Raw genomic sequence first — 41,519 nt, 5'->3', positions numbered from 1 at the left:
CCCCCCCCCCCCCCCCCCCCCCCCCCCCCCCCCCCCCCCCCCCCCCCCCCCCCCCCCCCCCCCCCCCCCCCCCCCCCCCCCCCCCCCCCCAAATAGGTATACACTTTAGCGCACAACAAATGTGTTGCTAAATGTAAATTTAATCCGGATCTATTTTTAATGTATGCGCACATTAAATCGATTTTTTAGGTGTTTTCTCGTTGATTTAAATAATTGTTCAATTACATTAGACATTTTCTGTGCTCGGCAAAACAAATAAATTTGTTCTGCTCTTGCTTAACGAAAATGTGGATTTATAATTGACATTTCTTACCCCATTCAACGCTGTAAAGATAGTAAAAAAATATTATGTACAAATTATTAATGTTAATTTTAAGGCTGTAATTTATTGATTTCTTTTTCAATGGGTAGGAGTGGTGTTAAATATTGTGTTCCCGGACTTTGGGATGTGGATATTTGATCAGGTAAAGTCTTGCTTCGTTGCCCAGGTTGAAAAGCAGATCGATAATACTCAAATTGGGAGTAAATCCCTGTCTTTGGGCAAAAACCTGGTGATATTGAGGCCTTTCAGAAGAGGAGCCCTTTTTGGGATCTATGGTTTCGCGCAGATCCAACATATCTGGAGGAGGTTCTTTCACATATTCCAAAGTGTAGCTATACGGTGTTTCAATGCCGATGAAACCACCGATAAGCCGGCGTAATTCTTCGTTGAAATCGTGCAGGAACCGGAATTTATTCTCATAGAAAGGCCTGAAATCCTCTTCGAAATATTGAAAAAAAGGGGTGGAGTTGTATGCCGAAACAATGGCGTTCCAATGCAGATGCCGCCACTGGCCGTGTTCAGCGATACGTATATCCTTCATCCGGTTTTTTCCCTTTTCAAGCTTCTCCACCGGTATACTCAGGGAGAGGGGGCCGTTTGCCCCGCCAATGATGCAACGGTTGCGATACGACTGCTTCCGGTAGTTGTCCTGAATCTCAATAATCACATTTTCGGCATGAAAAAGTGCCGCGTAATACTCCACCGGCGCCAGGTAAAAAGATGACAGGAGTACTTTCATGCCGGTACCTTGGCACTGCGGAACAACCTTTTCCATCTTATCTTACCGCTGAACCAGTTGTTGTCTTTTTCCAGTGACAGCCAGATAAGGATGGGTTGACCTACGATATGGTCTTCAGGCACGAATCCCCATACGCGGGAATCGGCGGAGTTATGGCGGTTGTCTCCCATCATAAAATAATAATCGAACTTGAAAGTATAGGAGTCGACGGCCTGCCCGTTGATATATACTTTGCCGTCGCGATAGGCAAAGTCGTTCCCCTCATAATTCTTGATGCACCGCTCGTATGCGGCTACCTTGAAATCAGTGTCGGTATCGAAATGGATGGTCGCACCTTTCTTGGGAATCCACAACGGGCCGAAAGTGTCACGGGTCCATCCTGTCTCATAGTTGAGTGGATAATAGTAAGCCTGTCCCGGTCGTTCCTTCTCTTTGATTATATCCCAAACAAAAGGTTTGGATTTCAACTGCTCTATCATCGCGGAGGTGAGAGGAATGCTGGAATAGACTCTTCCGTTATTGCCATTGCGCGGATGCAGGCCAAATAGAGATAGACGAAGACTATCGACCCCGGCGAGGTCTTCCGACCGGGGACCCATCTGTCCATAGTTGTTCAGTCCGAGGTAATCTGCTTGGTTAATGCCTAAATCCTTGAACAGGTCGGCCGCAATGATGGTCCCGTCAGTATGTATCATATAATTGTGTTGGGCCAGGCGAGGGTTAGGCGAAAGAATACCGTCGATGAAAACAGAATCGTTTTTCATCTCGATGGTTTCCCCGGGAAGTCCTATACACCGTTTTACGTAGTTTTCGCGCCGGTCGACCGGTCGATAGACAATCTCCCCGTAAGTACGCTTGTCCGACCGTATGCCGGCACTACCGTTGGGATTGTATCTGGAAAGGAGGTAAAAATCGGTAGCCTGTTGATGAAGGGCGACAGTATCGCCGGTAGGGAAGTTAAATACTACGATATCGTTCCTTTTCACTTCACCGAACCCTTTTAAACGCCTGTATTTCCACTGCGGTTTCTCGATATATGATTTTCCGCCGACTACCGGCATGGTGTGCTGGGCCAGTGGGAACGACAATGGTGTGATCGGGGCGCGGGGACCATAGCTCAGTTTGCTCACGGCCAGAAAATCACCTACCAGCAATGATTTCTCAAGTGATGAGGTGGGTATCTGGTAATTCTGAAAGAAGAAGGTATTGATGAAATAGACGGCTATCAACGCAAACACAATGGCATCCACCCATTCCATGGTTTTTCTGAAGGTGCTGTTCTTTGACTTTTTCCAGAAAGACCATGGAACGAATTTAGTGACATAAATATCAAAGAAGAGCAGGATAAAAAGCAATATCCATAGGGAACCGGCCCACACAGAGAAGAGTATTGTGGCCACTAGCCATACGGCAAACCACACCCATTGCCGGCGTGAGGCGTTTGAAAGTCTCGCGCCCAAACTGGAATGAGACGTTACGGCATTTTTAGTCTGTTGATTTTGAGATGGTTTGTTGCTCATTTTGTTTTTTTAATTACTTTCGAATACATTCCCGCTTGGTTACGACTGATGTTTCAACGGGTGAAATCCAACAGGTCTTCCATTGTAAGGAACCCTTTCTTCCCTTTGGTGAATTCCGCTGAGAGTACGGCACCGAGAGCGAACCCTTTCCGGTTTTTCGCATCGTGTGTGATACGGAGGGAGTCGGCATCCGATTCATAAATCACGGAGTGGATGCCGGGCACTTCTCCTTCCCTAAAAGCATCGACACGGAGTGTGTCTTCATCGGTGGCATCGTTGCCCAAAGCCCATCGCTCTTTTCTGTCGATATGCGCGAGGATACCTTCCGCCAAGGTTATAGCTGTGCCGCTTGGCGCGTCCAGCTTATGGATATGGTGAGTTTCCTCCATACGTACCTCATAGTCGGGGTAGTTGTTCATCAGTGCCGCCAGATAATTGTTCAACGCGAAGAAGATATTGACTCCCAAGCTGAAGTTAGAGGCATAGAAAAATGTTTTTCCGTTTTTCTCACAGGCCTCCTTGATTTCATCCAGGTGGGCAAGCCATCCGGTTGTTCCCGATACCACCGGCACCCCGGCGGTAAATGCCCGTCTATAGTTTTGTAAGGCGCTTTCGGGAGAAGTGAATTCAATCGCTACATCAGCACTTTTGAATTCGGGAGAACCGAACTTTTCCTCCTGGTTGATGTCAATAATGCAAACTATCTCGTGACCTCTTTCACGGGCGATTTTTTCAATCTCATGCCCCATCTTTCCGTAACCGATAAGCGCTATCTTCATTTTGTCCTTTTATTATGATAGGCAAAAATACAAAATTAATGGATATATCTTGTTGTCGGTGATGATAGATTAATCTTTTTTGCGAGTTGCCTCATAGCCAAACGGTCGATTTTACCGTTCCCTGTTTGAGGAATGACCTCGGTAATATGGATAAGTATGGGTTGCTGATGACGGGGAAGGAGCCGTCTGATGGTTTTTTCCACGTAAACCGGATCATCCGATTGTTCCATCACGAGAATGATCGCTTCGCCTAATTTGGGGTGGGGGATGGAACCAATCGCAAAATTCCCGGTGATATGAGGTTGTAAAACCTGTTCAACCGCCTCTATCTGTATTTTGATACCTCCGGAATTGATCACGTTATCGATCCTTCCCACAATGCGAAAACTGCTATCCGGGCGAAGTTCGGCAATGTCATTGGTGATGAATGGTTCATTTGTCACCCAAGGAGCATCCACTACTAATCGGTTGTCTTCGGATAATGCCAGCCCGACCGTTGGAAGAGGAGTATAATAGCTGGTGGCTTGGGCTCCGCTGATCCTGCGCAGGGCGATATGTGAAAGGGTTTCGGTCATGCCGTAGGTAGAGTAGATCGCGTTGGGAAACATTTTCAGTTCTCGTTCGAGAATTCTATCTATTGCCCCTCCACCAATGATCAGACGTTTGATCCGGGATAAACGTCGCTTCTCTTCTTCGGTTTGAAGGGAGTTGAACACCTGCAGCGGTACCATGGCCGCAAAATCAAACGGAATGTCTGTACGGGCAAGAGGATGCCCGCCAGGCTCTACCGGATAGATATCCAACCCGGCATATAAGGCGCGGACAACCATCATCTTGCCTGCGATATAATCCAACGGCAGGCAGAGCAATGTCTTGTCCTGTTGTTTCAGAGTGAAGAAATCGCATGTGTTCTTCGCGCTTTGCAACATCTGTGCTTTACGCACAATAATTTCCTTTGGTATTCCGGTAGACCCTGAAGTGTGCAGACGGAGTGTGGGGCAATCGGAGAACCACTCTCTCAGGAACAGGTATAACTGGTGATGGAAAGAGGATAGGCCTGCAAAATCACTTTCCCGGTCTCCCGTGAAGTCGGCCGGGGTGTATAGGATGCCTTCTATGATTATGTGGGACATTTTTTTGGAATTTAGAATTTAGAACTTAGAACTTAGAACTTAGAACTTGGAACTTGGAACTTGGAACTTAGAACTGAGAATTTAGAACTTGGAACTTGGAACTTAGAACTTTTAGAATTCATTGGTGATGAGTAATTCCCCAAATCCCTCACTCTCCCCGGTCGCCTTCCCGAACCATAACTGATCTTGCCTGATCTCCAAAGGTATTGGGATATTATTGATATAGAGGGTTCCGGTACCCAATCCCTGTGGTAACGGGTTATTGAATGTGGCACACCATTGAGCAATACTGTTGAGCCCTATATTCGATTCCAACGCCGAGGTGATCCACCATCCGATATTCATTTCTCCGGCTATTCCGATCCACTCGGCACATCCGGCGATCCCCCCGTGTAAAGAGGGTTTTAATATGATATACTGGGGATGGATGGTTTCCAGCAATTTTCTTTTTTGATCCGGATCGTTGACCCCGATCAACTCTTCATCGAGCGCGATGGGTAGGGGAGTGGAGGCGCATAACCGTGCCATTTTCCGCCATTGTCCCGCCGGAATAGGCTGTTCGATGGAATGGATATCGAGTTCGGCTAATTGATGGAGCTTGTCCAATACCCTGTTATATTCAAAATTTCCGTTGGCATCCACGCGCAAAGTCGTTTCCTTTGAGGGGTGATGACTTCGAATGAAACGCAACAGATCGAGCTCCCGCTCGAAACCGATCGCCCCGATTTTGAGTTTGATGCAACGGAACCCTCTTGACAATAACGATTCTATCTGTGCCTTCATGGAGGCCTGATCTGCCATCCAGACAAGCCCGTTGATGGTGATACCCTCTTCTCCGCGGCTGAACGGTGCATCCCATAACTGCCATGCGCGTTGTTGATAGTGCCGCATAGCCGTCTCCAACCCGAAAAGAATGGATGGGTAACCACGCAATAATTCCGTGTCGACCTGCTGTTTTTCTTCCGTTATTTTACAGAGAGCGGTCAGCGTCTCCTCGTAATGCGGAGTGTAATCACAACTGAGGTCGTGGAGCGGCGCACATTCACCTATCCCGAAATGAGATTTGTCCTCTTCGTCCTGAAAAACGACATACCATACCTTGTGTTCGGTGTAAACACCTCTCGATGTGCCTGCCGGTCGTTTGAACAGGAGGTTGTACGGTATGATCTTTATCCTGAACATCATTGCACCTTGGAACAGCTTCTTAAAAGATCATGGGTCTTGGTTCTTATTCAGGGCAATTTGGGGAATTGTTTGAAGTTTGGTTGCCGTTTTTCCAGGAACGCCTGTTTTCCTTCCTGAGCCTCGTCGGTCAGGTAGTAGAGCATGGTGGCGTCTCCGGCCAACTCCTGTATGCCCGCCTGCCCGTCGAGTTCAGCATTCAGCCCTGCTTTGATCATGCGCAGCGCTAACGGGCTATGCCGCATCATCGTTTCCGCCCATTCCACCACTTCGTTTTCCAATTGGGCGAACGGCACGACTTTGTTCACCAACCCCATTTCGAGCGCTTCCTGCGCGTTGTACTGGCGGCAAAGAAACCATATCTCTCGGGCTTTCTTTTGTCCCACGACGCGGGCGAGGTAAGAGGATCCGAAGCCGGCATCAAAACTTCCCACACGTGGGCCAGTTTGCCCGAAGATGGCATTCTCCGATGCAATGGACAGATCGCAAACTACATGGAGCACATGTCCTCCGCCGATGGCGTAACCGTTGACCATCGCGATCACCGGTTTGGGGAGTGACCGGATCTGCTTTTGCACATCCAGCACGCTTAGACGTGGTATGCCATCCTTGTCGATATATCCTCCTTTTCCCTTTACATTCTGGTCGCCTCCCGAACAAAAGGCTTTGTCACCTGCCCCGGTGATTACCACCACGCTGATATCCGATTCTTCACGGCAGATGCGCAGGGCATCGCTCATTTCACCCGTGGTGGTGGGTGTGAAAGCATTGCGGTAGCGCGGACGGTTGATGGTGATCCGCGCGATCCCGTTATAAAAATCGAAAAGAATATCTTCGTATTCCTTGATGGTTGTCCATTCTCTCTTTGTCATAGTTCCATTAAAATTAGTCGTCTTGTCGCTTTAGTATACACTGCCCGGGTTTCACTTCCGGTCATCTAACTTAAAACGCCTTTTTTGGTGATGATAATATGATCGTATTTGTTCTGCATTCTTTTCCATGGAAGTAAACACTTCCAAGAGAACCGGTTTTTCGCCGTCAGGATCTGTAAAGCGTGGCAATTGCTGTTCCAATTCCCCGGCGTTGCGGGCGGAAAGGTAGAGAAATCCCTGTTGCTCCGCCCAAGCCTTTGCTTGGGTTGTATGGGCGGCAGCAATATACTCTTGCAATACTTCCGACCGGTCCAGCCCCGGAAGCATGCCGAATATCTCCCCTCCGCCGTTATTATTCAGCAGGATGCGTAAATTGCGGGTGCTGTAATTATTCCAAAGTCCGTTCATATCGTAGAAGAAACTTAAGTCGCCAATCAGCAGAAAAGTGAGTTCACCCCACGACGAAGCATATCCGACCGCTGTGGAGAGTGAGCCTTCTATCCCGTTGGTCCCCCGGTTACAAAACACTCTTACCGACGAGGGGATATCGAATAACTGTGCCAGACGCACACTATTGCTGTTTCCCAACTGCAACGAAGAGTTTTCCGGCAACGCGTGCATCAATGCGCCGGCCGCGTAAAGATCGGAGAAGGCCGCGTCCGGTTCCGATACGGATGCGCAGGCTCTTTCCCAAAGGTTCCGGAATCCTCTTGCCTCTCTGGAATTTTTTATTTTCCCAAAATCTTTTGTCTCATCCAACTCACTTGCCCTGCTAAATCCTTTTTCCTCCGGACAGGGCGGCCTCCCTGTCAGATAGAGCAGAAATGTCTCATTATCGCTCCTTACAATATCAGTAACCCGCTGAAATGTATCTGTCACCTCGCCCGAGGGGGAAATATGCCAATGTTCGCGGATACGGGCTGAGCGGATGAACTGTTTCAGCCGCTTGGAAACGATATGTCCACCTAATGTGATGACCAGATCAGGTGTTAACGCTTCCAATTCGTTTTCCGACGCCGCGTAAAGTACCGTGTCAAAAACTAGAGTCTCTTTTATCGGGATATTGGATAACTGCTCCGCCAGCACTACCACGTCCCATTCGTTGCGGAGTTTTTCCAATATTTCGGTTAAACTGTTGCCAGGCTGCAATTGTCCGACAATGACCATCCGTTTGGAATAACTGGCGAATCGCTCTTTATATCTACCTTCCTTATGGATCATGTATCCGGGTGCAGATTGCCGGATCACACGGGCAAGAGGGAGGGTTGGGGTGTTGAAGCCAAACAGAGGTTCACCTAAAGGGATATTTATATGTGAGGGGCCTTTTACCCCGTTGTCCAGGCTGAGTATGGCCTCGTTGATCAACCGGTTGCAATACCATTCTTCCTCCTCATCTGCTATTTGGGGGAGTTGAACCGAGCGGCGGGTGAGATCCCTGAACATGCCGCTCTGCGGGATGGTTTGCCCGTCCATCTGCCCGATCCACGCGGCAGGACGGTCGGCGGTGACCACTAACAGGGGTAATTGCTGATAAAAGGCTTCCGCCACAGCCGGGCCGAGGTTCAGTGTTGCCGTTCCCGATGTGCAACAGACGGCTGCCGGTTTCCCGATAGCCTGTATGATGCCCAAGGCGAAAAAACCGGCGCTCCTTTCGTCCACAACACTGTAACAGGTGAAATCACTGTCTGTCGCAAAAGAATGGGTGAGCGGTGAATTCCGTGAACCGGGCGACAACACGATATGGGTGATATCATGCGCTTTGAGCAGCGCTACCAATTGTAAAACATTTCTTTTTTCGGAATACATGCCTTTATTGAAGTATATTCAACATCACCTCCAACTTGTGTTCGGTTTCTTCCCACTCGTCATCCAAAGATGAAGATACCAGTAAACCACTGCCGGCAAACAAAGTAAGCGAATTTTCCTCAATATGCATGCATCGGAGGTTTACATATATGTCGGTTTCTGCTTCCGTGTCGAGCATGCCGAGGAATCCGGAATAATAAAGGCGGTCTTGCTCTTCGTTATGCTGAATAAACCGGTAGGCTTCATCTTTGGGAAGTCCCGATACTGCCGGCGTGGGGTGGAGCGCTTTTAGTAATGTGCCAAGCTTCGGTGTTTCCGGCAAGTTGAAACTGAGGTCTGTCCGCAGATGTGCCAGCTTTCCGGCTTTTATTGTGTAAGGCCCGTTTATTTCCGGTGTGATATGAAAGGAGGAAAGTTGTTTTAGGAGATACGACGTGACCAGATGCTGTTCCCTTAGATTCTTGTCATCCCACGTCACAGTGCCCGAATTGGGATAGCGGGTTCCGGCAAGGGCGACGGTATGCCATTCATCTCTTGCCCCTCTCAGCAGTATCTCGGGTGTGCTTCCCAGCCATGTGCCGCTTTGAGGTGTGTGGAAAAGGTAGACATACGAATGGGGATATTTCTCCGCGGCATTGAAAAAAGAACGTCCCGCGGAAAATGTGTCTTTTCTGTCGATGATCTTGCTTCTCGACAGTACCAGTTTTTTCAATTCCCCGTTTGCCAATGGTTTGTGGAACCGGTCGAAGAGGTGGGCGTAGTCAACTTTATTCTTGCTTATATGCTTTTGGGGATATGCTTTTTCCTGCCCATCTTTGCGCATGGAGATGTTTACTTCCGGAAAAGTGGTGCGATCCGGCCGTAGCACTATCAGGGGAGATGTGGCGTTTGTCCGGAAAGGAGCGATCACAAATCCCTGTTGCCCGTTCAGTTCCTCGATATCCCTGAGGATAGAGGGGGTGCCCGACGTTTGCATCACAAACCGGGGCGCTGTTTCGTGCGGCAGCCTGAAAATCGCGAAACAGGCGTCCTGTTCGATCAGCACATCCAAAATAGGGTAACTAGGTTGTGGTGCTGTCATCTCTTTTTTAATACACTGTTGACCACCCTGATGGAAGAGATTAGTTTGTTGGTCGAAGTAAAAACATCTACATTCCACACATGAGAAGAGCGTCCTTTGTGGATAATTGTCCCCACAGCCCGCACCGTGTCGCCTTCGTGGGCCGAAGATATGTGGTTACCGCTAACCTGCATCCCGGCAATGATCTCATCCGGTTCGCAAATTAGCATCGATCCCATTCCGGCCACTGTTTCGGCCAGCGCTAATGTGGCGCCGCCATGCAGTACTCCAAAGGGTTGCCGGGTACGTTCGTCCACGGGCATTACCGCCTCAATCCGGCCTGACGAAGCATAGGTATATTGAATGCCCAGATTACCCATCAGAGTGTTACGGTTGCCAGCATTCAACTTGTCCGGCGAAATATCTGCAGGACGGACTGCGGCAATGATGAATTTCTGGACCGCAATAGCGACTCCGTCATTATCATTACTTTCGGTGATATAATCGGCACATGCCTTGATGGAGTCCTGCGCGTTTCCCATGGCAATACCTAAGCCGGCGAGTTGGAGCATCGAGAAATCCCTCCGTCCATCACCGATTGCCATCACCTCCTCCGTACCGATTCCCAGCTTTTCAATCAAGACACCCAACGTGTTTCCCTTATCGACAAACTCCGGCACCACTTCAAGGAAGAACGACTCCGACCGGTATACGTCCAGTACGCCAGCCAAACGTTTCCTCCACTGATCTTTCAAAGCGACCAGCGCCGTCTCGTTATCGCTGACCAGGACACACTTACAGGGAGAGAAGTCCACAGCTGCGGAAAGGTTCTCTACCGCCACAATTTCCATGCCGTTAAGGGCGGCTTCATCCCGGATATGTTTGTTTTCCGGATGTGTGGTGATAAGTTGATTACTGTGATAAGTGAAGATGCCGAAGCCGTTCTTCAGTGCTTTCCTTTCCAAATAGGGAAACATCACCGGGTCTATCCTCTTTTCGAATAGCACCTTGTCGTTGGCATCAATAATCTGCGCGCCATTGTATGGAAGGATATAACCACCCCATTTCTTCATTTCCAGTTTTTCAACCAGAGGGCGGAGTCCATACGGTGATCGGCCCGAAGCCAATACAATGCGTATGCCCGCGTGCTGTATCTTCAACAGCGTAGTCAGTGTCTGTGCGGATAATTCTTTTTTGCTGTTCACCAATGTGCCGTCCACATCGAGAACCAATAGTTTATATTTCATGATTGTTTTCCATTTAAAATCCAAATAAAATTGGACAATTCATTTTAATTAACCGGTGTTTCCGTGCATCAATCAAAACATCCATCAGAGCCATCCCTCTTGCCGATACCACTCGATGGTTTTCTCAACCCCCTCTTTCAGTCTGTATACCGGCTGAAAACCGATATCTTCTTTCAATGGAGCAATCTCGCAAGCCCAGTTGCGTTGTTTCATAATCCTATACTTATCGCTGTTAAAGGTAGTGGCTTTACCGAAAATAGCGGCGGTTTTTTCACTTATAAAGGCTGCGGGCTTTACCAGAAAGAGCGGGACTTTTAACCTCAATACATTCTTCTTATGCAATACATTCCGTACAATGGCGTTGAATTCACTGTCAGTATAGATGTCCCCGTCGGAGACGAGATACTCTTTTCTTCGAATCCCTTTTTCAATCAGGGAGAAAATTATATTTACCAGATCTTCGATATAGATAAACGAGAGGAGTTGTTTTTTATAACCTGCTCCCACGTCTAATCCACTTTTTACCGCTCTCATCAGGATAAGATAATCCCTGTCGCGGGGGCCGTAAACACCGGTAGGGCGGAGAATCAGGTAAGGAAATCCGTCGATACTCTTCAGCCAGTTTTCAGCTTTCAGTTTGCTCCTCCCGTAAGCTGTATTGGGGGTGGGAGTCTTATCGGCGCACATGGGAGTATACCCCACTTCATCCCCGGGACCCATGGCTCCGAGGGAGCTCATAAATACAAAAGAATCGGGAACATTGTCCGTCTCTATCAGCGCTTCTACCAAATTTTGGGTGTATTCCCAATTTACTTTATCGAAATCCGATTTGCGGCGTGCCTTTGTCAGTCCCGCGATATGTATGATATCAACGAAACGCCCATACTCATTTGTGAAATTGCGGAGTTGTGCTTTCAACTTCGTTTTATCGCCATAGTGCAGGTCGATAAAACGAATACGTTCGTCCCGCAGGTACTGCCGGCTGCTGCTTGCCCGTATTCCTGCCCAGGTTTCATATCCCAGTTCCAGCGCCTTGTCCACAACGCTGCTTCCTATAAATCCGCTGGCACCGGTGATGAGGATCTTTTTCTCGTTCATACTTTTCTCTTTCGGTTCACAAAAATAATGATAACTTTAGGATAGCCGCCATAAGATTTATTAAAAAACAACTTACCTGAAAATATGCCTGATGCCAAAAATAACGGAACGGCGTAAGGCGAAGGCGAATTGGAGTTACCTTGAAAAAGTTATCACCTATTTCTTTTCCAACAAACTTTTCAGCAAAGCAATTTCCTCATCTTTTTCTTTGAGGCGGATTTCGTATTGCTCGATCAGTTTTTCATGGAAAAACACGTTAATACAGCCATTATTTCCGCCTCTGTTTTCGTGATTGTAAAGGGTGTATTGTTCATCGGAGAGAAGATTGTGCAAAGGGATGTGGAAATATTCGGCAAACCGTTTCAGTATTTCAATGTCAGGCTTTGTCAACCCCAATTCGTAATTTGAAATGGAAGACTGGGAAATATTAAGGTCGCAAGCAAGTTCTTCTTGCGTTAATCCCTTTTGCTTTCTTAAATTTAATAGTCTTTCGGCTATTGACATAATGAAATAATTTTCAAGAAACAACAAAAAATCTATTTATAAAGGGTTTAACTCCTTTGCCAAATATTTGGTAAAAATACTAATTTTTTGGTAGGTTATATAAAAACAACTGATAATCTTACATCGTCAAAGGATTTTCACAAAAAAATGTTTTTTTGTGGATTTTTTTGCCAAAATAAAATTCATCCCTAACATTAAGGAATTTTTAAGTTATGAAAAAGTTGAATTTTGAGCAGATGGAAAATCTTCAAGGAGGGAAAATCAGGTGGTTTTCTTGCGGTTATTGTCTTGCTTCCGCTGTTGCTCTTGGAACAGGGGTGCTGGCAATAGCGGGTGCTTTAGAGTTGTATGCTTGTGTCGATTGTGCGGTAAGTGCTATGGATAGATAAACGGATATGAGAATAATTTATAGACCACCGAAGCTTACTACAAAAAAACTGTTGTTATTCAGCATTGGTTGTATAATTGTCATAGTTTTTTGTGTGTTAAAAAGCAAAAATGTATTTTGATAGATTTATCAAAATATAAATATTATCTTTTCAGCATTGTTGAATAGGTGTGTTTGCCGTTTGTGTGCGCACAATAACTAATGGAAACATTTCGACAAAGGAATTCATTGCTTAACTGAATGCTGACATAGTTTATAATAATTGTGTCAGCAATTTTTATAAAATAAACTATGAATAGACTACTTTCACTCACCATAGAAAGCGGCGAAATTTTATTTAACAGCAAACCGTTATCGGAATATCCTATTCCGCTTTGGCGTAGATATATAGGCGTAGTGAGCCAACAGACAAAGATTTTCAGCGGGACAATCGGCGAAAATATTTGTTTCGGCTCTTTCCATGAAGAGCGGATATCAGTTATGGATTTTTGGAACAGTATCAATACCTTATTTTAGTATTTTAACTAAATGAATTCGCGAACAGTATCCACTACTGGTGCACATTAGTATCTAAGTTCCATAAATATTTTATTACTTTGTATTTAACTAAAACGCGTTTGAATTGTTTAAGTAAAAACCGAAGTAATAAATTATGAGTAAAAAAACAACATCTATACCTTCCGTTATTAAACCCAAAAAAAAGGAGTTGATCCCCTTAGTGACCCATTTTCTCTCCCAGAATAATGATAAGCAGTTCAACTATAAACAAATAGCTGCCGGACTGGATATTCGCGGAGAAGAGGGGCGACGTGTGCTGATCAGTGTGCTCGACAAGCTCCGCGATGAAGATGTGCTTTTAGAGACATCCCGCGGCAGATACCGTATCAACAACCGGGGATTGATATTGGAAGGACGTTTTGAAAGGCGGAGCAACGGTAAGAATTTCTTTGTGCCGGACGATGACGGAAATATTATTTATATACCCGAACGCAACAGCAAGCACGCGATGAATGGCGACAGGGTTCGCGTGCAACTGTTGGCCAAGCGGAAACGCGCGGATACGGAAGGAACAGTCGTAGAGATACTGGAACGTGCCCAGAGCCGTTTTGTGGGAATACTGGAAGTGCAGAAGCACTTCGCTTTTTTAGTGATGGATAGTAAGTTCCTGTCGAACGATATTTTTATCCCAAAAGAGGATCTTAACGGTGCCATGAATGGCGACAAAGTGCTGGTGGAAATCACCCAATGGCCTGCAAAAGCCAATAACCCGGTGGGAAAAGTGATCGATGTCCTGGGCAAGCCGGGACATAACGATACCGAGATGCATGCCATTCTTGCACAGTATGACCTGCCCTACAGCTATCCTGAGAAGGTCGGGAAATTTGCTGATCTGATCCCCGAGGAGATAGACGGAGCAGAGATTGCCAGACGGGAAGACTTTCGGGATGTATTCACCATCACGATCGACCCGAAAGATGCCAAAGATTTCGATGATGCCCTTTCCCTTCGCAAAGTCTCGTCCAACCAGTGGGAGGTGGGAGTGCATATTGCCGATGTGACCCATTATGTGAAACCGGGTGACCTCATCGACCGCGAGGCGGAAAACCGGGCGACCTCCGTTTATCTTGTCGACAGGACGATTCCCATGCTGCCGGAGCGGTTGAGCAACGGAATATGTTCATTACGTCCTCATGAAGAAAAATTGTGCTTTTCGGTTATCTTCATCCTGAACGATAAGGCGGAGATAAAAAAATCACGGATCGTACGGACTGTCATCAAGTCGGACAGCCGGCTTACCTATGAAGACGCGCAGGCGGTGATCGAAACCGGAAAGGGTGACTTCTCGGCAGAGATACTCCAATTGCATCATCTTGCCAGGCAGTTACGTGAGAGGCGGTTTGCCAATGGTGCCATCAATTTTGAGCGATATGAGGTGAAGTTTAATCTCGATGAGAAAGGAAAACCGTTGGGAGTATATTTCAAGGAGTCGAAGGAAGCCAATCATCTCATTGAGGAGTTTATGTTGCTGGCCAACAAAAACGTGGCCGAGTTTATCGGCACGGCACCCAAAGGGAAGAGACCCAAAACATTTGTCTATCGCGTACACGATGTGCCTGATCCGGAAAAACTGGAGACATTCAATACATTTATCCTGCGCTTTGGTCATAAGATAAAACCCGACGGCTCGAAAGTGGAGGTGGCGAAAAGTATCAACTCCCTGTTGGATAAGGTACAGGGCCGCCCGGAGGAGAACCTGATCGAGACCATCGCGATCCGGACTATGTCCAAGGCAATCTATTCCACCAAGAATGTGGGACATTACGGTCTGGCGTTCGATTATTACACCCATTTTACTTCCCCTATCCGGAGATATCCCGATATGCTGGTGCACCGTCTGCTGGAACATTATCTGGGGGGAGGACAAAGTGTGGATCAGGGGCCGCTGGAAGAAGAATGCAAGCACTGCTCACAGATGGAGCAGGTGGCAGCCAACGCCGAGCGGGATTCCATCAAATACAAGCAGGTGGAATTCATGGCCGATAAGATCGGTAAAGTGTACGATGGCGTAGTCTCCGGTGTGACAGAATGGGGGATTTATGTGGAGATCAATGAGAATAAGTGTGAGGGCATGATCCCTATCCGCGAGTTGGATGATGATTTCTACGAGCTGGATGAAAAGAATTTCCGGTTAGTGGGCCGGCGTACCGGACGAGAGTATCGTCTCGGACAGCCAGTTTCCATTCAGGTGGCAAGAGCCAATCTCGACAGGAAACAACTCGATTTTACGCTCGCTTGAGTTCTTTCCTTTCATGACATTTTCCGAAGAGATCAAACAATATGCATTGTCGCTGGGCTTCGATGCCTGTGGTATCTGCCGCGCTACCCATAGCGGGGAGGAGGAGCGGTATATGCGGTGGCTGGCTGAGAACGGCAATGCGGGAATGGAGTACATGGCCCGCAACATCGACAAAAGGCTTGATCCCGGATTGTTGGTGGACGGTGCCAAATCCATTATTTCGGTAGCATTGAACTATTATCCGCGCGAGAAACTGCCCGAAGAGGTGCCGCAGTTTGCCTATTACGCTTATGGCAAGGACTATCATGATGTGGTGCGGGGGAAATTGAGCCGTTTGTTTGAATTTGTAAAATCCCGGTATCCGGAGGCCTCAGGGCGCTATTTCTCTGATTCGGCTCCGGTGCTGGAACGTTTTTGGGCGGCACGGGCAGGATTGGGTTTCATTGGAAAAAACACATTGCTGATCATTCCCCGCAAAGGGTCCTATTTTTTCCTGGGTGAACTCATCGTGGATATAGAGCTGGATTATGATTCTCCTGTCTCACAAAATTGCGGGAAGTGCCGCCGTTGCCTGGATGCCTGCCCTACCGGCGCCATAGAGAGGCCCCATTATCTCAACGCGAATAAGTGCATCTCCTATCAAACCATTGAGAATAAGGGAGAGATATCTTCCGCCATCGCTCCTTTTTTGAGCAATAATGTGTACGGTTGTGATATTTGCCAGAAAGTGTGTCCCTGGAACCGCTACTCCAGCCCACATGGTACCCCCGAATTTATGCCGTTGGATGAATTTTTATCGCTCGACCTGAAAAAACTGATCGGGATGGATGAGGAGGATTATCGGCGGATATTTCGTAAATCAGCCGTGAAAAGGGCCAAATTCTCCGGATTGAAGCGGAATGTGGCGGCAATTTCCAAAACTCCCGATAAATAGTTATTTTTGCAGTGACAATGATGGAAGAGAATTTCGATATACATGGTAACCGCAATTTCAGGGAGACCGAGCGTGAATTTGAGAATAGTTTGCGTCCATTGACCTTTGGCGATTTCAAGGGACAGGGAAAGATCGTGGAGAACCTGAAAATATTTGTCAGCGCGGCCCGTTTGCGTGGCGAGTCACTTGATCATGTGTTGTTGCACGGCCCCCCCGGCTTAGGCAAGACCACCCTTTCGAATATCATCGCCAATGAACTGGGTGTGGGATTCAGGGTGACATCGGGGCCGGTGCTCGACAAGCCGGGTGACCTGGCCGGGGTGCTCACCTCGCTGGAACAGAATGATGTGCTTTTTATAGATGAAATTCATCGGCTGTCCCCCGTAGTGGAGGAGTATCTTTACAGTGCCATGGAGGATTACCGGATCGATATCCTGATTGATAAAGGCCCCAGCGCGCGTTCTATCCAAATTGACCTGAATCCTTTCACACTGGTGGGAGCTACTACCCGCAGCGGCTTATTGACCAGCCCGTTAAGAGCCCGTTTCGGTATCAATATGCACCTTGAGTATTACGATCTGGAAACCCTCACCGGGATCGTCCTGCGGTCGGCTGACCTGTTGCAGGTTAGCTGTGATAGCCGGGCTGCATTGGAGATTGCTTCCCGGAGCAGGGGGACACCCCGCGTGGCTAACGCGCTATTACGGCGGGTACGCGATTTTGCCCAGATAAAAGGGAATGGGAAAATAGACAGGCAGATATCGTCTTACGCGCTGGAAGCGCTTAATATCGATAGATACGGACTGGATGAGGTCGACAATAAAATTTTACTGACCATCATTGATAAGTTCAAAGGGGGGCCGGTAGGTATCACCACGATTGCTACCGCTGTGGGAGATGACGCCGGCACCATCGAAGAGGTATATGAGCCGTTCCTTATCAAGGAAGGATTTATTAAACGTACCCCACGAGGCAGGGAAGCAACCGATCTGGCATACCGACATCTGGGACGAAAAAAAGGAGAGGAACAGGGACTTTTATTTTAATGTCCCAATCGCAACGAAGTGCATACCTTGTAAGAACGGATCAGACAAACAATATTCAACGGGGTGAAGCGTACTAAATAGGCAACATTCAACGGGGTGAAACGTAGCTAAATAGGACAATCTGCCGATAAAAGAAAACGGCTCGTTTTAGAAGTTACTGAAAATCATATCCAGCTTCAGACTCCCTTTGCGTTTATCCAATCTGGCTGCTGCCGGCCACATGCGGTGGTTAATTGAGATTGGAGTTGTTGTCGCGTATCCGTAGCTATCGGTCGCGAAAGTGACATCCACAGGAATCAGGTAATAAACCAGATCAAAAGGTTCCCCCTTGTGCTTCTCGTTATAGTGGTTTACCATCGTGGAGATATTGCCGAAGCTGTAGGAGTAGGTGGAAGAGTTAAAGCCACTCAACGTCAGGAAACTGGTTACATTGTCGATGAGCTTTCTGTTTTCGAAAAATCCCGCCAACGAATCTTTATTTATCAGTAGCAGGTAGTCCGGAGGACTCAATTTCACCATGGTGTCCTCATTGGGCTCAGGCATGGCGTATACAGTGAAATTTGCCAGATTCAGGGCTTGTGATTGCAACTTCTCATCCATTTCCGAGAAGGGAAAAGTAATCTGCGTCATTAGCCCGGCGGGACTTTTGACATACGCATAGTCAGGGTTCTCCTCCAATAACTGTTCGTTTTTGTTTTGGATATGGTTGATCTGGGTGACTTCCGGTGTGATATGCAGGCGCATGGCGTTTGTACGGACAGTATCCTGATTCGTCGAGGAGCCGCCTTTGTCCAGATACTGATAATGTACCAGAAGAGAGGTAAGGCTCACATTGATGATGGTGCTTTTTCCAAAAGTGGTGGTGAAATACAATCCCGGGAAGAATTTCCTGAATTCATCCGCATTCACCAGTTGGCCATGCCCATCCTTCTTATATTCGGCAAGAAATTTTTCACCGAGAGCGTTGGGAAGCATCACATTGATTTCATACACCCTGACGGAGGTTCCCGAACTGGTGGTTTCTGTCCTGTAGGTCGAATTCTTCCCGGTAAATGTCTGTGTGCCCAGAGGTGCCGACATATCGGCATACTCTGTGGGATCGGCATGAGAATAATTATTTATTCCTTTCAGCGATTTTGTCACCTCGTATATAGACAACCCCATCGGCGACAATGAATCTCCCATCATCGTGGTGTAAGCCAGCTGCACTCTCACCGAGTCAATGGTGGCGCCGTCATGGAATTGTGCCCCTTCGGGAAAATAGAACTCTCCGATATATTCGGACTTGATAGTGCCGAAAACAGGATCGGTATATTCGCCCAATACAGGATATTGTATCTTGGAAAAAATGGAATCTATCTGAACGGTGCGTGCCTGTAACTCCAGTGTATCCGTGCCTATCGTAAGACGATCTTGGCCGGGTTGTATGGTAAATCCTATCGGATCAAGATTGTCGTTACATGAAACGGCGGACAGGACGATAACGGCAATAACAAGTACTTGGCACAGGAATTTGAATTTCATTCGTTCAATCAAGTTTGTTTTCAATGACGCAAATATCTGAAAAAAATGTGGCAAATAAAAACCGTCGAAACGCTTTCTTTTTATTTTTAAAGATATTTGTATATAGAGGGGGTGAAAAAATAAATTCATCAGGGATTTTAACCGGATCAGCTGTCAATTTCCTCATAGAACGCGTCGATCTCTTCCACTCTTTTGTCGAAATCAGCATGGTAAGGCAGAAACTTCACTCCTTTCTCCTGAATGTATTGGATGATTTCGGGATTTACCTTTTCACTGCCTTGAACAACACCATCAGAGAAGTCAATAGCCAGTTTCATCAGATTCGTATAATCGATCACGCCCCGTTCTTTTACTTTCTCGATCTCCGGATCCCCGATTCCGTCAAAACGGAGTTTTTCCGCGAATCCATGCTGGAAAGCTTTGTCGAAAGACTCGTCATACAGGGAGTAAATCACTTTTGCACCTTTGAAGCAAGGGTCGTCGGCATATCCTTTCTTGATATAAAGAGGAGCCAATGCGCTGAACCATCCGTGACAGTGGATAATATCGGGAACCCAACGCAATTTCTTGATGGTTTCCATTACCCCGCGGATAAAAAAAATGCTCCGTTCGTCGTTGTCGTCATATTCCAGTCCTTTCGCGTCGACGAGAGTTTCGCGGTTCTGGAAATAATCATCGTTATCAATGAAATAGACCTGCATCCGGGCCGACTGGATGGAGGCCACCTTTATAATGAGGGAATGGTCGGTGTCATCAATGATGAGATTCATTCCCGAGAGGCGGATCACCTCATGAAGTTGGTTGCGGCGTTCGTTGATGTTCCCGTACTTGGGCATAAAAGCCCGTATCTCTTTACCCTTCTCCTGTATGGCTTGGGGCAGATAACGTGAAGTATTTGAAATATTAGTCTCTTCGAGATAAGGATAAATTTCCTGTGAAACGTACAAAACTTTTTTCTGGGACATGTAGCTAATTATCTAAATTTGAGCACAAAGATAATAAAAAAAATCCACATAAATACAAAATGAAAATGCGTCTATTTTGTAATCGGCTCATATAGAATCGTGTAACATCTTTTGGCTTTCTGTTATATGGAGAATTGGCGCGGTTTTTTTCTGTATGTGGCAAATATTTTGTTGCTTTGCACTGTAAAATCAGATCAATGAGAGTTATTCATACTATAGCAGAGTTGAAGGAGCTGCTTCAACAGCACCGGCAGGAGGGAAAAACCATTGGCTTTGTGCCTACTATGGGTGCGCTTCACAAGGGGCATATCACCTTGGTGGAACGTTGTGTGGCCGAAAATGATATCTGCGTGGTGAGTATCTTTGTCAATCCCACGCAATTCAATAACCAGGAGGACCTGAGGCTTTATCCCCGTACCCCCGAAGAAGATTATGGGCTGCTGACAAGTACCGGAGCTGATGTTGTGTTTGCCCCCTCGGTGGAAGAGATGTATCCCGGGCCGGATACCCGGATCTTTGATTTTGGCCTGCTCGACAAAGTGATGGAGGGTGCCTTCCGCCCCGGTCACTTCAATGGTGTGGCCCAGGTAGTAAGTAAACTTTTTGCTTTTGTGGAGCCTCATAAAGCCTATTTCGGTGAAAAGGACTTCCAGCAATTAGCTATTGTCAGGGAGATGGTCAGGCAGCAGGAACTACCCGTGGAGATCGTGGGAGTCCCTACTGTCAGGGAGGAGAACGGTTTGGCCATGAGTAGCCGTAATCGGCGGCTGTCGGTAGAACAGAGGGAACATGCTTCGGAAATACACCGTATCATGCGGGAGAGCACCTTGTTAACCGAAGAACAATCGCCGGATCAGATCATTCACTCCGTGACCAGATCAATAAACAATGTGTCTGACTTACGTGTTGAATATTTCTGGATTGTGGATGGGGATTCATTGCAACCGGTCTCCACCTGGCGGGATTCCGGAAATATTGTGGGAGCAATTGCCGTCTATTGCGGTGATGTGCGCCTGATTGATAATATAAGATACAGATAAGCATCTATGTGGTTAGAAATATTGAAATCCAAAATACATAGGGCGACGGTAACCGATGCCAATTTGAATTATGAGGGAAGCATCACGATCGATGAAGATCTGATTGATGCGGCCAACCTGATCGTGCATGAAAAAGTGGCGGTGGTGAATAATAATAACGGCGAGCGTTTTGAGACCTATGTGATCCGTGGTGAGCGCGGATCGGGAATTATTTGCCTGAACGGAGCTGCTGCCCGTAAAGTGCAGAAAGGCGATGTGATCATCATCATGAGCTACGCGTTGCTCTCGCCCGAAGAGGCAAAAACGTTCCAGCCTGTTGTCATCCATCTTGACGGTAACAACCGGATAAAAAAATAATCCCGTCGACACTCATACAGGTCCGCCGGTTGCCAGGGTAATCGGCGGCTTTTTAGTTTAAAACAGGTGTATTCCAATAAGCACATCATCAAAATCAGTACGCCCATCCTGTTGAGTTTGCTTGCGCAAAACATCATTCAGGTGATCGACACCGCTTTTCTCGGTCGTGTGGGAGAAGTGGAACTGGGCGCGTCAGCTCTGGCCGGCATCATTTATATCGCTTTATATACACTGGGTTTCGGATTCAGTATGGGGAGCCAAATCCTTATCGGGCGGAGAAATGGTGAGAAGAATTACGACAAGATAGGAGATATTGTCATTCAGGGAGCTATTTTCCTGCTTATCCCGGCTATATTGCTGATACCTCTGCTGCGCTACGGGGCTGTTCACTGGATACCGGCAATGTTTGAGTCGGCCCATGTTGCCGGGGCCGTAACCGAGTATCTTGAATGGCGTGTTTTCGGTATTATTTTCGCCTTTGTCAATCTTATGTTCCGGGCGTTCTATATCGGCACCGCGCGTACCAAAGTGCTTACCGCCAATGCAGTGGTGATGGCCGGGACGAATGTGGTATTTGACTATGGTCTGATTTTCGGTAATCTGGGAATGCCCGAACAGGGAATTGCCGGGGCAGCTATCGCGTCGGTGATTGCAGAATTTGCTTCTACCGTTTTTCTGCTCGTTTACACACGCAAAACGGTTGACCCCGATAAATACGGTTTCAGGAAAATCCGGTTTCAATGGTCTGTAATTAAAAAAGTACTGGATATCTCTGTCTTCATGATGGTGCAATATCTTTTTTCCATTGTCACCTGGATGCTTTTCTTTGTGTTTATTGAGAATTACATGGGGGAAAGGCCTCTGGCGGTAACCAATATCGTGCGGAGTTTTTACACTATTCTTACAATCCCTTCTCAAGCATTGGGGGCCGTGGCGAGTACGCTGGTGAGCAATACCATCGGGGCGGACAAAAGAGATGAGGTGATCAATCTGATAAAACGAATAGCTTTTATAAGTCTGGGAGTAATGGTCTGCGTGATAGGTATTGTCTCCGCCTTTCCCAGGGCGATGATCCGCATCTATACGGATGATCCCTCCCTTATCAATGATACCGTTTTGCCGTTTTATGTGCTTATCTCATCACTGCCTATCTATAGTGTGGGATCGGTACTGTTTAATTCGGTGTCGGGCACAGGAAATACCCGTACCACCCTTAAATTCGAGATTATCACCTTGTTTTTTTATCTCTCATACATGTGGTTTGTCATTATTCACATGCGTTTTTCGGTGGCTGTGGCATGGACAACGGAACATGTGTATTGGCTCTCCCTGCTCACACTTTCGTTTATTTACCTGCGTGGCGGCAAATGGAAGGAAAAGAAGATTTAACCAACACCATAATTTGTCGCTTTATCATCTTGATTAAGAATAGGGGCGCTGTGAAAAATGATAAAAATGCTATTTTATTTATTCTTCGCCGCCTTGACCCACACAGGCTCTTCGCTCATGGCAGGCTTGTTGACTGCCATCACTCCCGAAAGGTTGTGTGGCACGTAGGGTTCTTCCAGATAGCGGATGTCATCATCAGCCAGCCAGACATCGAGCGACTTGACGGCTCCTTCGATATGATGTAATTTAGTGGCTCCGACAATGGGTGACTCAACTTTTGTCAGCAACCAGGCAAGGGAAATCTGCGTCATTTCAACACCGTATCGGTCTGCCAGTTCCACGACGCGCTCCACGATGCGGTTGTCCTGCTCAGCGGTGGCATCGTACTTGAAGTGCATGAAAGAGTCTTCCTGCTGACGCTTCGAGGTTTCACCAGGACGCTTGGCCAGTTTGCCCGATGCCAGTGCGCTGTATGGGGTCATGGCGATGTTCTCTTCATGGCAGAACGGGAACATCTCGCGTTCCTCCTCGCGCATAATCAGGTTGTAGTGGTTCTGCACAGAAATGAACTTCGCCCAGCCGCGTTGTTCAGCCAGTGTATTCATCTTCGCCACCTGATAAGCGTAGGCGTTGGCGATGCCGATATATCGTGCCTTGCCCGTCCGCACTGCGTCGTTCATGCCCTCCAGAATCTCCTCCGCAGGCGTCTTGTAGTCCCAAATGTGGTAGATGTACAAGTCCACATAGTCCATGCCGAGGTGCTTCAGGCTGCTGTCAATGTTGTTCAATACATGCTGTCGGCCATTGATGCCCTTGGCGATTTCATCCTCCGTGCGAGGCAGAAACTTCGTGGCCACCACCACATCCTCGCGCCGTGCCATATCCTTCAGCGCCCTGCCCACGAACTGCTCCGAGGTGCCCAACTGATAGGCAATCGCCGTATCAAAGAAGTTCACGCCGAGGTCGAGCGACCGACGGATGATTTCACGTGTCGGCTCCTCACCAATCGTCCACGAGTGCTGTCCGATACTGGCCTCACCGAAACCCATGCAGCCAAGGCAGATGCGCGACACGTTGAGGTCAGAGTTTCTAAGTTTTACGTATTCCATAATCACGATTATTTGATGTCTTTTTTTACCGTTTTGAATTACATCTGTCTCATCATATTATCATATTGTTTCTATTTCCTGATAAACTGGCTCTCCGCTTCCGGTGTTTCGACACTTTTATAGCGTTCCACGCTCATGTGGAGGTCATACTTCTCGCGAAGCCTTACAATGGTGTCCATCATGGGTGTAGCATGATGTTTGTCGATGGCTTCCTGATTAGCCCAACTGTCGATGAGCAGGATGGTTTCGGGATCGTCCAGCGACTGGTAGTATTCATACCGCAGGTTGCCTTCCTCGACCCTGATGGCGTCAACGGTTCCGCTGGAAATCATCTCCTCGGCGAACTTCCTGGCATTGCCGTCCGTGCCAGTGTACCTCAAATTGACCGTAATCGTCATGCTCTGCACCTCCTCCTTTTGTTGTCCCTGTGAGCAGGCCGCCATGCCTATCGTCAGCAGTCCCGCCAAGATTCTTGTAATCATTTTCATTTTTGTGGTTGTTTAATATCCTAAAGTCTTATGTGCTCCATAATTATTGTTTGTTAGTTGTTGTTTTCTCAGAATGGCCGAAGAGCCACTCGGCATTCTTGTGGAGTATCATCTCACGATAGGGAGCAAGGTCGGGTTCGTTGCCGTGTCCCACAGGTTCAGTCCTGCTTTCATCGCCGCGTCGAATACGGGCTTAAGTGTTTCTACGTCGGTCTTGCTGCCGAATACTGCGTCTCCTCCAAATGCTCCTGCGCCCCAGGCCCAGGTTCATAATGCTATTTTTGCCATAATGTTTAATTGTTTTGATTTGATTATTTCTCCCGATTCCACTGCTGCATGCTGTCGCCCTCGAACTCCACGATGCCGCGATGGCCGTGAATTTCAATGCTGTCGAGGGTCTGCTCTAGTTCGGCAAACTCCGCGTCGGTCAGGGTGACGTTCCATGCGCCGAGGTTCTCCAAGATGCGCTCCTGGTTACGTGAGCCGGGGATGGGCACGACGTTGGGGTACTTGTGGAGCATCCACGCCAGCGACACCTGTGCCATCGTGGCCTGCTTGCGGTCGGCGTAGTCGTGGAGCTGCGCCAGAAGCGGTTCGTTGGCCTCGATGTTCTTGCGGGTCAGTTGCGGCACGAACTTGCGCACGTCGTCCGAATGGCTGAAGTCGGTCTCGGCGGTGATGCGCCCAGAGAGCAGTCCGCTGGCGACGGGCGAGAACGGCACCACGCCGATGCCGTGCTGCAGGGCGTAGGGAAACACCTCCGCCTCGCAGTCGCGCTCCACCATCGAGTAGATGTTCTGGACGGCCGAGACAGGCGTCACCTCGTGGGCACGGCGCAGCGTCTCGCCTGAGACCTGCGACAGTCCCCAGGCCCTGATGATTCCTTCACGGATTAGTTTCCCCATGGACAGGGCAACAGACTCCACGGGAATCTGACGGCTGATGCGATGCAGGTAGTACAGGTCGATGTAGTCGGTATCCAGATGCTTCAAGGACAGGCTGATATGCTCGCGGATGATGTGCTCCACCTGAGCATCGTTTTCAAAGGAAACCGCCCCGAAATGGAACTTCGTTGCCAGCACCACCTCTTTGCGGAATCCCTTTACCGCCTTGCCCAGCAACTGCTCGTTGTGCCCCGGCCAGAATTGCTGGCCGCCGTAGGCCTCCGCCGTGTCAAAGAACGTGCAGCCGTAGTCATACGCCCGTCGGATGGCCTCCAGCGCATACCCCTCCGCAGGCACCTCGCCGTAGCCGTGCGAGAACGCCATGCAGCCCATGCCGATGGGCGACACCTCAATCGTTCCTAATCTTCGCTTCTCCATATCCTGATTGCCTTTAATGTTGTTTCGCATAGCCTACGGGGCAGTTGAGCATCGGCTCCTGTCCCGACATCAGACCCAGCAGTTTCTGCAGAGCTTCGCGGTCCATCGTGCCACGGATGACGGCCGCCAGCCCCGTGACCGCCCAGAGCAGGTTCGACAACTGCTGCTCCGTCAGGCTCCTGTCGCTGAACTCGCGGCAAGCCTTCCTGTTCCAGAGAGCCTCCATCATGGTTGTTTTTATTGTATTATCATCCCCACTTCGCCGATGATTCCACCAGCGCGGGATTCTGCGGGTTGCCAATCAGCGGCTGGGACTTGTCCATGCGGCTGAGAGTCTGCATCTCGGTGGGCGTCAGTTCGAAATCGAAGATGTCGATGTTCTCGCGCAGACGGGCGGGGTTGACGGTCTTGGGAATGAGCACGACGCCCATCTGGAGCATGAAGCGGAGGACGACCTGGCGCGAGGTCTTGTCGTACTTCGCGGCGATGGCGGTCAGCGCGGGGTCGTCGTAGATGTCGTTGATGCGGCCTTGTCCGAAGGGCCCGTAGCCCATGTGCTGCACGCCCAGTTTCTCCATCCACTCGCGGTTCTCCTGCTGCTGCGACTGGAGGTTGGTCTCAATCTGGTTCACGGCGGGCACCACCTTGTTGTACTGAATGAGATCTATCAGGCGGTCGGCGTTGTAGTTCGATACGCCGATGGCGCGAATCTTCCCCTCGGCATAGAGCGCCTCCATGTCGCGCCAGGCCCTGTAGGTGTCGCCGAACGGCCAGTGAATCAGCACGAGGTCGAGGTAATCGACGCGCAGGTCGGCCATCGACTGCAGGATGGAGCGGCGGCAGTCCTCGTGGTTCCTGAACCACACCTTGGTGACGATGAACAGTTCCTCACGGGGCACGTCGGTGCGTGCCAGCGCGTTGCCGATATACTTCTCGTTGCCATACCCCTGCGCCGTGTCGATGAGGCGGTAGCCCACCTTCAGCGCTTCAAGGATTGTTTGTTCACATAGGGCTGCATCGTTGCTCTGGAAGGTGCCCAGGCCCAGTTGTGGCATCTTCACTCCGTTGTTTAACTTTACATATTCCATATTGCAATTAAATTGATTTCTGCTGCAAAATTCGGCATAAAATACCAATGCGGACGTATGGTTAGAACGGATTTATTTACCATTTTTACGGATTGTTGCGCTTTTTTGTACCTTTGCACTCGAAAATGGCAAGGAAACTGCATCATATCCGGAGCGTGGCGGACTATAACGCCATCGTGGGGGCACCGACGGAGCATCCGCTGCTGAGCGTCGTTCATTTCGACGAACTGACGGGCATGCAGGACACGGTGAACCGCTTTGATGTCTATGGCATCTTCCTGCGCGACGACCACCAGAGCAACCTCGTCTATGGCACGTCACATTACGAATACTCGGAGGGCACACTCATCTGCGTGGCGCCCGGACAGGTGGGCGGTGCCGAGGAACGGGGACAGGGGGGCGACATCCGCGGCTGGGCGTTGCTGTTCGCACACGACTTTGTCCGTGGTACCTACCTCGAACAGCAGATGCAGCAGTTTCATTTCTTCAGTTACAGCAGCAACGAGGCCTTGCTGATGGCTCCGGAGGAGCGCCAGACCATTGTGGACTGCCTCAGGCGGATGCGCTCTGAAATACGAGGCAAGCGCGACGAGGCGCAGCAGCCGATCCTCATCTCGCTACTCGACCTCATCCTGCAATACTGCCGACGCTTCTACATCCGCCAGTTTAAGGCCATGCAGCCACAGTCCACCGACCTGCTGACCCGCTTTGAACACCTGTTGGCCAAATACTACGACGAGAACCGACAAGCCGAGCACGGCCTTCCCACCGTGAAATACTGCGCCTCGGAACTATGCCTGTCGCCCAACTATTTCGGCGACCTCATCCGCGAGACCACGGGCAAGAGCGCCAGCCAAACCATCCGCGACTTCGTACTCGACCGTGCCAAGAGCTGCCTCGTCCACGGCCTCTCCACCACCGAGACCGCCTACACTCTCGGCTTCAACTACCCCCAACACTTCACCCGTGCCTTCAAACAGCGTTTCGGCCTCCTGCCAAGCGAGTATCAGAAGAAATAATAGAGATTAAGTACGTGTATCGCCACTTTTATTTTCGTTACAAAAAGTTAAAAATGTTAAATCGTCAGATTTTTCTCTCTTAACAGAATCTACGCCATCACTTTTCCACCATTTAATCCACAAGTCGCTGATATAAAGCAACTAGCAAATACTGGAAATGTTCAGCCTTAGACTCCATTGTCATCCCAAATTCGGAGAAGTCTATTGGAACTTGTGCTTTTTACAGGTGTGAAAGCTTAAAGTCTGTCATAATACCCAATTCAGTAGAATACATTATGGAAAACGCTTTTGGTGAATGCGATGCTTTGACCTCCGTGACTTGTCGTGTCCTGGAACCGTTTCAGATGAGCTGAATGTGAAATAGGGCTAAGTCAATATATGATAAGAAATAAAATAACAGTGAAGACGAAAACGCCGATTAACCCTTTAACTTCCTAAATTTTATACTATCTTTACCATCGCAAAAGAGATAAGATGGCCGGTGGTGATCTGAATAAATTACACGTCAATAAGTCAGCAACTATCAATGATGGAATCAGTCAAACAGCAGATTGAATCGCTTCGCTCCCAACTGCACGAGCATAATTATAATTATTACATATTATCGCAACCTGCGATCTCCGATTTTGAGTTTGACCGGTTGATGCGACAACTGATGGAATTGGAAGCAGCATACCCTGAGTATTATGACCCTAACTCGCCATCGGTACGGGTGGGAAGCGATATTAACAATAATTTCACGCAGGTGGTTCATCGTTTCCCCATGCTTTCGCTTCAGAACACCTACTCTGAAGGGGAAGTGACTGATTTTTACAATCGTGTGAAGAGGACACTGAACGAAGAGTTCGAGATAGTGTGTGAGCTCAAGTTCGACGGGACTTCTATCTCTTTGGTCTATGAGGACGGGCGGCTGACACGGGCGGTGACCCGTGGTGACGGACGGAAAGGTGATGATGTGACTGCCAATGCGCGGACCATCCGCAATATACCGTTGGTGTTGAAAGGTGATGATGTCCCCCCTTATATTGAGGTGCGGGGGGAGATATTGATGCCGTGGAGTTCTTTTGATGCGCTGAACAAGGAGCGGGCTGAACAGGAAGAACCCCTGTTTGCCAATCCGCGCAATGCCGCTTCGGGTACCCTGAAAATGCAGGATTCCCGGGTGGTGGCTTCCCGTAAGCTGGAATCCTATATCTATTCAATGTTGGGTGATTCCCTCCCGTCCCGCAGCCATTTTGAGAATATGACCCTGGCTCGCGAATGGGGGTTGAACGTATCAGACACCATGAGAAAATGCGGGACCCTGGAGGAGGTCTTTGCTTATCTGAAAGAGTGGGATGTTGCTCGAAAGACGCTTCCGGTGATTACCGACGGAGTTGTGCTGAAGGTGGATTCCTTGACACAGCAACGCAATTTGGGGGCTACCTCCAAATTTCCCCGATGGTCTATCGCTTTTAAATTCAGCGCCGAACAGGCGGTTACACGCCTGGAATCGGTTTCCTACCAGGTGGGACGGACAGGCGCCGTTACTCCCGTTGCCAATCTGGAGCCGGTGCTGTTGTCCGGTACCACCGTGAAAAGGGCTTCTCTTTACAATGAGGATGCGATTCTTGCCCTTGACCTGCATATTGGCGACAGGGTCTATGTGGAGAAGGGGGGGGAGATCATTCCCAAGATTACCGGTGTAGATAAGGAAGCCCGTTTCCTGTTGGGTGACAGGGTCACTTTCACCCGCAAATGCCCTGATTGCGGAACCCCTTTGGTGCGCAATGAGGACGAGGCCGCCTATTACTGTCCCAACAGCGAGGGATGTCCCACGCAGATAAAGGGGCGTGTCGAACACTTTGTCACCCGTAAAGCCATGGATATCACCATAGGGCCGGAGACTATCAATCTGCTCTATGAGAAAGGGTTGATCAATGACGCTGCCGATCTTTACCGGTTGCGGTTCGAAGACCTTGTCTATTTGGAGCGTTGGGGACAAACAAGCGCCAATAATCTGCTGGAAAGTATAGAGAGATCGAAATCAGTATCCTATGAGCGGGTTCTGTATGCCCTGGGCATCCGCTTCGTGGGCGAGACCGTGGCGCGGAAACTGGCACAGGCATTTCCGGATATCGATCAGTTGGCCCAGGCGACTGTGGAGCAACTGGTCGCTGTGGATGAAATCGGCGAGCGGATCGCGCGAAGTGTGACCGTTTACTTTGACAACCCCCTCTGTGTGGATTTCGTCAGGAGGTTGCGGCAGTACGGTTTACAGTTTGCGTTGAGCCAAGAGGCGCTGGCTGCAAAGACCGATAAATTGAAAGGATTATCTATCGTCATCAGCGGTACATTCGAACTCCATTCGCGGGATGAGTACAAGGCTATGATCCTGCAAAACGGGGGAAAGAACAGCGGGTCAGTTTCGAAAAATACCGACTACATTCTTGCCGGAGAGAATATGGGGCCGTCCAAATTAGAAAAAGCGGAAAAATTAGGTGTGAAAATTATTGACGAAAAGGCTTTTCTGGAGATGTTGCAATAAACGGGCGGTTCACCCTATCCCATGATCTTGCTTTACCCTACTCGTTATTATAGGCTTTAACCAGCCGGTCGGTTCTTTCGTGCCTTTTCCTGTTGCGGGCACGGATTGGATCGAAATCCCGGCCGGAAGGGTTCACTATTTGGCCGCCGGTGGGGATTATTTGCATATTCTTTCCCACAAACTCATACCGAACCGATCCTGCCGGTCGTTGATTGATGGGAGGAGCATTGGTGACTGTCGTATTTATGTGTGTTTTGTATTTTTCCGGTGGATTAAGTAACTGTATCTTGTCTCCTCTTGTGGGAAGCCTGGTGGTTGGAGACACTTTGAGGATTTCTTTGTCTTGCTCTGGCAATATCTGGGGAGAATGTTGATATTGTTGCTCTCCGGATTGTTTTTCGGGCGTAATGAGTGACTGACGAAGCCTTTTTTTCATTTCATCATTCAAGTCCTGTGCATCTAATTCCGTCACGATTAATCCGAATAGTAGTATACACAAAGGTATCAAACAGGAAGCATTTTTCATCTGTTCATTGTTATTACCGGAAAGCGGGCGTTTACTCCTATAGATGCCTGCATTCCGGAAATGCTGCATGATTTTCCGTTAAAGAAATTTATCGGAATGTTAAAACGACGAAAAATGCTATTCTTTCATATCGAAACTATACGCACCGATATGATGTCCGTCGGCAAAGATATCGGCTTTGTAAGTGCCGGGCATCAGAAATTCTTCAATATCCCAGTACATGGTGACCGGTATTTCCTCGCCGCCGTATTCTACGATGCGTTTCATAGAATAGAGAATATTTCCGTTCTCATAAGGGAAGGTGTTGGACGGGCTTTTTGAGAGGACCGATCCGTCGGGTGTCATCATGCGGACGTATACGGTGCGCTCTCCCGGCTCCGCGGTGATATTGCGGGCAATGGTGAAGGAAACTACAAACTGTGTGCTCCGGCTCAGGCGCGACTGGTCCTTGCCCCTGTCATTTACCGCCTTGGCGCTGATGTTCGTGGCAACCAATTGCGCTGCCAACGATACTCTTTCCGAGAGTTGTTCCCGCTCCTGGGATACCTGCCTGAGGGTTTGAGAGGTTTTCTGATATTGATCGGTAATCTGCCGGTTTTCCGCACGCAGTTGCTCATTGAGCCTGTTGAGCGAATCAATCTGCTGCACATAGGAACGAAGAATTTTGCGCAATGTGGCCAGCTCATCCTTCAGCCGTTTGATTTCAGCCTGATCGCTCGCTTTGGTCATTCGAAGCTCTTCCTGTAGACGAAGCACCTTTGCCTGTTCATTCTCCAGTTTATATAACAGCGAGTCGTTCTGGACACTGAACTTAAACCCTTCGTATTGCAATGAAATGGCTTCATATTCATCCTCCAATTCCTGTTTATCGATAGTGAACTGCTGCTGCATCTCACTCATCTGTGTGTTCCTGGTGATGAGAAATCCGATGAGAATAGCCATCACAATGACCAGTACACCTATTACGGCAATCAGCTGTGGCGTGCGTTCTTTTAAGTTTATCTTCATCTAAGTGCTTATTTTCCAATCGACCGCAAAAATAACCCTTTTCAAGCTAAAGCCCAATGATTCACCGGCCTTTTTCGTAAATTTAAGAATTAATCGTCTCTTTACCCTCTGGGAACCATGGATGGCATTCAGAGCCGTTGGCCTCGCTTTTATTCCCCCGATGAGAAAAGTCCACGCGTCGTTAAAAAATGGAAGAGCTGGTTCTGGAGGTCAACTCTTCCAAGAACAACATCCCCTTGAACGAATTTCCCTTTTTGTTGAGGCGTGGACTCCATACGGCAATGGTGTACCTTTCCGGATGGACTGCCACTATACCCCCGCCCACACCACTTTTTCCAGGTAACCCCACTTTAAAGGTGAACTCTCCGGCTTCATCGTAAAAGCCGCAGGTCTGCATGAGCGCGTTGACTCTTTTGGTGCCACTCGCGGTGAGTATTTGCTCGCCGGAAAATGGAACAATCCCGTTGTTGGCAAGAAAGAGAAAAGATCGGCAAAGCTCTTTGCAACTCATCTCAATAGAGCAGATATGGAAATAAATATCCATCACCCTGGCGATATCATTTTTGATGTTGGCGAATGATTTCATCAGGTTAACCAGGGCATAGTTTCTGTAACCGGTTTTTTTCTCCGATAGTGCCACTTTGGAATTATAGTCGATACTGTCCGTTCCCGTTATTCTGTGGATGAACGACAGGATATTTTCTTTTGGAGAAGCCAGTTCACTCGCAAGAATATCACAGATCACAATGGCACCGGCGTTGATAAACGGGTTACGCGGTATACCTTTGTCGTACTCCAACTGAACCAGAGAGTTGAACGGAGTCCCCGCCGGCTCTAACCCGGTTCGTTCCCAGATATTGCTCTTTATACGTGAATAAGCCAGGACAAAAGTGAATACTTTGGCTATACTTTGGATGGAAAAACGCTTCTCTGCATCCCCGAAAGCAAATTCTTCACCCCCGACAGTAGTGAGGTGCACGCCGAACTGATCGGGGTTCACATGTGCTAACTCAGGGATGTAATCGGCTACCTGTCCGGTGTCTTCTACCGACTGCAACTCGCTGTGAATTTCCTGAAAGAGTGTTTCGTAATGCATTTGTTGTAAAGATTGGAATTTGGAATTTGGAACTGAGAACTGAGAACTGAGAACTTAGAACTTAGAATTTGGAACTTGGAACTTGCAACTTGGAAGCACAGACTTGTAAGAACTATGCGTCAGCCTTACGTTCAAAAGCCCAAAGATAGGGAAATGCGGGAATTAATTACCTTATTTATGACATTTTTTCTTAACTTTATCGGCTCAAACGGAGAATTAATGTGGAAAGATGGAAAGGTGGATTTACTAAAATAAAATCTTATGAAGAAATTGGTGTTATATCTGCTCCTGTGTTGCTCATTTATCTTTACTGCTTCTGCCGATGAGGGGATGTGGATGCTCCATCTGTTGAAACAACAAAAGTTGGCCGAGATGCAGAGACTTGGGCTGGAACTGGAGGACCGTGATATTTATGATCCTGATGGTGTTTCGTTGAAGGATGCGGTTGTCTTTTTCGGAAGAGGATGCACAGGAGAAGTAATCTCGTCAGAGGGCTTGGTACTCACCAATCATCACTGTGGGTATGGGCAGATACAGAATCATAGCTCGTTGGAAGATAATTATCTGGATGAGGGTTTCTGGGCAATGACCAGAGCCGAAGAACTTCCCAACCCGGGGCTGACTGTTGCCTTTATCGACCGGATGGAAGATGTGACAGATTATGTGAAACAATGCCTTGAAAGGGATAAAGAGGAGGATACCGACGGTGTTTTCTTTCTTTCGCCCTCTTATCTTAACCGGATTGCACGGGAGAAAGCAGGAGAGGGACTCTTGGCCATTCCCGGTACCGAAGTGGAGATAAAGCCTTTCTTTAACGGTAATCAATACTATATGTTTACCAAAAAGATCTATTCCGATATTCGCCTTGTAGGTGCTCCGCCGAGCTCCATCGGCAAGTTTGGCGCCGATACCGATAACTGGATGTGGCCACGCCATACGGGCGATTTTGCGTTGTTCCGGATCTATGCCGACAAAGAGGGGAATCCGGCCGATTACTCGCCGGAGAATGTGCCGCTCAAACCCAGACGATGGTTGAAAATATCCACCGGAGGAGTGCGGGAGGGTGACTTTGCGATGATCATGGGATTTCCCGGTACAACCCATAAGTACTATACCTCATGGGAAGTGGCCGAACGAAGAGATATCGATAACAGGGTGCGTGTCGGTATGCGGGACGTCCGCCAGAAGGTTATGTTGGAGGAGATGCTGAACGATCCGGCGGTAAAGATCCAATATGCAGCTAAATATTCCGGCTCCACCAATGCCTATAAAAATGCCATTGGCACCAACTGGGCTATTGATATGCGCGATTTCGAACAGTTGAAGCGGGAACAGCAGAATCGTTTGTCGGAATGGGCGAAAAATAATCGAAAACCTGAATATATCGACGCGCTGAAGGAAATTGAACGGATAGTGGATGAAAGAGCCGATCTACGTTACAGGAGCTGGATGCTCAATGAAGGAATCATACGGGCTGTGGAGTTTGCCAATGTGCCTCAACGGGGATGGAATATGCTGATACAAGCGGTGGACAGTGGCGCGGCCGAAGGGGCGGATTCCAGCGTGACGGATGGCATAGAGGAGGCAGTCCTGCAAGTGGAGCAGGATTATAACTTATTTGCCGATAAGGATTACAATATTGAGGTCGATAAAAGGGTCTCCGCGGCCATGATCACCGAATATGCCCGGCTGGTCGACGCTGAAAAACAACCTGCTTTGTTCAATCTTCTCCATACCCGGTTCAATGGCGATGTGGAGGCATTTATTGATGATATTTTTGATCGGTCTCTATTTGGAAACAGGGAGAATTGGGACTTGTTTTATTCCGATCCCCGCGCGTTCATCTCCGATAAGGTTAGGATGGGGCAATTGAGGAATGATCCTATGTTCCTGTTTGCCCGTTCGGTGAACCAAGAGGCGCTTTCCCTCGGCAATCAACTCGGTAAATATGATGTGCCCTTCTCACTGGCGCACCGTACCTATATGGAGGGGATTCTCGCCATGGACGGATCCTATGCCCATTTTCCCGATGCCAACCTTACCTTAAGGCTCACTTACGGGCAGGTGAAAGGCTACCAGCCCCGTGATGCGGTCACTTATGCCCATCAGACCACCTTGAAAGGTGTGATGGAAAAAGAGGATCCCGATAACTGGGAGTTTGTGGTGGCGGAAAAACTGAAAACTCTTTATAAGGAAAAGGATTTCGGTAGTTATGCCCTGGCCGAGGGCGATATGCCGGTCAATTTCGTCGCTACTACCCATACTACGGGCGGTAACTCCGGAAGCCCTGTGTTGAACGGTAAAGGAGAACTCATCGGGATCAATTTTGACCGGAACTGGGAAGGGGTAGGAGGGGATATAGAGTATTTACCCGATTACCAGAGAAGTATCATCGTGGATATCCGGTATGTGCTTTTTGTGATCGATAAGTTCGCGGGAGCCGACCATCTGATAGAAGAGTTGGAACTATTTCGTTAAGTTACCCGCAGGTAAGCAGGATTATGCGAAGGAGTGTCTCTTGCGGATTAGAACGAAGAGATGTCGATAAATATTATGCCTATTTGAGCGTTGATGAAAAATCAATAAAAAAAGGACTCAGTATTTAAGCATTTTATCAGATGAGCGCGCTGGAGTGGTCATCGAGGTTGTATCTGGTCGAGGCAAGAAAAGCGTGGATGATTTATTTACCAGTCTTTCCTCGAAACAACGTAAGGCAGTTTATGTTTTATAACATAGAATTTTATTTTGCCGGACAATAAATATAATGTTTATTTGTAACAGCTAATACATTTTAGAACATGAAATACGACGTATGGGAAGTAATATTTCCATATCTTTCCTGAATTTGTTGAAGATAAAACATACGCGTTTTTTTTCGAGTCGATTCTTCAACGAGCACCCTCACAAATACAATTTGTACGGAATTTCCTCTATGCTTACTGATTATGGTATCGAAAACGCAGGGATAAGGGTTCAGGACAAGAATGATATCTATTCAATAGAAACTCCTTTTATTGCCCATACAGGGAGTGAATTTGTAGTCGTTGAAAAAATATTCACGGATGAAATCCAATTTTTCGAAAGGGATAAAAGAATAAAGGTTCCATTGGGAGATTTTTTCAAAATATGGACCGGCATTATTTTGGTTGCAGAACCTGGTCAAAACTCAGTTGAACCTGAATATGGAATACACTTCCGGGAAGAGTTATTCAATATTCTGCGGAAAATAGCCATTTTTGCAATTCTCATTTTTTTATTTGCTATTGCTTTCATTTCCAATAAAAGCTATTTACAACCAGGGTTGCTATTATTGTTGGTAATCAGTCTTTCAGGTATATATATAGATTATCTGTTGCTTTTGAAACAACTGCATATCCAAAACAGTTATGCCGACAGGTTATGTTCACTGTTCAAATACAGTGATTGCAATAATATCCTCGAGTCGGATGATGCAAAGCTATTTGGTGTTTTGAGTTGGAGTGAGGTTGGGATGGGGTATTTTATCTCGAACACAATTATACTTTGTTTTTTACCGTCGTTTATTCCCTGTTTACTTTTCATCAATATCTTTTGTCTGCCATATAGTGTTTGGAGTATTTGGTATCAGAAGTTCAAGGCAAAACAATGGTGTCCTTTATGTTTAGGAACCATGTTGCTCTTATGGGGTATTTTTATCACCGGAATGGTATTTGGATATACCCGTTTTTCCTCGGTTAACTTCTCGGGTCTGGCAATATCTTGCAGCATATACGTCATATCAATTTTAATTATTAATGTACTTGTTCCGATTATTGGCCGGAGTACTAACCTTGAAAACATTCAGTATGAGATAAACAGTATAAAGGCCAATGAAGATGTCTTTGCCGCGCTACTAAGGAAACAACCCCGCTATGAGGTGACTACAAAAACATCCCGGATATTATTGGGAAATACCGGCTCAAACCTGCTGGTAACAGTATTTTCAAATCCCCATTGCAATCCCTGTTCCCGGATGCACCTACGTATAAATGGATTGTTGGAACAGAATAAGGATATCTGTGTGCAGTACATTTTTTCCTCTTTCAATAAAGAACTGGAAATATCCAATAAATTCCTTATCGGGGCTTATTTCCAAAAAAACGGCGAAGCCAAAGACATTTATGACCAATGGTTTGAGAAAGGGAAGTTTAATAAAGAGGGATTCTTTAAGCTGTATCCGATAGACACTGAAGAGCAGGAAGTGGCAAGAGAGTTTGAATTGCATGAACAATGGAAGGAACAGTCGGGGCTAAGGGCCACGCCGACAATATTGGTAAATGGATACAAACTGCCGGATAGTTTTAAGATTGAAGATATCCGTTATATTTCAGAATTGGATATTTAACAATAAAATCAACCTGATTAGGAAAGCAGCATCCGAAAAGGTTGGTACAGTTAACAAATTTGCTGCAAAACTTTTAATTCACATTTTTATTAAAAATCAACCGTTGATTGTCCGGATTTTATTAGGACACTTTGCGGATAATCATATAAATTAAAATAGTTTATAAAAGATGGAAAAAATAATACTCTCATTTATTGTCTTTATTTTATTTGTTGAGGTTCATGCACAAACAATACAAATTGACAACGATTCTGTAAATATCAGAATTACATACTCTTTCATTCAAAACAATCCGAAAGAAGAAGCTTTATCTCGAGTAGATACAATGGCCCTGGATATAGGTGAAAAATTATCATCCTTCTATGATTTAACTGCATCTGCGAAAAACAATATGATTAGTGATGCCATGAGTACAGGCGAAATAGATTTCGTAGTTCTTGTCCAAAACCCTAAAGATATAAATGATCTATTGTTAGATATTGAAAAGAAAAAAACGTTTAATTCTGACAATCATATTCCATTTACCATATCTAAAAACAGAGTAAATAATATGGTTTACACACAATGCCAAAATTTGGGTGTTTCGTCTATTTCAGTGTTCCTGAAGGAAGATTTAGCTCCACAGACATGGAGTATAGAGGGCGATACGTGTAGGATTTTAGATTATCTATGTCAAAAAGCAATAACAGAGTTTAGGGGTAGAACCTATGAAGCGTATTTTACAATGGATATTCCCATAAATGAGGGGCCTTGGAAGCTATACGGACTGCCCGGTCTTATACTTGAAGCAAATACAACTGATGGCCTTTTTCGGTTTTGTGCAATGGGCATTGAAAAAATAAAAGATAAACCAATAAATATATCTTATGATAAAAAAACAGAAGTTTGTAAAGACTTAAAGCAGTATCAAGATATTGTGAAATCACAAAAAAAGGTTATTCGAATACAAGAGAAAACTAATCTTTATTATATAGAAATAGCACAGTCCAAAAATATAATTCCGTTAGAAATAGAACAATAATCGCAACACAAAACAATTCGTAAATGAAGATAAAATATTTTATTCAAACAACACTTATAGGAATGTAACGAATTAATTTGACAATTAATATTTTTTATTTACCTTTTGTATTATGAAAACAGAGGTAATAGAAAAAATGAAGGAATTTATTCCTTACCTGAATGAAGAGCAAGCCCGGATATATGCTGCGTCTGAGGCCAAAGCACTTGGGAGAGGCGGAAAGAGCTTGATCAGAAGGACAACCGGTAATATCGGTGGATACAAAAAAGCGGGAATTAGTTGGCAATTTCGCCAACAAAGGCGTTGAATGGCACCCGAAGGGAATGGCCGAAAGTGTGAGTGCTTATGAACAAGTTGAAGGTGCAGGTATAACCCCTCCTGAAAATAGAAAATATGGAGATTGTAAAAACTTCACAGATTATTACAATTTGCTTGAAAACTTAAACAGAAACATTTATTTAGGATATTACAATGACCAAACATTTATCTATATATCCCATAAAAATCCATATAAATATCCTCCATTGGAGTTGCAACAATAATGCGTTTATGTAAACACCTCATCTGCATGAATTTTAATTTACGATTTATTGCATTCATTTTGTTGTTATCTCCCAGCCTGTTATTTGCCCAAAAAGAGATATCCGGTCGTGTTCTTTATCAAGACAGCAGTAAACCGGTGTCGGGCGCAACCGTTACCCTGCACCACGTTGGTTCGCCATCCATCCTGACTTATAGTATCACGAACGATGATGGAAGATTTACTTTGAAACGCAACGAACTACCCGATTCGGTGACGGTGACAGTATCGGCAATGACCATCGAACGCCATTCAAAAAACATAAAAAGCGATATAGGATCAATCGATTTTTTCGTTAACGAAAAAATTACCGAACTAAAGGAAGTTATCGTGAAAGCACCCAAGATAAGGCAAAAAGGGGATACCATCAGTTATAACGTTTCCAGTTTTTTGGATGAGACCGACAGCAGCATCGCCGACGTGCTGAAAAAGCTGCCGGGCATACAAGTGCTTTCGTCGGGACAAATCCTCTACCAAAACAAAGCCATCAGCAAATTTTATGTGGAAGGATTGGACTTGATGAAAGGCAAATACGGCATCGCCACACAAAATATCGATGCAAAAAAAGTGGCATCGGTGGAAGTGATGGAGAATCACCAACCGGTGAAAGCCCTCAAAGATATGGAATTGCCCGACGCCGCAGCCATCAACCTGAAATTAAAAGTGTCTTCCCTTGGCGCATTTTTCGCTACCGCACAACTTGGTGTGGGGCTGCCTTCGGTGTTATTGAGCAACGAACTGGTAGGCATGCGTTTTACCCGCACACAGCAAAATATGCTCGTTTATAAGAACGACAATACGGGAAAAGATGTTGCCGCAGAGCTTTCGTCTTTCTATAATGGTTCGAGATTTACATCATCGGAACCAAATCTAAGTATCGTAAAACCGTCACCTCCGGGCATAGGGCAACAGCATCACCTGTTCAACGATGCACACATGGTTTCACTCAACGATATTCGCACACTCAAAAAAGATCATACATTCACTTCCAATGTGAGCTATATCTTCGACCAACAGAAACGGGACAGTTATTCCCGACAAGAACTTTTTATAGACAGCTCGGACAATATCATTATCGAAGAAGATATGAATTCAAAGCTGATAAAGCGTGATATGGAAAGTTCTTTTACTTACGAAGCCAATACCGATGACTATTTTGTAAACAACACGTTCAACTTTTCGGGAAAATGGAACGACGAGTCGGGGTTTGTCCGACAGGATAATCCAATCGAACAACAATTGGAACAGCCCGCCATCAATCTTTCAAACTCTTTTGAATACTTGCGTCGGAAAGGCAAGAAAAACAATAAGATATCGGCGTCAATAGGATATAACCATCAAAATCAATCATTACGAATCTCACCGGTAATGTTTGAAAATCTGGGAGATGTAACGCCTCCTTTACAACAAAACGTTTTACACAACCACTTGTATGGAGACCTCAACCTGTCGGGTTACAATAAAAGTTGGAAAAAACTGGGGTTGGGATATTCTTTTGGTTCAACTTTCAATTTCCATTCGTTAGAAACGGGTCTTTCCTCCGGTAACCCTCCACAAAAATTTATAGCGGATAGCTTGCGCAATAAATTCAACCGAAACGAGATATTTTTCAATTTTTCGCCGAAGATGAATTATAAATTCTCCGATGTTTTTAATCCTTATCTCTATTTCGATGTGAAATATATGTTGGTCGACCGTAGCGACAAAGTGCGGAACATCGATCAAAATCGGGGCTATCTGCTCTATGCGCCATATCTTAGGTTGAAATCAACGATTACACCCCGTATAACGCTGTTATCCAATTTATCTTTCCGAAACAGCATCGGAAGTATGAACGATGATTATCGGGGATATATCATGAACAATTACCGGTCGATGAGCCGGAACAGCGATTTGCAAAACGAAAGCAGAACCGGCGATGGCTATATGAGTCTTTCTTATAAAAATCCGTTTACGACACTGTTTGCATCGGTAAACCTTAATTACGCCCATACTTGGAGAAACTCGTTATCCGATGTCATTTACAACGGCATTTTAACGCAAACCACAAGCATCAAATATGGCAACAGTTCCGATAGATGGGGCTTCGGATTATCGTTGGGTAAAAGCATTGATGCCATTAGTTCTGAGGTGAAATTATATACCAATTACAACAGCAGTAAATCGCTGGCATTACATCAAGGAATTATTGCCGGTATCCACTCAAACGCTTATTCCGTTTCGCCATCCATTAGTTCCAATATCAGCCGGGTTATGATCGTAAGCTATGCTGCCATATTTTCCCGGAATCACAACCGGTTCAACAACAGCAAAATGCCGGCTGCCAATTATCTGAATCAGAGGTTCAGCACCTCGTTTATTCCTAAAAAAGGGCTAGTTTTCAATGTCGAATTCAACCACTATTACAATGATGCCATCGAATCGTCGGCGCGTTCGTCGTGGTTTGGCAATCTGAGTGTGCGCTATAAAATGAAAAAAGTAGATTGGATTCTCGACTATACGAACGTCTTCAACACGAAGCAATTCGTAACCTATTCCTATAGCGACATCAGCAGCTATTATTCAGTCTATAACATGCGCCCGGCGGAGATATTGCTGAAAACGGAGGATATCCACCCACGCAAAACGGGGATATCCGTTCACTTTTCTAACTCTTTAGTCTAATGGCGA

At 46.8% G+C, this 41,519-nt stretch carries 35 protein-coding genes and 2 pseudogenes; 16 read left to right on the top strand and 21 right to left on the bottom strand.

Features of this window, described 5'->3' with window-relative positions; genetic code table 11:
• Positions 1 to 419: 419 nt before the first annotated feature.
• The 11 genes from D7D25_RS16525 to D7D25_RS16475 all read right to left on the bottom strand — a co-directional run bounded on the left by D7D25_RS16525 (position 420) and on the right by D7D25_RS16475 (position 12,262).
• On the bottom strand, positions 420 to 1,061 hold the full coding sequence (locus D7D25_RS16525) for a WbqC family protein (protein ID WP_122970026.1): 642 nt from the start codon (positions 1,059 to 1,061) through the stop codon (positions 420 to 422).
• Positions 1,058 to 2,581 (bottom strand): signal peptidase I, encoded by a 1,524-nt coding sequence (gene lepB / locus D7D25_RS16520; RefSeq protein WP_255417358.1) that lies wholly within the window; start codon positions 2,579 to 2,581, stop codon positions 1,058 to 1,060. The genes D7D25_RS16525 and lepB overlap by 4 nt, the downstream gene beginning before the upstream one ends.
• A gap of 53 nt (positions 2,582 to 2,634) precedes the next feature.
• Positions 2,635 to 3,360 (bottom strand): 4-hydroxy-tetrahydrodipicolinate reductase, encoded by a 726-nt coding sequence (gene dapB, locus D7D25_RS16515; protein WP_122970025.1) that lies wholly within the window; start codon positions 3,358 to 3,360, stop codon positions 2,635 to 2,637.
• Positions 3,361 to 3,395: 35 nt separating this feature from the next.
• Entirely contained in the window at positions 3,396 to 4,493 is a 1,098-nt protein-coding gene (locus D7D25_RS16510; protein ID WP_185140284.1) for an AMP-binding protein, read from the bottom strand.
• A gap of 111 nt (positions 4,494 to 4,604) precedes the next feature.
• Positions 4,605 to 5,675, bottom strand: a complete 1,071-nt coding sequence (locus tag D7D25_RS16505) for an o-succinylbenzoate synthase (RefSeq protein ID WP_185140286.1) — start codon at positions 5,673 to 5,675, stop codon at positions 4,605 to 4,607.
• A 50-nt stretch (positions 5,676 to 5,725) separates the two neighbouring features.
• The gene (menB, locus tag D7D25_RS16500) at positions 5,726 to 6,547 is read right to left on the bottom strand and encodes a 1,4-dihydroxy-2-naphthoyl-CoA synthase (protein ID WP_122970022.1); all 822 of its coding nucleotides are present in this window, start codon (positions 6,545 to 6,547) and stop codon (positions 5,726 to 5,728) included.
• A gap of 51 nt (positions 6,548 to 6,598) precedes the next feature.
• Positions 6,599 to 8,353, bottom strand: coding sequence for a 2-succinyl-5-enolpyruvyl-6-hydroxy-3-cyclohexene-1-carboxylic-acid synthase (gene menD / locus D7D25_RS16495; RefSeq protein WP_122970021.1), 1,755 nt, complete (start codon positions 8,351 to 8,353; stop codon positions 6,599 to 6,601).
• A gap of 4 nt (positions 8,354 to 8,357) precedes the next feature.
• Positions 8,358 to 9,434, bottom strand: a complete 1,077-nt coding sequence (locus D7D25_RS16490; protein ID WP_122970020.1) for an isochorismate synthase — start codon at positions 9,432 to 9,434, stop codon at positions 8,358 to 8,360.
• Positions 9,431 to 10,660, bottom strand: a complete 1,230-nt coding sequence (locus tag D7D25_RS16485; RefSeq protein ID WP_122970019.1) for a Cof-type HAD-IIB family hydrolase — start codon at positions 10,658 to 10,660, stop codon at positions 9,431 to 9,433. The genes D7D25_RS16490 and D7D25_RS16485 overlap by 4 nt, the downstream gene beginning before the upstream one ends.
• Before the next feature lie 84 nt (positions 10,661 to 10,744).
• Positions 10,745 to 11,758, bottom strand: a complete 1,014-nt coding sequence (locus D7D25_RS16480; RefSeq protein WP_122970018.1) for an NAD(P)-dependent oxidoreductase — start codon at positions 11,756 to 11,758, stop codon at positions 10,745 to 10,747.
• 156 nt (positions 11,759 to 11,914) lie between these two features.
• A complete protein-coding gene (locus tag D7D25_RS16475; protein WP_122970017.1) occupies positions 11,915 to 12,262 on the bottom strand; it encodes a helix-turn-helix domain-containing protein in 348 nt (115 codons plus the stop codon).
• Positions 12,263 to 12,474: 212 nt separating this feature from the next.
• Here D7D25_RS16475 and D7D25_RS18085 point away from each other — a divergent pair, with 212 nt between their 5' ends.
• The 5 genes from D7D25_RS18085 (at position 12,475) to ruvB (ending at position 17,427) form a co-directional block, all read left to right on the top strand.
• The gene (locus D7D25_RS18085; protein ID WP_158602656.1) at positions 12,475 to 12,651 is read left to right on the top strand and encodes a hypothetical protein; all 177 of its coding nucleotides are present in this window, start codon (positions 12,475 to 12,477) and stop codon (positions 12,649 to 12,651) included.
• Between the two features lie 290 nt (positions 12,652 to 12,941).
• On the top strand, positions 12,942 to 13,166 hold the full coding sequence (locus D7D25_RS16470) for a hypothetical protein (RefSeq protein ID WP_122970016.1): 225 nt from the start codon (positions 12,942 to 12,944) through the stop codon (positions 13,164 to 13,166).
• Between the two features lie 136 nt (positions 13,167 to 13,302).
• The gene (gene rnr, locus D7D25_RS16465) at positions 13,303 to 15,447 is read left to right on the top strand and encodes a ribonuclease R (RefSeq protein WP_122970015.1); all 2,145 of its coding nucleotides are present in this window, start codon (positions 13,303 to 13,305) and stop codon (positions 15,445 to 15,447) included.
• A gap of 13 nt (positions 15,448 to 15,460) precedes the next feature.
• Entirely contained in the window at positions 15,461 to 16,381 is a 921-nt protein-coding gene (queG, locus tag D7D25_RS16460; RefSeq protein ID WP_122970014.1) for a tRNA epoxyqueuosine(34) reductase QueG, read from the top strand.
• Positions 16,382 to 16,401: 20 nt separating this feature from the next.
• A complete protein-coding gene (ruvB, locus tag D7D25_RS16455; protein WP_185140285.1) occupies positions 16,402 to 17,427 on the top strand; it encodes a Holliday junction branch migration DNA helicase RuvB in 1,026 nt (341 codons plus the stop codon).
• 147 nt (positions 17,428 to 17,574) lie between these two features.
• Here the strand turns inward: ruvB and D7D25_RS16450 are convergent, their stop codons facing one another.
• Together D7D25_RS16450 and D7D25_RS16445 are read right to left on the bottom strand one after the other, a co-directional pair.
• Positions 17,575 to 18,951 carry a DUF4270 domain-containing protein gene (locus D7D25_RS16450; RefSeq protein WP_158602655.1) on the bottom strand — a complete coding sequence of 459 codons (1,377 nt, stop codon included), beginning with the start codon at positions 18,949 to 18,951 and terminating at the stop codon, positions 17,575 to 17,577.
• A gap of 146 nt (positions 18,952 to 19,097) precedes the next feature.
• A complete protein-coding gene (locus D7D25_RS16445) occupies positions 19,098 to 19,916 on the bottom strand; it encodes a glycogen/starch synthase (RefSeq protein WP_122970011.1) in 819 nt (272 codons plus the stop codon).
• Between the two features lie 197 nt (positions 19,917 to 20,113).
• Between D7D25_RS16445 and panC the strand changes: the two genes are divergently transcribed.
• The 3 genes from panC (at position 20,114) to D7D25_RS16430 (ending at position 22,702) form a co-directional block, all read left to right on the top strand.
• Positions 20,114 to 20,956: a pantoate--beta-alanine ligase gene (panC, locus tag D7D25_RS16440; protein ID WP_122970010.1), complete on the top strand. Its 843-nt coding sequence runs from the start codon at positions 20,114 to 20,116 to the stop codon at positions 20,954 to 20,956.
• 6 nt (positions 20,957 to 20,962) lie between these two features.
• Positions 20,963 to 21,313: an aspartate 1-decarboxylase gene (panD, locus tag D7D25_RS16435; RefSeq protein ID WP_122970009.1), complete on the top strand. Its 351-nt coding sequence runs from the start codon at positions 20,963 to 20,965 to the stop codon at positions 21,311 to 21,313.
• 66 nt (positions 21,314 to 21,379) lie between these two features.
• A complete protein-coding gene (locus tag D7D25_RS16430) occupies positions 21,380 to 22,702 on the top strand; it encodes an MATE family efflux transporter (protein ID WP_185140283.1) in 1,323 nt (440 codons plus the stop codon).
• A gap of 74 nt (positions 22,703 to 22,776) precedes the next feature.
• Here the strand turns inward: D7D25_RS16430 and D7D25_RS16425 are convergent, their stop codons facing one another.
• The 5 genes from D7D25_RS16425 to D7D25_RS16400 form a co-directional block, all read right to left on the bottom strand.
• Entirely contained in the window at positions 22,777 to 23,811 is a 1,035-nt protein-coding gene (locus D7D25_RS16425) for an aldo/keto reductase (RefSeq protein WP_122970008.1), read from the bottom strand.
• 71 nt (positions 23,812 to 23,882) lie between these two features.
• Positions 23,883 to 24,293 (bottom strand): putative quinol monooxygenase, encoded by a 411-nt coding sequence (locus D7D25_RS16420; protein WP_221408023.1) that lies wholly within the window; start codon positions 24,291 to 24,293, stop codon positions 23,883 to 23,885.
• A 317-nt stretch (positions 24,294 to 24,610) separates the two neighbouring features.
• Complete coding sequence (locus tag D7D25_RS16410) at positions 24,611 to 25,621, bottom strand: aldo/keto reductase (protein WP_122970030.1); 1,011 nt, start codon at positions 25,619 to 25,621, stop codon at positions 24,611 to 24,613.
• A 13-nt stretch (positions 25,622 to 25,634) separates the two neighbouring features.
• On the bottom strand, positions 25,635 to 25,850 hold the full coding sequence (locus D7D25_RS16405; RefSeq protein WP_122970007.1) for a hypothetical protein: 216 nt from the start codon (positions 25,848 to 25,850) through the stop codon (positions 25,635 to 25,637).
• A gap of 19 nt (positions 25,851 to 25,869) precedes the next feature.
• Positions 25,870 to 26,676 carry an aldo/keto reductase gene (locus D7D25_RS16400; RefSeq protein ID WP_255417357.1) on the bottom strand — a complete coding sequence of 269 codons (807 nt, stop codon included), beginning with the start codon at positions 26,674 to 26,676 and terminating at the stop codon, positions 25,870 to 25,872.
• Positions 26,677 to 26,834: 158 nt separating this feature from the next.
• On the opposite strand from D7D25_RS16400, the gene D7D25_RS16395 reads away from it, so the two are divergent.
• From D7D25_RS16395 to ligA, 3 genes and pseudogenes are all read left to right on the top strand, one after another.
• Positions 26,835 to 27,728 carry an AraC family transcriptional regulator gene (locus D7D25_RS16395; RefSeq protein ID WP_122970006.1) on the top strand — a complete coding sequence of 298 codons (894 nt, stop codon included), beginning with the start codon at positions 26,835 to 26,837 and terminating at the stop codon, positions 27,726 to 27,728.
• Positions 27,729 to 27,889: 161 nt separating this feature from the next.
• Positions 27,890 to 28,081, top strand: a pseudogene (locus tag D7D25_RS18845) (leucine-rich repeat protein); the annotation flags it as partial.
• A 176-nt stretch (positions 28,082 to 28,257) separates the two neighbouring features.
• Positions 28,258 to 30,255, top strand: coding sequence for an NAD-dependent DNA ligase LigA (gene ligA / locus D7D25_RS16385; RefSeq protein ID WP_122970027.1), 1,998 nt, complete (start codon positions 28,258 to 28,260; stop codon positions 30,253 to 30,255).
• A gap of 37 nt (positions 30,256 to 30,292) precedes the next feature.
• On the opposite strand, the gene D7D25_RS16380 is transcribed toward ligA, so the two are convergent.
• From D7D25_RS16380 to D7D25_RS16370, 3 genes are all read right to left on the bottom strand, one after another.
• The gene (locus tag D7D25_RS16380) at positions 30,293 to 30,850 is read right to left on the bottom strand and encodes a hypothetical protein (RefSeq protein WP_122970005.1); all 558 of its coding nucleotides are present in this window, start codon (positions 30,848 to 30,850) and stop codon (positions 30,293 to 30,295) included.
• A gap of 48 nt (positions 30,851 to 30,898) precedes the next feature.
• Entirely contained in the window at positions 30,899 to 31,789 is an 891-nt protein-coding gene (locus tag D7D25_RS16375) for a hypothetical protein (protein WP_122970004.1), read from the bottom strand.
• A 181-nt stretch (positions 31,790 to 31,970) separates the two neighbouring features.
• Positions 31,971 to 32,885: a glutaminase gene (locus D7D25_RS16370; RefSeq protein WP_122970003.1), complete on the bottom strand. Its 915-nt coding sequence runs from the start codon at positions 32,883 to 32,885 to the stop codon at positions 31,971 to 31,973.
• A 261-nt stretch (positions 32,886 to 33,146) separates the two neighbouring features.
• Between D7D25_RS16370 and D7D25_RS16360 the strand changes: the two genes are divergently transcribed.
• The 5 genes and pseudogenes from D7D25_RS16360 (at position 33,147) to D7D25_RS16340 (ending at position 41,513) form a co-directional block, all read left to right on the top strand.
• Positions 33,147 to 35,363, top strand: a complete 2,217-nt coding sequence (locus tag D7D25_RS16360; RefSeq protein ID WP_122970001.1) for a S46 family peptidase — start codon at positions 33,147 to 33,149, stop codon at positions 35,361 to 35,363.
• Between the two features lie 334 nt (positions 35,364 to 35,697).
• Positions 35,698 to 37,248, top strand: a complete 1,551-nt coding sequence (locus tag D7D25_RS16355; protein ID WP_122970000.1) for a vitamin K epoxide reductase family protein — start codon at positions 35,698 to 35,700, stop codon at positions 37,246 to 37,248.
• A 169-nt stretch (positions 37,249 to 37,417) separates the two neighbouring features.
• Positions 37,418 to 38,269 (top strand): GLPGLI family protein, encoded by an 852-nt coding sequence (locus D7D25_RS16350; RefSeq protein WP_122969999.1) that lies wholly within the window; start codon positions 37,418 to 37,420, stop codon positions 38,267 to 38,269.
• Positions 38,270 to 38,508: 239 nt separating this feature from the next.
• Positions 38,509 to 38,619, top strand: a pseudogene (locus tag D7D25_RS16345) (hypothetical protein); the annotation flags it as partial.
• Between the two features lie 218 nt (positions 38,620 to 38,837).
• Positions 38,838 to 41,513, top strand: coding sequence for a carboxypeptidase-like regulatory domain-containing protein (locus D7D25_RS16340; RefSeq protein WP_158602654.1), 2,676 nt, complete (start codon positions 38,838 to 38,840; stop codon positions 41,511 to 41,513).
• Positions 41,514 to 41,519 lie beyond the last annotated feature (6 nt).

This window comes from Proteiniphilum sp. X52 (genome assembly GCF_003712195.1).
Taxonomy (GTDB): Bacteria; Bacteroidota; Bacteroidia; order Bacteroidales; family Dysgonomonadaceae; genus Proteiniphilum.
Note: the sequence above shows the minus strand (reverse complement) of the source record. Positions and strands in the feature narration are given on the sequence as shown.

Bases quoted from the DNA above. Each gene is read 5' to 3' on its own strand.
- D7D25_RS16505 (WP_185140286.1), bottom strand. From the start codon at position 5,675: ATGTTCAGGATAAAGATCATACCGTACAACCTCCTGTTCAAACGACCG.
- queG (WP_122970014.1), top strand. From the start codon at position 15,461: ATGACATTTTCCGAAGAGATCAAACAATATGCATTGTCGCTGGGCTTC.
- menB (WP_122970022.1), bottom strand. From the start codon at position 6,547: ATGACAAAGAGAGAATGGACAACCATCAAGGAATACGAAGATATTCTT.
- D7D25_RS16370 (WP_122970003.1), bottom strand. From the start codon at position 32,885: ATGCATTACGAAACACTCTTTCAGGAAATTCACAGCGAGTTGCAGTCG.
- D7D25_RS16360 (WP_122970001.1), top strand. From the start codon at position 33,147: ATGAAGAAATTGGTGTTATATCTGCTCCTGTGTTGCTCATTTATCTTT.
- D7D25_RS16450 (WP_158602655.1), bottom strand. From the start codon at position 18,951: ATGAAATTCAAATTCCTGTGCCAAGTACTTGTTATTGCCGTTATCGTC.
- D7D25_RS16400 (WP_255417357.1), bottom strand. From the start codon at position 26,676: ATGCCACAACTGGGCCTGGGCACCTTCCAGAGCAACGATGCAGCCCTA.
- D7D25_RS16395 (WP_122970006.1), top strand. From the start codon at position 26,835: ATGGCAAGGAAACTGCATCATATCCGGAGCGTGGCGGACTATAACGCC.
- menD (WP_122970021.1), bottom strand. From the start codon at position 8,353: ATGTATTCCGAAAAAAGAAATGTTTTACAATTGGTAGCGCTGCTCAAA.
- D7D25_RS16350 (WP_122969999.1), top strand. From the start codon at position 37,418: ATGGAAAAAATAATACTCTCATTTATTGTCTTTATTTTATTTGTTGAG.
- panC (WP_122970010.1), top strand. From the start codon at position 20,114: ATGAGAGTTATTCATACTATAGCAGAGTTGAAGGAGCTGCTTCAACAG.
- D7D25_RS16510 (WP_185140284.1), bottom strand. From the start codon at position 4,493: ATGTCCCACATAATCATAGAAGGCATCCTATACACCCCGGCCGACTTC.
- D7D25_RS16445 (WP_122970011.1), bottom strand. From the start codon at position 19,916: ATGTCCCAGAAAAAAGTTTTGTACGTTTCACAGGAAATTTATCCTTAT.
- rnr (WP_122970015.1), top strand. From the start codon at position 13,303: ATGAGTAAAAAAACAACATCTATACCTTCCGTTATTAAACCCAAAAAA.
- D7D25_RS16405 (WP_122970007.1), bottom strand. From the start codon at position 25,850: ATGATGGAGGCTCTCTGGAACAGGAAGGCTTGCCGCGAGTTCAGCGAC.
- dapB (WP_122970025.1), bottom strand. From the start codon at position 3,360: ATGAAGATAGCGCTTATCGGTTACGGAAAGATGGGGCATGAGATTGAA.
- panD (WP_122970009.1), top strand. From the start codon at position 20,963: ATGTGGTTAGAAATATTGAAATCCAAAATACATAGGGCGACGGTAACC.
- ruvB (WP_185140285.1), top strand. From the start codon at position 16,402: ATGGAAGAGAATTTCGATATACATGGTAACCGCAATTTCAGGGAGACC.
- lepB (WP_255417358.1), bottom strand. From the start codon at position 2,581: ATGAGCAACAAACCATCTCAAAATCAACAGACTAAAAATGCCGTAACG.
- D7D25_RS16375 (WP_122970004.1), bottom strand. From the start codon at position 31,789: ATGAAGATAAACTTAAAAGAACGCACGCCACAGCTGATTGCCGTAATA.
- D7D25_RS16480 (WP_122970018.1), bottom strand. From the start codon at position 11,758: ATGAACGAGAAAAAGATCCTCATCACCGGTGCCAGCGGATTTATAGGA.
- D7D25_RS16470 (WP_122970016.1), top strand. From the start codon at position 12,942: ATGAATAGACTACTTTCACTCACCATAGAAAGCGGCGAAATTTTATTT.
- D7D25_RS16420 (WP_221408023.1), bottom strand. From the start codon at position 24,293: ATGATTACAAGAATCTTGGCGGGACTGCTGACGATAGGCATGGCGGCC.
- D7D25_RS16525 (WP_122970026.1), bottom strand. From the start codon at position 1,061: ATGAAAGTACTCCTGTCATCTTTTTACCTGGCGCCGGTGGAGTATTAC.
- D7D25_RS16340 (WP_158602654.1), top strand. From the start codon at position 38,838: ATGAATTTTAATTTACGATTTATTGCATTCATTTTGTTGTTATCTCCC.
- D7D25_RS16380 (WP_122970005.1), bottom strand. From the start codon at position 30,850: ATGCAGCATTTCCGGAATGCAGGCATCTATAGGAGTAAACGCCCGCTT.
- D7D25_RS16355 (WP_122970000.1), top strand. From the start codon at position 35,698: ATGGGAAGTAATATTTCCATATCTTTCCTGAATTTGTTGAAGATAAAA.
- D7D25_RS18085 (WP_158602656.1), top strand. From the start codon at position 12,475: ATGAAAAAGTTGAATTTTGAGCAGATGGAAAATCTTCAAGGAGGGAAA.
- D7D25_RS16475 (WP_122970017.1), bottom strand. From the start codon at position 12,262: ATGTCAATAGCCGAAAGACTATTAAATTTAAGAAAGCAAAAGGGATTA.
- D7D25_RS16410 (WP_122970030.1), bottom strand. From the start codon at position 25,621: ATGGAGAAGCGAAGATTAGGAACGATTGAGGTGTCGCCCATCGGCATG.
- D7D25_RS16425 (WP_122970008.1), bottom strand. From the start codon at position 23,811: ATGGAATACGTAAAACTTAGAAACTCTGACCTCAACGTGTCGCGCATC.
- D7D25_RS16485 (WP_122970019.1), bottom strand. From the start codon at position 10,660: ATGAAATATAAACTATTGGTTCTCGATGTGGACGGCACATTGGTGAAC.
- D7D25_RS16490 (WP_122970020.1), bottom strand. From the start codon at position 9,434: ATGACAGCACCACAACCTAGTTACCCTATTTTGGATGTGCTGATCGAA.
- ligA (WP_122970027.1), top strand. From the start codon at position 28,258: ATGGAATCAGTCAAACAGCAGATTGAATCGCTTCGCTCCCAACTGCAC.